Source organism: Erwinia sp. CGal63, assembly GCF_037026505.1.
GTDB lineage: Bacteria > Pseudomonadota > Gammaproteobacteria > Enterobacterales > Enterobacteriaceae > Erwinia.
In genome coordinates, this window is sequence record NZ_JAKUMN010000008.1 from 52,745 (window position 1) to 110,415 (window position 57,671).

The window sequence follows — 57,671 nt, forward strand, 5'->3', positions numbered from 1 at the left end:
AGCTCGGGCAGAGAGCCGTTCAGTAAAAAGCTCGCCAGGAAGTTGGCCGGCAGACGCTGCTGCCAGAGCGTGTTTTTTTGCTTGTCGGTGAGCTTTCTGGACATGAGATCTCCTTGAATGGGTGATTGCGGCACGTAGCGCTTAGCTTAGTATAAGCAGCAATCCCCCATTCGGAGCGTTAAGGCAGGACTTTCGCGGAGAGAATGACTACCGGTTTCACCGGGACGTTCTGATAAGGGCCGACGTTTTTGGTCGGTACCTGGGCGATTTTATCCGCGATTTCCTGGCCTTTAACCACCTTGCCGAAAACGGCGTAGCCGAAGTCGCGTTGGCCATGATCCAGGAAAGCGTTGTCCGCCACGTTGATAAAGAACTGGCTGGTGGCGCTGTCTTTATCGGCGGTACGAGCCATAGCTATGGTGCCGCGCTTGTTCAGCAGACCGTTATCCGCCTCGTTCTTGATCGGCGCGTTGGTTGGCTTTTGCTGCATATCGGCGGTGAAGCCGCCGCCCTGCACCATAAAGCCAGGGATGACGCGATGGAACACGGTATTGTTGTAGAAACCGTTGTTGACGTAATCAACGAAGTTCTTCGTAGAAATCGGGGCCTTTTGATTATTGAGTTCCAGCTCAATATTGCCAGCGGAGGTGGTCAGCAGCACGTGCGTGTCTCCCTGTGCCGCCAGAGCGGAAGCGGAGAGCGTGGAGAGTGCGAAAACGGTGGCGACCGCTGTCAAAGTACGTTTTAACATGAAAGATTCCTTACTTAAGGGCTACAGGCCGAAAATTGATTGTAAAGAGGCGCTTACCCGTGCGCCAGCGTTTTACCTTTTTTTACTCGTCTTCATGCCACGCAAACGCTTTCGCTGGCGAAAAAACGGTGATATTCATCACGAAATTCCTGAAATGAACGTGAAAAGTTTCATTATTTATTTAAGCAGATCACGAATCCCGCTAAACTGCCCGCGCTTAGCGTGAGCGTTCTGCCTCACGATCCTTGACTCCACGGGCCATCACTATGACAAATCGCGATCGAATCGGTCTAACCTGGATCAGCTTTTTCTCCTATGCGCTTACCGGCGCGGTAGTAATCGTTACCGGTATGGTGCTGGAGAATATCGCTGACTATTTTCATCTGCCGGTAGCGCAGATGAGCAACACCTTCACCTTCCTTAACGCCGGCATTCTGGCCGCCGTGTTTCTCAACGCCTGGCTGATGGAAATCGTGCCGCTGAAGCGCCAGCTGATTTTCGGCTTCGTGCTGATGGTGCTTTCCGTGCTCGGCCTGATGACCAGCCACTCGCTCAGCGTCTTCTCGCTTTGTATGTTTGTGCTGGGCGTAGTCAGCGGCATCACGATGTCGATCGGCACCTTTCTGATCACGCATCTCTATGAAGGTCGTCAGCGCGGCTCGCGCCTGCTGTTTACCGACTCGTTCTTTAGTATGGCGGGCACGATTTTCCCGATTATCGCCGCCGCGCTGCTGGCGAAATCGCTGCCGTGGTACTGGGTTTACGCCTGTATCGGCGTCATTTACGTAGTGATCTTCGTTCTGGCGCTCTGCTTTGAATTCCCGGTGCTGGGCAAAAAAGCCGCCGTGCAGCAGGTGCAGAAAGAGAAATGGGGCATTGGCGTGCTGTTGCTGGCGATCGCCGCGCTCTGCTACATCCTGGGCCAGCTTGGCTTTATCGGCTGGGTGCCGCTCTACGCGACCAAAACCATGGGCATGGATCTGACGCAGGCTGGCGCGCTGGTAGGCAATTTCTGGACTGCCTATATGATCGGCATGTGGGCGTTCAGCGCCATTCTGCGCTTTTTCGATCCGCAGCGCATCGTCACGCTGCTGGCGCTGCTGGCGACCGTGCTGATGTACTGGTTTATCAGCAGCAGCGACGCCAGTATGCTGAAGTGGATTATGATGAGCCTGGGCTTCTTCTCCAGCGCTATCTACACCACCATCATTACGCTGGGCTCGCTGCAGACGAAGGTCTCTTCGCCTAAGCTGGTGAACTTTATCCTGACCTGCGGCACCATCGGCACCATGCTGACTTTCGTTGTGACCGGCCCGATCGTGGATAAGCATGGCGCGCACGCCGCGCTGTTCACCGCCAATATGCTCTACGCGGTGGTGTTTGCGATGTGCCTGCTGCTGGGCTTTGTCAGCAAGCACAAGCTGCACGGCCATATGTCTTCGCATTAATACTAAAGGCCGGTTTTAACGGCCTTTTTTAGCGACAAAAATTCACTTCTTCCGTTTCCGTCAGGTGGATAGTGCTCATCGCGGGCTGCGTTTGCGCGATCACTCTGCCCTGCCGAATCGAATAGCGTGTCGGCACCTGACGGCGCAGCGCGTCAAAGCCGCTTTCCGCCGGCAAAATAATCAGGTTGGCGCTGTTGCCGCTCTGAATACCATAGTCCTTTAGCTGTAGCGTTCTGGCGCTGTTATGGGTAATCAGCTTGATCCCTTCGTCCAGCTGGCCATAGCCCATTAGCTGACAGACATGCATCCCCATATGCAGTACCTGCAGCATACTGGCGGTGCCCAGCGGATACCAGGGATCGAAGACATCGTCGTGGCCAAAGCAAACGTTGATCTCCGCCTCCAGCATCTCTTTTACCCGCGTAACGCCGCGGCGTTTGGGATAGCTGTCAAAGCGACCCTGCAGATGAATATTGACCAGCGGGTTGGCGACAAAATTAATTCCGGAGAGTTTCAGCAGCCGGAACAGGCGCGAGGTATAGGCGCCGTTGTAAGAGTGCATCGCCGTGGTATGGCTGGCGGTAACGCGAGCGCCCATCTTTTCGCGCAGCGCCAGCGCCGCGACGGTTTCTACAAAGCGCGACTGCTCGTCGTCGATTTCATCGCAGTGAACATCGACCATGCGCTGATACTTCTGCGCCAGCGCGAAGGTCTTATGCAGCGATTCCACGCCGTATTCGCGGGTAAACTCAAAATGGGGAATAGCGCCAACCACATCGGCGCCCAGCCTTAGCGCCTCTTCCAGCAGCGCCTCGCCATCCGGATAGGAGAGAATGCCTTCCTGCGGAAAAGCGACGATCTGAATATCCACCCAGGGCGCCATCTCGCTTTTTATCTCCAGCATGGCGCGCAGCGCGGTCAGCGAAGGATCGGAAACATCCACATGGGTGCGCACGTGCTGAATGCCGTTGGCTATCTGCCATTTCAGCGTCTGCCGGGCACGCGCTTTGACATCTTCATGATCCAGCAGCGCCTTTCGCTCCGCCCAGCGCTCAATACCTTCGAACAGCGTGCCGGATTCGTTCCAGGCAGGTTCGCCCGCGGTCTGCGTGGTATCAAGATGGATATGCGGTTCGATAAACGGTGGAAAAGCCAGCCCGCCTTCCGCATCCAGCGAGTCCGCCGGCGCGACGCCGTGCGTCTGGGGCGAAATCGACGCGATCTTGCCGTCGCGGATAGCGATCTGCCAGAGCCCTTCGCGCCACGGCAGACGTAGATGATGAATGCTTTGCAATGGAATAGTCGGCATAGCCAGGCTCCTGAACATCAGTGGTTTATTTAACCATACCACCCTTTCCGGCGCCGCGAGACGGGGCAAAGCCAGTAAAATCCGCAAGTTACCGAAAAAGTTTGAAAAATCAGCTTCCTACCTACAAAGAGGTATTTAAAAAGCCGCTTGATATACATCAATAAGCCTGGAGTTTGCCGCGCTATTGTAGCGGCATTATTTTGATATGTGAGGCAACAATGCGCACCCGACTCGTGATTATTGGCAACGGCATGGTAGGACATCGCCTGCTGGAAGAGCTGACCGAAAAAGCCGCGCCTGGCCAGTTTGAGATAACCGTATTTTGTGAAGAGCCTCGCGTGGCTTACGATCGCGTGCATCTCTCCGCCTGGTTTAGCCACCACAGCGCCGACGCGCTGTCGCTGGTGGCGGAAGGGTTTTATGAAAAACACCAGATAAACGTGCTGACCGGTGAGAAAGTCTTAACTATCGATCGTCGGGAAAAAGTCGTTTACTCGGATCAAGGACGCGCGGTTTCCTACGACAAGCTGGTGCTGGCGACCGGCTCTTATGCCTGGGTGCCGCCAGTGGCGGGCGCCGACGGCAGCAACTGCTTTGTCTACCGCACCATAGAAGATCTGGAAGCTATCGAGGCCTGCGCGCGCAACAGCCGCAGCGGCGCGGTGATCGGCGGCGGACTGCTGGGACTGGAAGCCGCCGGCGCGCTGAAAAACCTGGGAATGAAAACGCACGTTGTGGAGTTTGCGCCGGTGCTGATGGCGGAACAGCTTGATGCCCAAGGCGGCCAGCTGCTGCGGAAAAAAATCGAGGGCATGGGCGTCGCCGTCCATACCAGTAAAAATACGCAACAGATTATCGACGGCCCGACAGGCGGCAAGCTTATGCAGTTTGCCGACGGCAGCGAGCTGGCGATCGATTTTATCGTTTTCTCTACCGGCATCCGACCGCAGGATCGCCTTGCCAGAGAAGCCGGTCTGCCTGTAGGGCCGCGTGGCGGCGTGATTGTTGACGATCGCTGCCTTACAGCGGATGAAGATATTTACGCTATCGGCGAATGCGCCGCCTGGCAAAATCGCGTCTACGGCCTGGTCGCGCCGGGCTACAAGATGGCGCAGGTGACGGCGGACAGCCTGCTGGGCCGCGACAACGCCTTTACCGGCGCGGATATGAGCGCCAAACTCAAACTGCTGGGCGTGGACGTCGGCGGTATCGGCGACGCGCAGGGTCGTACGGAAGGCGCGCGCAGCTATCTCTATCTGGATGAGAAGAAAGAAGTCTACAAGCGTCTGGTGGTCGGCTCGGACAACAAGCTGCTTGGCGCAGTGCTGGTTGGCGACACCAGCGACTACGGCAACCTGCTGCAGCTGATGCTGAACGGCATCGACCTGCCGGAGAATCCCGACACGCTGATCCTACCCGCTCACGCCGGCAGCAAGCCAGCGATGGGCGTGGAATCACTGCCGGACACGGCGCAAATCTGCTCCTGCTTCGACGTCACCAAAGGCGATTTGGTGCAGGCGATCCACAACGGCTGCCATACCGTGGCGGCGCTGAAGGCGGAAACCAAAGCGGGCACGGGCTGCGGCGGCTGCGTGCCGCTGATGACCCAGGTGCTCAACGCCGAGCTGAGCCGCCAGGGCATCGAGGTGAATAATCATCTTTGCGAACACTTCGCCTGGTCCCGTCAGGAGCTCTACCACTTCATCCGCGTGGAAGAGATCAAAACCTTTGAACAGCTGCTGGCTAAATATGGCAAAGGCTACGGCTGCGAAGTCTGTAAACCCACGATAGCCTCGCTGCTGGCCTCCTGCTGGAACGACTACGCGCTGCAGCCGTCGCTGGTGCCTTTACAGGACAGCAACGACAGCTATCTCGGCAATATTCAGAAAGATGGCACCTACTCCATTATCCCGCGCTCCGCAGGCGGCGAAATCACGCCGGCCGGACTGATTGTTATTGGCGAGATCGCCAGCCGCTACGGTCTTTACACCAAGATCACCGGTTCGCAGCGCATCGGCCTGTTCGGCGCGCACAAAGAGGATCTGCCCGCTATCTGGCAGACGCTGATCGAAGCGGGATTCGAAACCGGCCACGCCTACGCCAAAGCGCTGCGCATGGCGAAAACCTGCGTGGGCAGCAGCTGGTGCCGCTACGGCGTAGGCGATTCCGTCGGGCTGGGCGTGGAGCTGGAGAATCGCTATAAGGGGATCCGCACGCCGCACAAAATGAAGTTCGGCGTCTCCGGCTGCACCCGCGAATGTTCGGAAGCGCAAAGCAAAGACGTGGGCGTTATCGCCACCGAAAATGGCTGGAACCTCTACGTCTGCGGCAACGGCGGCATGAAGCCGCGCCACGGCGATCTGCTGGCGGCCGATCTGGATCGGGAGACGCTAATCCGCTATCTGGATCGCTTTATGCTGTTCTACATCCGCACTGCGGACAAGCTCCAGCGCACTTCCGTCTGGCTGGAAAGCCTGGACGGCGGCATCGACTACCTGCGGGAAGTCATCATCAACAATAAGCTTGGCCTGAACGAGCAGCTTGAGGCGGAACTCGCCCGCCTGCGCGAGCGCTTTGTCTGCGAATGGCAGGCGACGCTTGCCCATCCGGAGCAGCTCGCCCGCTTCAGCCACTTTATCAACAGCGACAGCCGCGATCCGCTGGTGCAGAGCGTGGCGGAGCGTCAGCAGCATCGGCCTGCACGGCCCGAAGAGCGTATTCCCGTGGTCATGATGGAGGAGCAGCCATGAACTGGCATACCGTTTGCCCGCTGGAGAAAATCCAGCCCGATACCGGCGTTTGCGCGCTGATCGCCGGGACGCAGGTCGCCCTGTTTCGCCCGCGCGCCGACGAGAAGGTTTACGCCCTGAGCAATATCGACCCTTTTGCCCAGGCCAGCGTGCTTTCGCGCGGCCTTATCGCAGAGCACCAGCAGGCGCTGTGGGTCGCCAGCCCGCTGAAAAAGCAGCGTTTTCGCCTGAGCGACGGCTACTGTCTTGAGGACGAAAGCCGTTCGATTCCCGCCTGGCCCGCCAGAGTGCGCGACGGCATGGTCGAAGTGGCTATTTAGTTTTATCCGTTTCTGTGGCCGCCTTCTGCGGCCCTTTTTTATTGCGAGCGTCCCGTGAACTGGTTTCCTCTTTTTTGCGATCTTCGTCATAAGGCTGTTTTGCTGGTAGGCGGCGGCGACGTAGCCGAACGCAAGGCACGGCTGCTGCTGAAGGCCGGCGCGGATCTGCGCGTCTGCGCCACGCGCTTCTCCTCGCCCTTTTACGAATGGCAGCAGGCCGGCAAGCTGACGCTGCTGGAAACGCGCTTCGCGCCGGAGCAGATCGACGGCTGCTGGCTGGTGATAGCGGCGACGGACAGCAAGGAAGTCAATCAATACGTTAGCGACAGCGCCGAAGCAAGGCGCGTCTTCTGCAACGTGGTCGACGCGCCCGCTCAGGCCAGCGCTATTATGCCTTCCGTGGTCGATCGCTCGCCGCTGCTGATCGCCATTTCCAGCTCCGGCGACGCGCCGGTGATGGCTCGCCTGCTGCGGGAAAAAATCGAGGCGCTGCTGCCGCAGCATCTGGGGAAAGTCGCCGCCTGGGCAGGTTCGCTGAGGCCGCGGGTAAAAACGACCTTTAACGGAACCGGCCAGCGCAGGCGCTTCTGGGAAAAACTTTTCCAGCACGACCGGCTGGCGCAAACCCTCGCCAACGGCGACCAGCATCGGGCGGAAAAGCTGACGGAGGCGCTGTTTCAGCAGCCGCTGGCGGAGCACGGCGAAGTTGTGCTGGTCGGCGCCGGGCCTGGCGACGCGGGTCTGATGACGCTGAAAGGGCTACAGCAGATTCAGCAGGCGGACGTGGTGGTTTACGATCGGCTGGTGTCGGACGAAGTGATGGAGCTGGTACGGCGCGACGCGGAAAGAATTTTCGTTGGCAAGCGCGCCGGTTATCACTGCGTTCCTCAGGAGTCGATTAACCAGATCCTGCTGGAGCAGGCAAAGCTGGGCAAACGCGTGGTGCGGCTGAAAGGCGGCGATCCCTTTATTTTCGGACGCGGCGCGGAGGAGCTGGAAGCGCTGACGGATTCGGGTATCCCTTTCTCCGTGGTGCCTGGCATCACCGCCGCGTCGGGTTGTTCCGCCTACAGCGGCATTCCGCTCACCCATCGTGATTATGCGCAGAGCGTGCGGCTGGTTACCGGCCACGTGCAGAAAGAGGGCTCGCTGGACTGGCAAAACCTGGCGGCGGAAAAGCAAACGCTGGTGTTTTATATGGGGCTGACGCAGGCGCCGGAAATAGAGCGACAGCTGCTCGCGCACGGGATGAGCGGCGAGATGCCGGTAGCGCTGGTGGAGAACGGCACGTCGACCCGACAACGAGTATTCAGTGGCCGACTGGATGGCCTGGCCTCGCTGGCAGCGCAGGCGCAAAGCCCGTCGCTGATTATCGTAGGCCGCGTGGCGGCGCTGCGGGATCGTCTACGCTGGTTCTGAAGCGGCACATAAAAAAACGGCGCCCTGGCCGTTTTCAGGCTCAGGGCGCCGTAGCGCAGAGGTTAGCTTTTACGGCTGCGCCACAAAGCCGACGGCTTCGTAGACTTTCTTCAGCGTTTCCTGCGCGCGAGCGCGGGCTTTGGTCGCGCCGTCGCGCATCACCTGCTCCAGGAAAGCCTCGTCGTTGCGATAACGATGATAGCGCTCCTGCAGCTCGCTCAGCATACCGGAAACGGCCTCGGCGACCGCGCCTTTCAGGTGGCCATACATCTGCCCTTCAAACTGCTTTTCCAGCTCAGGGATGCTGGTGCCGGTCACGCCGGAAAGAATATCCAACAGGTTAGAGACGCCCGCTTTGTTTTTCACGTCGTAACGCACTACCGGCGGCTCTTCGCCATCGGTCATCGCCCGCTTGATCTTTTTCACCACCGACTTCGGATCTTCCAGCAGGCCGATCACGTTGTTGCGGTTATCGTCCGACTTGGACATCTTTTTGGTCGGCTCCAGCAGCGACATCACGCGCGCGCCAGATTTGGGAATAAACGGCTCTGGCACTTTAAATATGTCGCCGTAGAGCGCATTGAAACGCGCGGCCACGTCGCGGCTCAGCTCCAGATGCTGTTTCTGATCTTCGCCGACCGGCACCTGCGTGGTCTGATAAAGCAGAATATCCGCCGCCATCAGCACCGGATAGTCAAACAGGCCGGCGTTGATGTTCTCTTCATAGCGCGCGGATTTATCCTTGAACTGCGTCATGCGGCTCAGCTCGCCGAAATAGGTGTAGCAGTTCAGGATCCAGCCCAGCTGCGCGTGCTCCGGCACGTGTGACTGCACGAAGATAGTGCTTTTTTGCGGATCGATGCCGCAGGCCAGATAGAGCGCCAGCGTATCCAGCGTGGCCTTGCGCAGCGCCGCCGGATCCTGGCGTACCGTAATGGCGTGCAGGTCAACAATGCAGTAGATGCAGTCGTAATCATCCTGCATGCTGACCCACTGACGCAGCGCACCCATATAGTTACCGATGGTCAGTTCGCCGGAAGGCTGCGCGCCGCTAAATACGATGGGTTTCATCTTTTTCGTCCTGGTCGTTACAGCCCTAGAGCGGGCAACAAATCGTTAAAATGGTCAAGCACCAGCGTCGGCTGGCTGCTCGCAATCGGCTCGCCATAGTTGTAGCCGTAGGTCAGGCCAACGCAGGGCACGCCTGCCGCTTTAGCGGCCTGGATATCGTTGCGCGAGTCGCCGACAAACAGCAGCTCGTCCGGCAGCAGGCCGAACTTGCCCAGCACCAAAAAGAGCGGCGCCGGATGCGGCTTTTTCGCCGTGACGTCGTCGCCGCCGATAATCAGCGAGAAGCAGTCGTCAATGCCGAGCGAGGCGAGCAAAGGCGCGACGAATGGCGTTGGCTTGTTGGTCACTATGGCCATCGGCAACCCGGTCGCCGCCAGTTTCTGCAGCCCTTCTTTCACGCCGGGGAAGAGTTTACTGCCGCTTTCGACAACGGCAGCATAATGCTTGTCGAGCAATACGCGGGCGTCGCGCAGCAGATCGCCTTCCGGCGCGTGGCCCAGCGCCCAGGTCAGCGCGCGCTCAATCAGGATATCGGCGCCGTTGCCAATCCAGGTGGAAACGCGTTCCAGACCCGCCGCGGGTAAATTCAACGCCTGCAGCGCCGCGTCTACCGCGCTGGTCAGGCCTGGCGCGCTGTCGGTAAGCGTGCCGTCGAGATCGAACGCCAGCGCGCGAATATCAGTGAAATGAGCCATGACGTGATTTCTCCAGTTCAGTGCGCATGTCATCAATGACTTTTTTATAGTCCGGCTGGTTGAAGATGGCGGAACCCGCGACAAACATATCGGCGCCTGCCGCTGCGATTTCGCCGATGTTCTCCGCTTTTACGCCGCCGTCCACTTCCAGACGAATATCGTAACCGCTCTGGTCGATCAGCTTACGGGCCTGACGCAGCTTGTCCAGCGTGCCGGGAATAAACGACTGGCCGCCGAAACCCGGATTGACCGACATGATCAGCACCACGTCGATTTTATCCATCACGTAGTCCAGGTAGCTGAGCGAGGTGGCCGGATTGAACACCAGGCCCGCTTTGCAGCCGTGTTCTTTGATCAGCTGCAGCGTGCGGTCGACGTGCTCGGAGGCTTCCGGATGAAAGGTGATGTAACTTGCGCCGGCCTTTGCGAAGTCGGGGATCAGGCGATCGACCGGCTTGACCATCAGGTGCACATCAATCGGGGCGGTAATACCGTAATCACGCAGCGCTTTCAGCACCATCGGCCCCATCGTCAGATTTGGCACGTAGTGATTGTCCATGACGTCAAAATGTACCACGTCGCCGCCGGCAGCCAGCGCTTTCGCCGTGTCTTCACCCAGGCGGGCAAAGTCTGCAGACAAAATTGACGGAGCGATCAAAAACTTTTTCATCCATTTCTCCCAATTAGCGCGCCTGGCGACAGGCACGTACAGCGGTTGAGGTTCAGTCGCCGCTGAACAGCGCCAGCAGTTCGTCGACCTGCAGGCGGCCGCTGCCGCTGCGGCTGATCGAGCGTCGGGCCTTGATCTGGTGCAGCTGCGCAGCCTGATACCATTCGCGGGTCAGCGGCGTATCGTGGTTGGAGATCAGTACCGGAATACGACTTTCACGCGCCAGCTTCTCCGCCAGCTCCGCCAGATGCTGCTGTTCTGCCAGGCTAAAGCTGTTGGTGTGATAGGCGGTAAAATTGGCCGTGGCCGACAGCGGCGCGTAGGGCGGATCGCAATAGACCACGGAACCTTGCGTCGCCCGACTCAGCGTATCAGCGTATGACTCGCAGATAAAGGTGGCGTTTTGCGATCGCTCGGAGAACCAGTAAAGCTCATCCCGAGGAAAATAGGGTTTGCGATAGCGACCGAAAGGCACGTTAAACTCGCCGCTTAAGTTGTAGCGACAGAGTCCATTGTAGCAGTGGCGGTTGAGGTATAAGAACAGCACGCTGCGTCGCCAGGCGTCGGTAGAGCGGTTGAACTCCAGCCGACGAGCGTAGTAGAACTCGGCTTCGTTGCTTTCGCTGGTGAACAGCTTGCTGGCTTCCACCACAAACTCGTCCACGCGATCCTTTACCACGTTGTACAGGTTAATCAGGTCTTTGTTGATATCCGCCAGCACGTAGCGTGAAAATTGCGTGTTAAGAAAGACGGAGCCTGCGCCGACAAAGGGTTCAATCAGGCATTCCCCTTCCGGCAGGTGCCGCTGGATATCGTTAAGCAGCGGGAACTTGCCGCCCGCCCATTTTAAAAAAGCGCGATTTTTTTTCATGCCGTCGTTTTATTACACTTACTCTTCTGGCTGCGGTCACACCGACAGCATATCTGCGCTTTAAATTGCCGGCCCGCGTAAAGCGGGCCGGCAAAGAACGTCTTCAGGCCGTATAGCCGTTAGTCGGTCGACTCTTTTTTCACCTGGCTGACGGGTTTCACCCAGGGACTTTTCGCCCGGACTTCCGCCGGCAGCGACGCTACAGCGCGTTTAGCTTCCGCTGGCGTGGCGTAGGCGCCGCTGACCAACACGTACCAGGGCTGACCATTGCGCGTGGTTTTATATACGTGGTAGCCGCTCAGGTTCTGTTTTTTCGCCCAGGCGTTCAGCGTATCGGGACGCGAAGCGCTGCTGAGCTGCAGCGTATAGTTGCCGCCGGTTGCCGCAGGCGCGGCTTTCGCTGGCGCGCTGTGGCTCTCTTTGGCCGCTGGTTTCGTCGCGGCAGGTTTGTGCGCAATGGTAGGTTTGCTTTGCTGGACAGGCGCAGCGCTATGCTGACGCGCGGGCGCCGGTTGTGGCGCAGGCTTGCTGGCTGTCGCGCCGCCAGCGACCGTCGCCGGCGCCAGAGGCAGTGAACTGCTCTGCTGGCCGGAACCGGTCGCGTCCGGCAGATTCTGCTGCCCGGAAAGGGCGCTGTTGAGATCGCCCGGCAGCTCGACGCGCTGCTGGCCTGCAGGCGTCTGCACCGGCTGCGCTTCGGTCGGCGTTGAGGAAACCGGCGGCGCGCTCAGCTCCTGCGGCGCATTAGCGGTCGCGGGCGCTGCTGCGTCAGCCTGGGGCGCATTATTCTGCCCGCTCATGGAGGCGGAGCCGGAAAGATCGATATTTTTATTGCTGTCGGCGGAGGTCGGCGCCTGCGCCGCTTTTTTATCGCCGTCGCCCGATGAGGTCAACGTTGAGCCAATGCCGATAACGATCAGCAGCAGTACCAGTACGCCAACGCCCATCATCATCTGCTGACGGGAAACCGGAACTTTCGGCGCGGAAGACGTTTTGCGCGATCGCACAGGTCGGCGGTCGCTGGTGTCAGGCTTTAACTCGTCTTCCGGTTTAAAATCGTCCATTTAACCTCCTCCGGTAGCGCGGCGACGCCGCGCTACTTATGCAGCAATGTTTAAAAACGGCTCAGGCCTGGCAGTCGCCGATAGCAGCCAGTACCGTATCATGCGGCACGCCGCCGCGCACGCAGGCCCGGCCCAGCGCCAGCGGCAGCACCAGCCGCAGCTCGCCTGCCAGCACTTTTTTGTCGCGCAGCATATGCGGCAGATAATCTTCCGCCGCCATGCTCGCCGGGCCATGCACCGGCAAACCGGCGCGTTGCAGCAGGTTGATGATCCTGTCGGTATCAGCAGCGTCGAATTCACCAAGACGCTCGGCGGTACGCGCGGCCATCACCATACCGGCCGCCACGGCTTCGCCATGCAGCCAGTTGCCGTAGCCCATGTGCGCCTCAATGGCGTGTCCATAGGTATGGCCCAGGTTCAGCAGCGCGCGCTGCCCCATTTCGCGTTCGTCGGCGGCGACCACTTCGGCTTTCAGCTCGCAGCAGCGGCGGATGCAGTACGCCATCGCCTTGCCATCCAGCGCCAGCAGCGCATCCAGATTCGCCTCAAGCCAGCTAAAGAACTCTCCGTCCAGGATGATGCCATATTTGATCACTTCCGCAAGCCCTGAGGCCAGCTCGCGCGCGGGCAGGCTGCTGAGACAATCGATATCGATCACCACCGAAGCCGGCTGATAAAACGCGCCGATCATGTTCTTGCCGAGCGGATGATTAACGGCCGTCTTGCCGCCAACGGAAGAGTCTACCTGCGACAGCAGAGTGGTGGGAACCTGGATAAAACGCACGCCGCGCTGGTAGCTTGCCGCCGCAAAACCGGTAAGATCGCCAATGACGCCGCCGCCCAGGGCGATCAGCGTCGTATCGCGACCGTGCGGTTTTTCCAGCAGCGCGGTAAAGACCCGATCCATCACCGCCAGCGTTTTATACTGCTCGCCATCGGGCAGGATAATCTGATCCACCTCTACGCCAGCGCTTTCCAGCCGCTGGCGAACAGGTTCAAGCCAGAGCGAAGCGAGCGTGTCGTTAGTGACCAGCATCGCCCGCTCGCCCGCCTTAAGCGGCCAAAAAGAAGCCGGATCGTTAAACAGTCCGGCAGCAATGGTTATGGGGTAACTGCGTTCCCCCAGAGTGACGGTAATCTTCTCCATGAAGCACCCCTTTTGGCCCGCAGGCGGGACAGAGCCGTTAGCTCTTTTCTAACATATTGATAATTTGGTTTGCGACGACTTTAGCGCTCTGGTCGTCGGTACGAATGGTGACGTCAGCAATCTCTTCATACAGCGGATTACGCTCGTCCGCCAACGCTTCCAGCACTTCGCGCGGCGGAGAATCCACCTGCAGCAAAGGACGCTTTTTATCGCGCTGCGTGCGTGCCAGCTGTTTTTCGATCGTGGTCTCCAGATAGACCACAACGCCGCGAGCGGAAAGACGGTTGCGCGTTTCGCGAGACTTCACGGAACCGCCGCCGGTCGCCAGGACGATGCCCTGTTTTTCCGTGAGTTCATTGATAATTTTTTCTTCGCGATCGCGGAAGCCTTCTTCGCCTTCGACGTCGAACACCCAACCCACATCCGCTCCGGTACGTCGCTCAATTTCTTGATCGGAATCGAAAAATTCCATATTGAGTTGCTGAGCTAACTGACGCCCAATAGTGCTTTTGCCGGCACCCATAGGCCCAACCAGAAAGATATTGCGTTTCTCTGCCATTTTTTTCGGTATTACTAAGACAATTCGTTAATGATACCCCGTCCTACAATGGACAGGACATGAACTGAAACCTCATGAGCGATAGTGCGAGAGTCAGAGGAAAATTATCTCAACACTGAAGGTGTTTTGGCAACCGATTAAATTGACCTTGCCCACTGCGCCCTCAGCTGGCGCGTTCAGTCCGCTTCATTTATCACGCCGATGTCACACGGCTACGCCGGTTGCGCACGATAAAAAACGGGTAGATGCTTTTTCTTAAAGCCAAACCGAGGCCTGTAATTCAAAAAATCGCTAAACCTTGTAAGCTAATTCCGCTCTTGCGTCAAACGCATATGGCCGCAATCCGCTAAAAAAGCACTCGCTCGCCCGGTTTGTTACAAAAAAGTCTTACTCATCACGAATCAGTCTTGGGGTAATGAAGATCACCAGCTCGCGCTTTTTTTGGCCGGTCGCGCTGTGGCGGAACAGCGCGCCGACCAGCGGAATTTTGCCCAGCAGCGGCACCCGGTTCTCTTCCTGCGAACGCTGCTGCTGGAAAATGCCGCCCAGCGCCAGCGTCTGGCCATCTTTTAGCGTGACCTGCGTCTGTATCTCCTGTTTATCGATAGCGATATATTCGCCCTCGCCGCTGCGTATGGTGCTTCCGGGCAGGTTCTGGCTGATACGCAGCTTTAGCATAATGCGGCCATTGGGCTGCACATAAGGCGTGACGTCCATGCCCAGCACGGCTTCTTTAAACTCCACGCTGGTACTGCCGCTGCTGCCGCTGGAGACTTCATAGGGGATTTCCGTGCCCTGCTTGATGCTGGCGGGCTGCTGATGCGAAGTAAACAAACGCGGGCTGGCGATGATTTCCAGCTTGTTTTCCTGCTCCAGCGCGCTCAGCTCCAGATCCAATACCCTGCCGTCCAGGCGTCCCAGGGTAAAGCCGAACGCCAGCGCCGGACTGGCGACCGGCAGATCCACCCGCAGCTGGCTGACGCGCAGCGCCCGATTGATCTGCTCTTCGCTGCTCATGCCCCAGCGTACCCCCAGCTCGCGCAGGCTCTCTTCGCTGATGGTGACGATATGCGCGGCCAGCTCGACCTGCTCCAGCGGCGTATCCAGCGCGGCGACCCAGCGCTGAACCTCCTGCAGCGCGACTTCGCTATCGCGCAGGATCAGGCTGTTGGTGCGCTTATCCACCGTCACGCTGCCGCGCGGCGTCAGCAGCTGTGCCTGCGATGCCTGCAGGCTGGCGTAAACTTTTTCCGCGTCGGCGTAGCGTAACGTCAGCGCCAGCGTGCCGAGCGGTCGCTTTTTCTCCGCCTCTTCCTGATCAAGCTTTTGCTGACGCTGTTTCTCTTCCTGCCAGCTTTGAGGAAACACCAGCAGCACGTTGCCTTCTTTATTTACGCTGAGCTTAGCCAGACGAGAAACCAGCGACAGCGCCTGCTGCCAGCCGACCTCTTTTAAGCGTATGGAAAGCCGTCCCTCAACGCCGGGCGCCACCAGCAGATTCAGCTGCTGATAATCGGCCAGCGCCTGCAAAATTTGCCCGACGGGCGCGTCATCGAATACCAGAGAGAGCGGCGCCTGGCCGGCGCGCAGCGGCAGAGCCAGCCACAGCGTCAGCAGCAGGAGCCGCAGGCGGATAAGTTTCATAAAGACGTCCTTGCAGATTAATCCTTAACGGCGGCCTGCATGAAGTCGCAGGCGCCAGCGTAATGCCCAGCGCGGAGATCTCCCGCAGCTGCCAGTCGTGATGCGGCCAGCTCTGCTTCGCCCATAAGCGCCCTTTGCCGCCGTCGGCGACCAGCCAGGCGCGATAGTCCGTCGGCCGACCGATAATGCCGCGCAGCTGCAGCGGCAATGTAGCGGCGGCAGGTTCGCAAAGCAGTTTTTCCGGCGGCGTAAAAGGATCGCGGGCGGCGCTCGCTTCAAAGGAGAGCAGCAGCGCCGTCGCCAGCGCCTGGCCGTGCTTCAGCAGACCAGTCGACAGCAGGCTAGCGCTCATACTGCACCACCAGTTTCAGCAGCAGACGATCGCCCACGCGCTTTAGCGTAAATTGCGGCAACCTGACCGGCGGCCATCGCTCGCTGAGATAGCGAAACAGAGACTGCAGCTGCGTCCAGTCAAGCAGCAACGTCAGCTCGCCGCCCTGAGCCATCGGCTGCCAGTCCTGCAGCTGACCGCCCGCCGCATCGGTCAGCTGCAGCAGCGAGAAAGGCCGCGTCGTTCGGGGCCGCAGCGCCTGCTCCAGGCCAGCGATATCGGCTGCGATCTCGCGCAGCGAACTTTGCTGCCGCAGATGGCGCAGCAGCGTCCGGTTACGCTGCTTCTCCTGCTGCTGTTGCTGCGCCAGCTGGCGTGACTGCTGCTGCAGCGGGCGCTGCCAGAGCTGGCGTACGGTCAGCATAGCGACGCCCAGGCTGGCGATCAGCAGCAGCGCTCTGAGCCAGAAAGGAAAAGCGAGCCAGCGGCACAGCAGACTATTCATGACCCTGTCCCGAAGAGACGAGCGCGGCCCGCAGGCTGAAACGGATAATGTTTTGCCCATCGCGGCTGAGCCTGTTGGTTTTCACCTGCTGAAACAGCGCGTTTTGCTGCAGATGCTGACGAAAAGTCTCAACTTCAGCCAGCTGCTGGCAAAATCCCGCGACGTTCAGGCTCTCCGGCGTTTTGCTGAGATCGCTTAGCCAGAGCATTGCGGGCATCGTTTCGGCCAGGCCCTGGGCAAACGCATACCAGGCGTGCAGGCGCTCCTGCCGCTCCTCGCTTAGCGCCAGCGTCTGCCGCAGCGTATCGCGCTGTTGCTCAAGACGAGCCTGACGGGATTTAAGCCTGTCGAGCTGCCCGTTCGCCTCCTGCAGCCAGCCCACGCCAAGCCGCTGCCGTTCGCCGCTGGCCTGCTGCTCTAACAGCGGCGCCGTTGACGCGCTGAAAAGAGCCAACAGCAGCAGCATCAGTAGCGCATCGCGGCGCAGCTGCCGCCGTTGCCGCTGCTGACGCCAGGGTAAAAAGTTGACCCAAACCATCAGGCGTCTCCTGGCCGCAGCGCCAGCCCTGCTGCCAGCGCGAAGGCGCCGCCGAACGCGGGCAGCGGCGGCTGTTTAAAGGCGAAGGCCGCCAGCGGATCCAGCAAGTCAGCCTCCGCAGGCGGCGCTTCCGCCAATGCCGAGCTATAGTAACAACGCGTCGCGCCGGCGAGCTGCTTCTCGCGCAGCGCGGCTAAATCGGCCGCTTCGTGAGCGGGACACCAGCCCCATTCCGGTTCCAGCTGCGCGCCGTACCAGAGCCAGTGATCCGGCAGGCGATGCACCAGCGCCACATCAGGGTTGAGCCGCAGGCTTTGCGCCAGCGCGAAAAGCGCGGCGGGAGCCAGCTCCAGCACCTGGGGTTTCAGCCCGGCGTTGTCCAGCGTCGTCAGCCAGGCGCGCACCGCATCCCGGCGGGCGGCCGTCAGCCATAGCTGCCCGCTGTCGGCGGCGGCCTGGCGATAGTCAAGCGCAAGTTTTCCCGGCTCGACGGGAAAAAATCGCTTCGCCGCGGCCGTGATATAGCTGGTACGCTCTGGTTCGCGCAGCGTCGTGCCCGGCAGCGCCAGCGCGTGCTGCAGCGCGAGACGAGCGGGAAAGCCGACGCGCAGCGAAATTGGCCACGGGAGGTTTTTTCGCCACTGCCGCAGCAAAGGGATAAGCGGGTCGGGACGTTGCACCAGCCCGTTGGTTAACGTATCGTGCGGCAGCGCATGTTGCCACCAGTGACGCAGCTGCCAGCCGTTACGGCGGCGCTGAATAGCCAGGGCGCAAAGCTGTCCGTTCTGAATATCCAGGCCGACTTGCCATGTCTGAAATGCCATTTCGCGCGGTCTCCCTGCTCAGTAGAAAAATGATGTATTCAGGCCTCTGGCTTGCCTTTATACTACCGCGCGATTGTTTATAAACTGTCCAGGCGACTTAAGATGGAAAATATCAGGTGAAGTTCGTAAAGTATTTTTTGATCCTTGCAGTGTGTTGCATTTTGTTGGGAGCCGGCTCGATTTATGGTCTGTATCAATACATACAGCCGCAGCTGCCCGACGTCGCCACGCTGAAAGACGTTCGGCTGCAAACGCCGATGCAGGTTTACAGCGCGGATAACGAGCTGATTGCGCAATATGGCGAAAAGCGCCGTATTCCGTTAAAGCTCGACCAGATCCCGCCCGAGATGATTAAGGCTTTTATCGCCACCGAAGACAGCCGCTTTTATGAGCATCACGGCATCGATCCTATCGGTATCTTCCGTGCGGTCAGCATCGCGATGGTTTCCGGCCACGCTTCGCAGGGCGCCAGTACCATCACGCAGCAGCTGGCACGTAATTTCTTCCTCAGCCCTGAGCGCACGCTGATGCGTAAAATCAAGGAGGCCTTTCTCGCCATTCGCATTGAGCAGATGATGAGTAAGGACGAAATCCTTGAGCTTTACCTGAATAAAATCTATCTGGGCTATCGCGCCTATGGCGTGGGCGCCGCCGCCCAGGTCTATTTTGGCAAGAACGTCGACCAGCTCTCGCTTGGCGAAATAGCGATGATCGCCGGGCTGCCAAAAGCGCCGTCGACTTTTAACCCGCTTTACTCCCATACCCGCGCGCTGGCCCGCCGCAACGTCGTGCTCAGCCGTATGTTGGATCAGAACTACATTACGCAAGCGCAGTACGACGAAGCGCGCAACTCGTCATTAGAAGCGCACTACCACGCGCCGGAAATCGCCTTCTCCGCGCCTTACCTGACCGAGATGGTGCGTCAGGAGATGGTGAAACGCTACGGCGACAACGCCTATAACGACGGCTTTAAGGTCACCACGACCATCACCCGTAAGCTGCAGCTGGGCGCGCAAAAAGCGCTGCAGGACAACGTGCTGAACTACGATATGCGTCACGGCTATCGCGGCCCGGCGAACGTGCTGTGGAAAGTGGGCCAGACGCCGTGGGAACGTACAGAGATTCTGAAAACGCTGAAGGCACTGCCGGTTTACGGCCCGCTGTTTCCGGCGGTGGTGACCGAAGCGAACCGCGAAGAGGCTACCGTGCTGATGCGCGACGGCAGCTACGTCACGCTGAATCTGGCTGGCGTACGCTGGGCGCGTGCTTATAAGTCCGATACCCTGCAGGGCCGCACGCCGACCTCCGTTAGCGAGGTAGTGCAGCCCGGCCAGCAGATTTGGGTGCGCCAGATGGAGACGGCCTGGTGGTTAGCGCAGGTGCCGGATGTCAACTCGTCGCTGGTTTCGCTCGACCCGCACAACGGCGCTGTTCGCGCGCTGGTAGGCGGTTTCGATTTCAACCTGAGCAAGTTTAACCGCGCCACCCAGGCGCTGCGTCAGGTCGGCTCGAATATCAAGCCGTTCCTGTATACCGCAGCAATGGATCGCGGGCTGACGCTGGCTTCAATCCTGAACGACGTGCCGATCTCTCGCTGGGACGCGGGCGCGGGCGCCGACTGGCGGCCAAAAAACTCGCCGCCGACCTACGATGGTCCGATTCGCCTGCGTCAGGGGCTTGGTCAGTCGAAGAACGTGGTGATGGTGCGCGCCATGCGCGCGATGGGCGTCGATTACGCCGCGCAATATCTGCAGCGCTTTGGTTTCCCGGCGCAGAATATCGTGCATACCGAATCGTTGGCGCTGGGTTCCGCTTCGTTTACGCCGCTGCAGATGGTGCGTGGCTACTCGGTGATGGCTAACGGCGGCTTCCTGGTCGATCCTTTCTTTATCAGTAAGATAGAGGATGAACAGGGCAATACGCTGTTTGAAGCTAAGCCAAAAGTCGCCTGCCCGGAATGCAATTTACCGGTGATATACGGTGAAACGCAGAAAGCGGTAGCGCTGAATGAAGATAGCGTGGAAAACCCGGCAGTTTCACAACAGGGCGCTAACGCCGTGGTGCCGCAGCCGCAGCTGGAGCAGGTTTCCCGGCCACCGCTGCAGGATGAGCAGTACGCGCCGCACGTGATCAACACGCCGCTGTCGTTCCTGATTAAAAGCGCGCTGAACTCCAATATCTTCGGCGAGCCGGGCTGGATGGGCACCGGCTGGCGCGCGGGACGCGATCTCAAGCGCAACGATATCGGCGGCAAAACCGGTACCACCAACAGTTCAAAAGACGCCTGGTTCTCCGGCTATGGCCCCGGCGTTGTGACCTCTGTCTGGATAGGCTTTGACGATCACCGGCGCGACCTGGGCAGAACCACCGCTTCCGGCGCAATCAAGGATCAGATTTCAGGCTATGAAGGCGGCGCGAAAAGCGCCCAGCCAGCCTGGGACGATTATATGAAAGTCGCGCTGGACGGCGTGCCTGTGCAGCCGCTGACGCCGCCTGACGGCGTGGTCACGGTGACTATCGACCGCCGCACCGGCAAGCTCGCCAACGGCGGCGGCAACACGCGTCAGGAGTACTTTATCAACGGCACGCAGCCGACCGAGTACTCCGTGCATGACGTCGGCACTACGCTGATGGACAATGGCGAAAGCCACGAGCTGTTCTGACGCCCGCGCGTAGCGCTAACAAAAAAGCCCGGTTTTCACCGGGCTTTATTTTTTTCTCACGCCGCATACCAAACGCTAGTAGCTAATTCGTCCCTGACGGATCAACCATTCGCGCACTAAAAAGAGCGCGCTGACGTTGCGAGCTTCGCAGAAATCGGGCTCCTGCAGCAGCGCCATCAGGTTGTCCAGCGGCCAGCGAACCTGCGGCAGCGGTTCCGGCTCGTCGCCTTCCAGCCGCTCTTCATAAAGCTCTTCCGCCACAATGATATTCATCTTGCTGGAAAAGTAGGAAGGCGCCATCGTCAGTTTGCCCAGCCATTCCTGCTGGCGCGCGCCAAACCCGACCTCTTCTTTCAGCTCGCGGTTGGCGGCTTCGGCTGGCGTTTCACCGGGATCGATCAGCCCTTTGGGAAAGCCCAGCTCATAATTTTCCAGCCCGACGGCGTATTCCCTGATCAGGATAAGATGGTTATCCACAATCGGCACTATCATCACCGCCTCGCGTTCGGAGGGTTTCATTCTCTCATAAACGCGTTGCGCGCCGTTGCTGAACACTAAATCCACGGCTTCCACAGTGAACAGACGAGAACGCGCAACGGTTTCGACGTTAAGAATTTTGGGTTTTTGCAGTTGTCCGGTCATAGTGGCCCCAGGGAAAAGCCAAAAAAATGAGCATACGCGCTCGCCAGTTACGGTAAATTTACCGTGTTTTACGCCATTGTGCGGCAGCCCAACGGGGTTGCCAATCACGGCGTGAATAATTTTACACCTTTACAACAAATCAGTTGATAAGTAATTAAAAAGTTTTAAAAAAGTCAATGTGCGATTTACAAAATAGGAATATACCGATTCTGCTGGCCATGACGGCTTGTTACCATCACGACGGGCCCCATTTACAATTATTCTAATTTTATGATTTTGCGCGTTATTTTAATGAACATCGCGGATTGCCAGCGCTGCCTGAAGCCGTCACAATACCGATATACTTATGATTCAGGCCGGTAATTTCCAGCATAATGGCAGGAGCAGGATGGCAGGGAGAAAAGCATGAGCACAATAGTCATTATATTGGCTGTAATGCTGGCCTGTTCGATCGGGGCGGGTTGTTTTTTCTGGTACGCTATGCGGCATCGTCCGCCGTTGGCGAAACCACTGCCATTTATCAGTCCGCCTTTTCGCAAACTCAGCGACGACGAGCGTAAGGCCGTCGAGCGCTATATCGGCTCTCTGGAAAAGCATCGCGCGATCCCCCTTCCCGGCGGCACCACGCAAACAGCCGACAATCTGGCGCTGACTTCCCAGAGCAGCAACGTCTATCCGGTTACCCGCTCTATTACCCGCTACGGCCTTTCCACCGATGAACCGCACAAGTGGCGTTACTATCTGGACGCCGTGGAAGTGCATCTGCCGCCGCTTTGGGAGCAGTACATCGCCGAGGAAAACTACGTTGAGCTGATCAAGACGCAAACTATTCCGCTGGTGATCTCGCTGAACGGCCACTCGCTGGTGAACTATGTTTACGAGCCGCCTGCGCTGGGCGCGGTAGCGCGGCCCGTCGCGCAGAACGCTTCTATCAGGAAAGAAGAAGGCGAAAATATCGAGCTGCTCAGCGTCCGTAAAGAGACGCCGGAAGAGTATATGCTCAACCGTCCCGACGGCACGCGCGAGGCCGCCGCTATCAGCCTGGCGCTACTGCTGCTGTTTTTCAGCCTGGTCGGGCCGGCGGTGCTGATGCCGTGGCTGATCGCCGCAGCGCTGGCGATGATTGTGGTAAGCGCCTGGTCGCTGTGGCGCAGGCCGGGCGAGAGCGAACTCCGTGAAATCCACTGTCTGCGCGGCGCGCCTAAGCGCTGGGGCCTGTTCGGCGAATCCAACCAGGGCCAGGTAAGCAATATTTCGCTGGGCATTATCGATCTGATCTATCCGCCGCACTGGCAGCCCTATGTCGCGCATGACTTAGGCCAGCCTACCGAAGTGGATATCTATCTCAATCGTCAGGTGGTGCGTCAGGGACGCTTCCTGTCTCTGCAGGACGAGGTACGCAACTTTCCTATCCATCGCTGGCGCAAAAACCTGGTGCTGGCTGCCGGCTCGCTGCTGGTGCTGGTGCTGCTGATAAGCCTGGTGCCGCTAAGTATGCCGCTGAAACTGAGCATCGCCTGGCTGAAAGGCACGGAAAGCGTGCAGGTTCATAGCGTGGCCGATCTGGAAAAAGTAGCGCTGCGCGTCGGCGACAGCCTGAAAGTTAACGGCGAAGGCATGTGCTCGGTACCGGCGACTTATCAGGGCAACCGCAGCTACGCTTTTATGCCTTTTGACTGTTCGGCGGTCTACTGGAATAACGCCGCTCCCCTGCCCCAGCCGCAGTCGGACATTATCGATAAGGCGACGGCGCTGCTGAATACCACCAGCGTCCAGCTGCATCCGCAAAACAGCACCGATCCCAAGCTGAATCCTCAGCTGGCGACCGCTATCCAGAAATCGGGCATGATCCTGCTGGATGACTTTGCCGATATCGTGCTGAAAACGCAGGATCTCTGCAGCCAGGAGCAGGATTGCGTCAGGCTGAAGAACGCGCTGGTCAACCTGGGCAACGCCAAAGACTGGGAGACGCTGGTGCGCCGTGCCGATTCGGGCGCGCTGACCGACACCAACGTGCTGCTGCGTCCGGTCAGCGCCGAGGCGCTGGAGAATCTGGTCAACACCGCCACCTCTTCTTTTTTCTATCGGGAAACCAGACGCGCGGCGGAAGCGCTTAACAGCCCGCCGCCAGGCGGCTTTCTGATTATCAGTGACGAAGGGCGCCAGTTAGTGAATCAGCAGGCGCCTGGCGTCTCGCTGTTCGATTTCAACGCGCCCGAGCAGTGGCCGGAGCTGCAGCGCCTGGCGGGAATGTTACTGCATACGCCGTTTTCCGCCAGCGGCATTGTTACCAGCATCACCGTTGACGCCAACGGCACGCGCCATGTCGCGCTGCACAGCGAGCCGGACGCCACCAGGCTTGGCCGCTATCTTGGCACCAGCCTGCTGCTGCTGATCGTCACCTTAAGCTTTATTATCAATGCACTGCTGGCGCTGCGGCGCATCCACCTCAATCGCGTGCGCACCACGGCGATTCAGGACTACTACGATAAGTGCTTTAACCCTGCCCTGAGCTCGCCGCAGAGCATTCGCCCGCTGTTCTGAGCCCGTGGGTTTTATGCTATTTTTAAAGCTAAAGTCCTCTCTGCGCTATTCCGCATGACGCTCTCCGGCTTAAGCCGGAGAGGCACCTTGATTTCCGACAGGCAACCCATACATAGGGATATTCCCAAACAGGAGCAGCGATGAAAGAGAAATCCGCAGAAGCGGTTCGGCTCGATAAATGGCTGTGGGCCGCTCGCTTCTACAAAACTCGCGCCGTCGCGCGTGAGATGATTGAGGGCGGCAAAGTTCACTACAACGGCCAGCGCAGCAAGCCGAGCAAGATTGTGGAACTGAATGCCGAACTGACCCTGCGTCAGGGCAATGACGAACGCACGGTGACCGTGCTGACAATCGGCGATCAGCGTCGTCCGGCCGTAGAAGCTCAGCAGATGTATGCCGAAACCCCGGAAAGTATTGAGAAGCGGGAAAAGATAGCGCTGGCGCGAAAAATGAACGCGCTGACTATGCCGCATCCCGACCGTCGCCCTGATAAAAAAGAGCGCCGTGACCTGATGAAATTTAAAAATTCTGGCGACGAATAGCTCGCCACAACGAGAGAGAATTATGGCTCATCAAGACCAAATGCACCGTTATCTGTTTGAAAACTACGCCGTACGCGGCGAGCTGGTGACGGTGTCCGACACCTGGCAGCAGATTATTAACGGTCACGACTATCCGCTGCCGGTGCAGAAAGTGCTGGGCGAGCTGCTGGTGGCCACCAGCCTGCTGACCGCCACGCTGAAATTCGATGGCGATATTACCGTGCAGCTACAGGGCGATGGCCCGCTGAACCTGGCGGTGATCAACGGCAACAACCGCCAGGAGATGCGTGGCGTGGCGCGCGTTAACAGCGAGATTGCGCCAGACAGCACGCTGAAAGAGATGGTCGGCAACGGCTATCTGGTGATCACCATCACGCCAGCCAAAGGCGAACGCTATCAGGGCGTGGTCGGTCTGGAAGGCGAAACCCTGGCCGAGTGCCTGGAAGATTACTTTATGCGTTCAGAGCAGCTGCCGACCCGACTCTTTATCCGCACCGGTGAAGCGGAAGGCCAGCGCGGCGCGGGCGGCATTCTGCTGCAGGTGCTGCCTGCGCAGGACGCGAAAACCGACGATTTCGAGCATCTGGCGACGCTGACCGAAACCATTAAAACGGAAGAGCTGCTGGGTCTGCCGGCCAACGAAGTGCTGTGGCGTCTTTACCATCAGGAAGAAGTGACGCTTTACGAGCCACAGGACGTTATCTTCCGCTGCACCTGTTCGCACCAGCGCTGCGGCGAAGTCCTGCGCAGCCTGCCGGAAGCGGAAGTCGACGAGATCCTGGCCGAAGACGGCAAGATTGATATGCACTGCGACTACTGCGGCAGCCACTATATTTACGATGCCGTAGATATCGCCGCTATTCGTAACGACTCCGCCGCTGGCGACGAGCGCGTACACTGAGTTTTATGCGCCGTCTTCCGGCGGCGCAGCCTCTTTCCCCACTTTCCCGTCACTATGCCTTTTCATCACAGTAATTTTGCTGAACCCTTATCTCTGTGCATAGCCTGCAGCGATAGTAATCGTTTCAAGCGCTGCCTCTCATTTCTGCCGTAAGCCGCTTCTCCTCGGCCCTGAGCCGTGTACACTGCGCGCGATCGCAATTTACACTTTATTAAGAAATCGTTAACCATCTTAGTTAACGACGCGTGATTTACTTTCATCTGTCACAAAACCGAACCGACAAAGGAGCAGTAATATGCGTGACCTGACCCCGCAGGATCTCGTCGATTATGGCATCACGGACGTGGTTGAGATCCTCTACAACCCCGATTACGACACGCTGTATCAGGAAGAGACCCGTCCGGAACTCAGCGGCTTTGAGCGCGGCGTCGTAACCCAATCTGGCGCGATCGCGGTCGATACCGGCATCTTTACCGGCCGCTCGCCCAAAGATAAATATATCGTGCGCGACGAGACGACCCGCGACACGCTATGGTGGAACGATCAGGGCAAAGGCAAAAACGACAACCAGCCGCTCTCGGCGGAAATCTGGCAGGATCTGAAGGCGAAAGTCACCAGTCAGCTTTCCGGCAAGCGTCTGTTTGTCGTGGACGCCTGGTGCGGCGCAAACCCGGATACGCGACTTAGCGTGCGTTTTATTACCGAAGTGGCCTGGCAGGCGCACTTCGTTAAGAACATGTTTATCCGTCCGGACGAGGCCGCGTTAGCCAGCTTTACGCCAGACTTCGTGGTCATGAACGGCGCAAAATGCACTAATCCCGACTGGCAGCAGCAGGGTCTGCATTCAGAGAACTTTGTGGCCTTTAACCTGACCGAGCGCATTCAGCTGATTGGCGGCACCTGGTACGGCGGCGAGATGAAGAAAGGCTTGTTCGCCATTATGAACTATCTGCTGCCGCTGAAAGGCGTCGCCTCGATGCACTGCTCGGCGAACGTCGGTGAAAAAGGCGATGTGGCGCTGTTCTTCGGCCTTTCCGGCACCGGGAAAACCACGCTCTCCACCGATCCGAAGCGCCAGCTAATCGGCGATGACGAACACGGCTGGGATGACGACGGCGTCTTTAACTTCGAAGGCGGCTGCTACGCCAAAACCATTAAGCTGTCGGAGCAGGCGGAGCCGGAGATCTATCACGCTATCCGGCGCGACGCGCTGCTGGAGAACGTGGTAGTGCGCGCCGATGGCTCGGTGGATTACGACGACGGCAGCAAGACCGAGAATACCCGCGTTTCCTATCCGCTTTACCATATCGACAATATCGTTAAGCCGGTATCGAAAGCGGGCCACGCGCAAAAAGTGATCTTCCTGACGGCGGATGCTTTCGGCGTGCTGCCGCCGGTTTCTCGCCTGACGCCTGACCAGACGCAATATCACTTTTTGTCGGGCTTTACCGCCAAGCTGGCCGGCACCGAGCGAGGCGTCACCGAACCAACGCCAACTTTCTCCGCCTGCTTCGGCGCGGCGTTTCTGACGCTGCACCCGACGCAGTATGCGGAAGTGCTGGTGAAGCGCATGGTGGCGGCAGGTGCAGAGGCTTACCTGGTTAATACCGGCTGGAACGGCAGCGGCAAACGGATTTCGTTAAAGGATACCCGCGCCATTATCAACGCGATCCTCAGCGGCGATATCGACAAGGCGGAAACCGTCACGCTGCCGATCTTCAATCTGGCGATGCCGCTCTCCCTGCCGGGCGTCGACAGCGCCATCCTCGACCCGCGCGACAGCTGGGCCGATGCCGAAAAATGGCAAGAGAAAGCGCAGGATCTGGCGAAGCTGTTTATCGCGAACTTCGATAAATACACCGATACGCCAGCCGGCGCCGCGCTGGTTTCCGCCGGGCCGCAGCTGTAAAGCCCTGCGTAGCGACGAAAAAAAGGCCAGCTTTCGGGCTGGCCTTTTTACGTTGGGTAGTTAGCTGCTGACCGTCGCAGGCGGCGCGCTGGGCGGCAGCGGCAGCCAGGCGCGGATGCGCAGGCCGCCTCGTTCGCTCTCGCCAATCTCCAGCGAGCCCTGATGGGCGTCGATAATACGCTGCACTATCGCCAGGCCAAGTCCGGTGCCGCTGGTGCTGCGGGCGCTGTCGCCGCGTACAAAAGGCTGCAGCAGATGCTTGAGCTGATCGGGTTTGATGCCCGGGCCGTCATCCTCAACCTGAAACCAGGCGCGCTGTAGCTCGCTGCCGCTGCTCACTTTGATCCAGCCGTTGCCGTAGCGAGCCGCGTTGACCACCAGATTGGCGACCGCGCGCTTGATCGACAGCGGATTGATATCCACCAGCAGTTCACTCGCCATGACCGCGCTTTCGATTTCACGCTCGTAGCCGCTTTCCGCCGCCACTACCTCGCCCAGCACGCCGTTCAGATCCGCGCGCTCGGTCTGCATCTCCTGCCCGGTGCGCAGATAGTCGATAAACTGTTCGATAATGGCGTTGCACTCTTCGATATCTTTATTGATCGACTCCGCCAGATAGCCATCTTCCTGCGCCATCATCTCGGTGGCCAGGCGGATGCGCGTCAGCGGCGTGCGCAGATCGTGACTAACGCCCGCCATCAGCAGCGTGCGGTCGTCGGCAAGCTGCTTAACGCCCGCCGCCATCTGATTAAAGGCGCGCGTCACCGAACGCACCTCAGAGGCGCCGTACTCGCGCAGCGGCGGCGGAATAATGCCTTTGCCAACCTGCAGCGCGGCGTGCTCCAGCTCCACCAGCGGCCGGTTCTGGATACGAATAAACAGCCAGGCGCCGCCTATCGCCAGCAGCATGATCGCCAGCGTGTAGCGGAACAGCGGCGAGAAGTCGCCCTGGTGGATTTCAGTCAGCGGCACCCGCACCCAGATATCGGGCGAAAGCCAGGTTTTCAGCCAGACCACCGGCGAGTTTTTATTCACCTCGACGCGCACGTCGGTCGGGCCGCCGAGCTGCTGCGCCATCTGCTGGCTGAGAAATTCGTAATGCTGCGCCCAGCGTAATCCGCTCTCTTCCGCCGCCGCGTTGGTATACAGCGAAATGCCCAGCTCGCGATAGATTTCGCGGCGGAACGCTGGCGGCACCTCCAGCTGCGTGCCGTCTTCCAGCTGCAGTCTGTCGGTCATCAGCATCCGCACCTCATACGCCAGCACCTTATTAAACTGCTGCAGGCTGGGCAGAATAGCGAAGTTCAACACCACCAGATAGGTCGTTACCAGGCTGACGAACAGCAGCGTAACGATCAACAGCAGCGTGCGGGCAAAGGAACTGCGGGGAGAGAAGCGGATTCGCCTCATGCTTTACTGCCGTCCGGCACAAAGACGTAGCCCAGGCCCCAAACGGTCTGGATATAGCGCGGATGCGCCGGATCTTCTTCCACCATGCGGCGCAGGCGAGAAATCTGCACGTCGATAGAGCGCTCCATCGCGCTATATTCGCGGCCGCGCGCCAGGTTCATCAGCTTGTCGCGGGAGAGCGGCTCGCGCGGATGGCTGACCAGCGCTTTCAGCACGGCAAACTCGCCGCTGGTTAACGGCATCGGCTCGTCTTCGCGGAACATTTCGCGCGTGCCCAGATTCAGCTTGAATTTGCCGAAGGCGATCACCGCTTCTTCCTGCGAAGGCGCGCCCGGCAGCTCGTTGGCCTGGCGGCGCAGCACGGCGCGGATACGGGCCAGCAGCTCGCGCGGGTTAAACGGCTTGGGAATATAGTCGTCGGCGCCAATTTCCAGCCCAACGATACGGTCAACCTCTTCGCCTTTTGCCGTCACCATAATAATCGGCATCGGGTTGCTCTGGCTGCGCAGACGACGGCAGATCGAGAGGCCATCTTCGCCAGGCAGCATCAGGTCCAGCACCATCAGGTGAAAAGATTCGCGGGTCAGCAGACGATCCATCTGCTCGGCGTTCGCCACGCTACGCACCTGGAAACCCTGTTCGGTCAGGTAGCGTTCCAGCAGCGCACGCAGACGCATATCATCATCCACGACCAGGATTTTGTAGTTCTCTTGCATTTCGATACTCCCAAAGGCGCTATTGCCTGAGCCATTATTCTTAAAAAAGCTGCCTGAATGTAACAGTCAATAATGGTTTATATTCTAGCCGAAATTGTTACAAAGCATATTAAACAGCAGCTTATCTTTGTATTTCATCCTCTTTTGCAGAATAAATCAGGCTTTTTTAGGACATTACGGGCTTGAGCGTCCGCGTAATCCGCTAGCGCTCATATTCATCATTCGCTTCTCTGGTGACAGCAGGCGCATCCACGCTGACATTGTGGAGCTGCAGCTGATGAACGCCCGCGATTTTGCCGAACTCGGTCGCCTGCAGCACGATATGGGCGAACGTCATATCTTTAATCGGGCGCTCTTCGCAGCCTTCGATAAAAAAGGCGCGGGAAAAGATGTCTGCCGAAGAGAGCGTGGCGGAAATGTGGCTGATGGCGATATTCGTGACTTCCGTCAGTCCCGCTTCACCTTCCACGCCCTGCGTCAGCGCCTGCCAGTGCGGCGGAAAATCAGCGCTCCCGGCGTCCGTCGCGTAGCTGTACTGCGGAAACCAGTTGAGCTGCATAAGAAAGGCGAAGCGAACGTCGGTCATGGTCAGATGGCGAACGACGATATTTTTAATCCATCCGCCGCGATTGCGCGCCGATTTAATGCGAAAGCCTACGCCCGTGCCGAAGAAGTGATTATGCTCAACCGTCACCCGTTCGATGCCGCCGGAGGTTTCGCTGCCTAGCGTGATGCCAGAGCCTTTACGCAGCTCGCAGTGGCGGATAGTAATCTCTTTCGCCGTTTTCGCCTGCTGCTGCGCCTGTAAGCCGCGCCCGGACTTCACGCAGATATTGTCGTCGTTGCAGGAAACCGTACAGTGCTCGACCGTCACCTGCTGGCAGGAGTCGATATCGATGCCGTCGGTGCTGGGCCCGGCGGAATTGCTCACCACAACATGCGTCAGCAGAATGGCGCGGGAGTAGCAGAGGTGAATATTCCAGAAGCCGGACTCCCGGCTGGTAAAATCGCGCAGCTCGATATCTTCGCTCTGGTAGACCACCAGGTTACGCGGACGCTGGCAATCATAATCCACCACCCAGCGCAGATCGCGTGCGCTATAGTCCGCCAGCATACCGCCTTTTTCATCTTCGCCCCAGAAGCGTCGCCACCAGCCGCTTCCCTGTCCATCAAGGACGCCTGGCCCGGCAATCTTCACGCGTTGGCAGGCGTTAATGTTGATGATGCCAGCCGGCCATGTCATATCAATGCCGGCGACGCGGGTCTGAATTTGTTGATAATCCGCCAGCTGTTGGCTTCCCAGCAGCACCGCGCCTTCCGAGAGCCAGAGCGTGATATCGCTTTTGAGAAACAGCGAGCCGGTCAAAAAGCGTCCTGCGGGGATTGCCACGGTATCGCCAGGAGAGGCCTGGTCGATAGCCTGCTGCAGCGCGGCGGTAGAAAGCGTGGCGGCGGTGGGATCGGCGCCAAATTCAATTACGTTGAGATGTGCCATTGGTTAGTCTTCCCTGTGATTGCCGGATAAAGAGGGCTTTCACTCTACGCCACGCCCGCGCAATCCCCTTTGCGTCAATGACATACTGCGCAACAGCCTGGCAATGAGCTGAAGAAATTCCCGACGCGTCCGCCATTGTAAAAAATGAACGCGCGCCCGCTGTCTGAGGATGAATAGCGAAGCTGGAGTGATTACAATAGCGGCCACTGTTTCACTGAAAATGGCCATTGCCGGATGAAAACCAGACTGATTACTCGCGAAGGATTCGACAAACTAAAGGCTGAGTTAGACTTTCTCTGGCGCGAGGAGCGGCCAGAGGTGACCAAAAAAGTGACCTGGGCCGCCAGCCTGGGCGACCGCAGCGAAAACGCCGACTATCAGTACAATAAAAAGCGGCTGCGCGAGATCGACCGCCGCGTGCGCTATCTCACCAAATGCCTGGAGCAGCTGCGCATCGTGGACTATTCGCCGCAGCAGGAAGGCAAGGTCTTCTTCGGCGCCTGGGTCGAGGTGGAAAACGACGACGGCGAGCTCAAGCGCTTTCGCATCGTCGGCTACGACGAAATTTTCGGGCGCAAAGACTACATCTCTATCGATTCCCCGATGGCCCGCGCGCTGCTGAAAAAAGAGGTCGGCGATCTGGCCGTGGTGCAGACGCCTGTTGGCGAAGCGAGCTGGTACGTCAACGAAATCATCTACGTTAAACAATCCTAATCCTGCGGATTTGGCGCCCCTGCCGGGCCAGACGCTGGCAATTGCTGCCGCCAGTCCGTAGACTTCCCGCAATTTCCTAAGCCATAAAGTAACCGACAATGAAAGATTCGCTGAGCCGCATAATCGCAAGTGAGCTGCAGGCGCGAGCAGAGCAGGTTGATGCCGCTGTCCGTCTGCTGGATGAAGGAAACACCGTGCCGTTTATCGCACGCTACCGTAAGGAAGTCACCGGCGGCCTGGACGACACCCAGCTGCGCCAGCTGGAAACGCGCCTGAGCTACCTGCGCGAGCTGGAAGAGCGCCGCCAGTCGATCCTGAAATCCATTGGCGATCAGGGCAAGCTGACCGACGAGCTGGCCAACGCCATCAACGGCACGCTGAGCAAAACCGAGCTGGAAGACCTTTACCTGCCCTACAAGCCGAAGCGCCGCACGCGCGGGCAGATCGCTATCGAGGCGGGCCTGGAGCCGCTGGCCGAGACGCTGTGGCAGGATCCGTCGCACGAGCCAGAAGAGCTGGCTGCGGGATTTGTCGATGCCGACAAAGGCGTGGCCGACGTCAAGGCCGCGCTGGACGGCGCGCGCTATATCCTGATGGAGCGCTTCGCCGAAGACGCCGCGCTGCTGGCGAAAGTGCGCGACTATTTGTGGAAAAACGCCCATCTGGTTTCGCGCGTAGTGCCGGGCAAGGAAGAGGAAGGCGCTAAATTCCGCGACTACTTCGATCATCACGAAGCACTGTCGACGGTGCCTTCGCATCGCGCGCTGGCGATGTTCCGCGGCCGTAACGAAGGCGTGCTGCAGCTCTCGCTAAACGCCGATCCGCAGTTTGACGAGCCGCCGCGCGAAAGCCACGGCGAGCAGATTATCGCCGACCATCTCAATCTGCGCCTGAACAACGCGCCTGCCGACAGCTGGCGTAAAGCGGTGGTGAGCTGGACGTGGCGCATTAAGGTGATGCTGCATCTGGAAACCGAGCTGATGGGCACGGTGCGCGAACGCGCGGAAGACGAGGCGATCAACGTTTTCGCCCGCAATCTGCACGATCTGCTGATGGCCGCGCCTGCCGGGATGCGCGCCACTATGGGTCTGGATCCGGGCCTGCGTACCGGCGTCAAAGTGGCCGTGGTGGACGCAACCGGCAAACTGGTGGCTACCGACACCATCTACCCGCATACCGGCCAGGCCGCCAAAGCCGCCGCTGCGGTTGCCGCGCTCTGCACTAAGCATCAGGTAGAGCTGGTGGCGATCGGCAACGGCACCGCCTCGCGCGAGACGGAACGTTTCTATCTGGATGTGCAGAAGCAGTTTCCGCAGGTGAAAGCCCAGAAGGTGATCGTCAGCGAAGCGGGCGCTTCCGTCTACTCCGCTTCCGAGCTGGCCGCGCTGGAGTTCCCGGATCTGGACGTTTCGCTACGCGGCGCCGTCTCCATCGCGCGTCGCCTGCAGGACCCGCTTTCCGAGCTGGTGAAAATCGACCCGAAATCGATCGGCGTCGGCCAGTACCAGCATGACGTCAGCCAGAGCCAGCTGGCGAGAAAGCTGGACGCGGTAGTGGAAGACTGCGTAAACGGCGTGGGCGTGGATCTCAACACCGCTTCCGTGCCGCTGCTGACCCGCGTAGCGGGCCTGAGCAAAATGATCGCGCAGAATATCGTTAGCTGGCGCGACGAGAACGGCCGCTTCCGCAACCGTCAGCAGCTGCTGAAAGTGAGCCGTCTGGGGCCAAAAGCCTTTGAGCAGTGCGCGGGCTTTCTGCGTATCAGCCAGGGCGATAATCCGCTGGACGCCTCAACCGTTCACCCGGAAACCTATCCGGTTGTGGAGCGGATCCTGGCCGCGACCGAGCAGTCGCTGCGCGATCTGATGGGGAATTCTACGGCGCTACGCAACCTGCGCGCGGTGGATTTCACCGACGAAAAGTTCGGCGTACCGACCGTCAGCGACATCATTAAAGAGCTGGAGAAGCCGGGCCGCGATCCTCGTCCTGAATTCAAAACCGCGCAGTTCGCGGAAGGCGTGGAAACCATGAACGATCTGCTGCCGGGCATGGTGCTGGAAGGCGCGGTGACCAACGTCACCAACTTCGGCGCTTTTGTCGATATCGGCGTGCATCAGGATGGCCTGGTGCATATCTCTTCGCTGGCCGATAAGTTCGTCGACGATCCGCATAAAGTGGTGAAGGCTGGCGATATCGTCAAGGTGAAGGTGATGGAAGTCGACCTGCAGCGCAAGCGTATCGCGCTGACCATGCGTCTGGACGAGCAGCCTGGCGAAACCGGCGCGCGCCGCAGCGCAGGTCGCGATAGCGCTCGTCCCGCGCCGAATAAAGCGCGTGCTCGTCCGGCCGCGCAGCCGGCAGGCAACAGCGCGATGGGCGATGCGCTGGCCGCCGCCTTCGGTAAAAAATCCTGATTTAATCGGGCGCTTCACCGCGCCCAACCCGCTATCCGCGCGCGGCTCGTCCGATCCGCGCGCTAACCTTTTATGTCCGCGATTAACCTTTCTGGTTTCCTGTTTACTTTCCAGATAACTTTCCCCGGTGAAAAATTGTCCTACATCAACAGGACTAAGAATCATTCTCAATATAATTCCCCCTGTTAATTATCACGGCAGGTTGACCTGCCAGGGTGGTGTTATGAAACTTCTCTCCGGTAAACGCTATAAGATTGTCCGCTTCTCTTCCGCCATCAGTCCGGGATTCCGGCAAAAACTGCTGCTGCAAGGGTTGCGGCCCGGCTCCAGCTTTGCCGTTCAGGCCATCGCGCCGTTCGGCGGGCCCGTCAAAATCGAAAACGACTACGCCAGCCTGGCGCTGCGCCGTAACGATCTCTCCCTTCTTGAGCTGGACTGCCTGAACTGAAACGAGCGTGTTTATGAAAACTGCGACTATTGGCCTGATCGGCAACCCGAACGCCGGTAAAACCACCCTTTTCAACCAGCTGACCGGCGCCCGGCAGCGCGTCGGCAACTGGGCCGGCGTCACCGTCGAACGTAAAGAAGGCTCCTTTACCACCGCGCAGCATAAAGTGCAGCTGGTGGATCTGCCCGGCACCTATTCGCTGACCACCATGTCGGAACAGAGTTCGCTGGATGAGCAGATAGCCTGCAGCTATATCCTGAGCGGCGAAGCGGATCTGCTGATCAACGTAGTCGACGCCAGCAATCTGGCCCGCAACCTCTATCTGACGCTGCAGCTGCGCGAGCTGGGCGTGCCCTGCATCGTTGCGCTGAATATGCTGGATATCGCGGAAAGCCGTCAGCTTCATATCAATGTGGCCCGGCTGGCGGAAGCGTTAGGCTGTCCGGTGGTTCCGCTGGTGTCCACGCGCGGCAAGGGCATCGACCAGCTGAAAAAGGCTATCGATGAGTTTAACGGCAGAACGGAAACCTTCGCCGTCAGCTATCCGCCAGAGACGGAAGAACAGGTCGCCAGGCTGCAGGCTGCGATGCCGGTTCAGCTACCGGTTCCGCGCCGTCGCTGGCTGGCTTTGCAGATGCTGGAAGGGGATATCTGGTGCCGTATTCAGGCCGGCGACAGCGCCGCAGCGCTGGCTGCGCAAATTGGCGCGGAGGCGCCGCTGAATATCAGCCAGGCGCGCTATGCGGCTATTGAAAGAGTCTGCCAGAGCGCAACGTCGCAGCGGGCGCAGGCAGCACAACGCTTTACCGGCTGGCTGGACGCGCTGGTGTTGAATCGCTGGCTGGGCATTCCGGTCTTTCTGGCGGTGGTTTACCTGATGTTCTTTCTCGCCATCAACCTGGGCGGCGCGCTGCAGCCGCTGTTCGAGCTGGGCAGCGCCGCCGTTTTTATCGACGGTATGCAGTGGCTGGGCGCGACGCTGCACTTCCCTACTATTCTGACGCTCTTTCTGGCGCAGGGTATCGGCGGCGGCATCAATACCGTGATGCCGTTAATCCCGCAGATCGGCCTGATGTATCTGTTCCTCTCTTTTATGGAGGACTCCGGCTATATGGCCCGTGCGGCTTTCGTGGTCGACAGGCTGATGCAGTCGCTGGGGCTGCCGGGCAAATCCTTCGTGCCGCTTATCGTCGGTTTCGGCTGCAATGTGCCTGCGGTGATGGGAACCCGCACGCTTGAATCGCCGCGCGAGCGCCTGACCACGCTGCTGATGGCGCCTTTTATGTCCTGTGGCGCGCGGCTGGCTATCTTCGCTGTCTTCGCCGCGGCCTTTTTCGGCCAGAGCGGCGCGCTGGTGGTGTTCAGCCTCTATCTGCTGGGTATCCTGGCGGCAATTATTACCGGCCTGGTGCTGAAGCACACGCTGCTGCGCGGCGAGGCGGCGCCTTTTATGATGGAGATGCCCGCCTGGCACGTGCCGCACCTGAAAAGTCTCTGTCTGCAAACCTGGCAGCGGCTGAAAAGCTTTGTGCTGCGCGCCGGTAAAGTGATTGTGGTGGTCAGCGTGATTATCGGCGGTCTGAACAGCTTTTCGTTCAGCGGCCAGCCCGTCTCCAGCATCAACGATTCGGCGCTGGCGACCGTTAGCCGCCAGCTGACGCCGCTGCTCGCTCCCATTGGCGTCAGCCGCGACAACTGGCAGGCCACGGTTGGGCTGGTGACCGGCGCGATGGCGAAAGAGGTGGTTGTCGGCACGCTGAACACGCTCTATACCGCCGAAGCGCTGCATGAAGAAGCGTTCGATCCGCAGAGCTACAGCCTGGCGGCAGAGCTGAAAGAAGCGGTGGCGCAAACCTGGCAAAGCGTGAAGGAGACTTTCAGTCTGAATGTGCTGCTTCATCCTCTGGAGGCCAGCAAGGGCGATGGCGAGATGGCGAGCGGCGCCATGGGCGTGATGCACAGCAAATTCGCCAGCGATACTGCCGCCTACAGCTATCTGATCTTTGTGCTGCTGTATGTGCCTTGCGTATCGGTGATGGGCGCCGTGGCGCGGGAAAGCAGCACCCGCTGGATGCTGTTCTCGAACTTCTGGGGACTCAACCTGGCCTATACGTTCGCCACGCTGTTTTACCAGTTCGCGACCTTCAGCAGCCACCCGCAGTTCAGCGCCGTTACCCTTGTGGCTGTGGCCCTGTTTAATCTGCTGCTGCTGACGGTAATGAAAAATATCAGGCTGCCGCCGGCGCGGCTGACGGTCAGAACCCTTGCCGTCAGCGGCTGCAGCGGCTGCAGCAAAAAAGGCAGCTGTCACTAAGCAGTCAGCCGCCGCGGGAAGTTGCGCTTTCGCTTCCAGAGTCTACAGTGAAGATTAACGTGGCTGTAAACCAATGCGGTGGCTCACTGTATAAAAATGGAAATTATCACCCTAATCGATAAGATCTATGAGGGCGCTTTTCCCGCCGACTGCCTGAACCGGCTGACGAGCGCCATTGCGCAGGCACAGCGGCAATCCGGCTACCGGCGTAAGGCGCACTGGGACGAAAAAGATGTGGTGCTGATTACCTACGCCGATCAGTTCCGCGAAAGCGAAGCGCCCACGCTGCGTACTTTTTCCCGTTTTTATCAGCAGCATCTGCAGTGTTTTAATCTGGTTCATCTGCTGCCTTTTTTCCCCTATTCCTCCGACGATGGCTTTTCGGTTATCGATTATCATCGTGTTAACGCCATCTGCGGCGAGTGGTCTGACGTAGCGGAGCTGCACCAGCATACCCGCCTGATGTTCGATTTCGTCTGCAACCATATCTCTGCTCATAGCGCCTGGTTTAAGCACTATCTGGCGCAGGATCCCGGCTGGGACGACTTCTTTATCAGTATGCCGCCCGGCACCGACCTTAGCGCGGTAACGCGCCCCAGAACCTCACCGCTGCTGACGCCTTTTACGCTGGCGAATGGCGAAACGCGTTTTATCTGGACGACCTTCAGCGCCGATCAGATTGACCTTAACTTCGCCAATCCGGAGGTACTGCTGAGCATGATTAACGTGCTGCTGGACTATCTGGCGAAAGGCGCGGATTACGTGCGGCTGGATGCGGTGGGCTATATGTGGAAAACGCCCGGCACCTCGTGCATCCATCTGGAGAAAACGCATCAGCTGGTGAAGCTGTTTCGCGCCGTGGCTAACGAGGTCGCGCCCGGCACGGTGATCATCACTGAAACCAACGTGCCGCATAAAGACAATATCAGCTATTTCGGCAACGGCAGCGACGAGGCGCAGATGGTCTATCAGTTTTCGCTGCCGCCGCTGTTGCTACACGCTATTCACTACGGTTCTTCGCGCGCGCTGAAACAGTGGGCGGCCTCGCTGGATGCCGGCAACGGCGCGACGACCTGGTTTAACTTTTTGGCCTCGCATGACGGCATCGGCCTGAACCCGCTGCGCGGCATTCTGCCGGAAACGGAGATTGTGTCGCTGGTCAGGGATCTGGCGCTTGAAGGCGCGCTGATCTCCTACAAAAACAATCCCGACGGCACCAGCAGTCCCTATGAAATCAACGTAACCTATATGGATGCGTTGAATAAAAAAGAGGACAGCGACGAAGTACGGCTGCAGCGGTTTATGCTGGCGCATGCGGTGCTGCTGGCTTTTCCTGGCGTACCCGCAGTTTATATTCAGAGTATTTTGGGATCGCGCAACGATATCGAAGGGGTGAAAGTGGCGGGCCACAACCGGGCCATCAACCGCGAAAAGTACGCCATTAACGATATTGAAGCCGCGCTGAGCGACACCCGCTCGCTGCGCCACAAGGTCTATCACAGCCTCAGCCAGCTGATTTTGCTGCGAACGCGGCAGCCCGCTTTCCATCCCGATAATCCCGCAGAAGTGCTGGAGAGCGATAACTCGCTGTTTATTCTGCGCCGCCGTGCGGCAAAGGCGCATGAAGAAGTGCTCTGCATCTATAATCTGAGCGGCAAAGAGGTCAGCTGGACGCTGCCGGATAACCGGCTTTACCGTAATATCGCCGGCAACGCTATTTTCGACAGCAATCACCCGCTGACGCTGCCGCCGTGGCATTTTCTGTGGCTGAAAAACGCCGGAGAGAGACAGCAGGCGGAATAAATTCCGCCTGTCTGCGCTTACTTATAAACGTCAGCGGTTGCGCTAAATTTGCCGTGCTCGCGACCGGCGATAATCAGGTAATATTTACCGCCCTTCTCGTCAGCGCGCTGCGACAGCAATTTTTTAGCATCCATTGGCGAAGTGGTTTCGGCCGTGGTGTGTACCGTGCCGATTTTCTCCAGCTTCATGGTTTTAACTTCTTCTTTGGTCACCTCTTTCGCCGCCAGCGCGGAAAAAGGCAGCGCCAGCGCCAGAGCGGCGACGGCCAGGGTTTTCATTTTCATTAGCGACACTCCCGGTTGATGTTATTGTCTTCAGCTGGCCGATGAGAATGCAGGACGACTCGCCCACTCAGAGGTAAAACGATCCAGCCTCTGATAATTATTATCTGAAACCCGCAGTTCGCCAGTATTACGCGCAAATTTAAAGCGGTAATTTCAACCCAAAATCAATCAGTTGATCGCAGAACGCTTCCGGATGGGAAATAAAGGGCGCGTGCGCGGCCTTGCCGATTATCACCGACTTGCTGCCGGGCCAGCGCGCGTCCAGCAGCGGCGCTATTTTTCTCGGCACCAGGCCATCCAGCGCGCCGTAAATTCGCAGCAGAGGAACCTGCAGCGCCTGCATTTCCTCACGCAGATCGACGGTGCGCAGGATCTCCAGCCCGCCCTGCAGCACGCTGACTTCCGGCGCGGGCAGCGACAGCACCACGCTTTTCAGCTGGCGAGCATCTTGCCTGGCCGTGTCCGTACCTAAGGTCTGCAGCGCCAGAAAACGCTCTACGGTGCGCTGAAAATCTTCGCTCAGCTGCTGCTGAAAATTGCTTAGCGTCTCGGGCTTGATTCCGGGCCACGCTTCCTGCGCGGTAAAACAGGGCGACGAGGCGACGCTGACAAGTCCGCTAACCCTTTCAGGATGCTGCAACGCCAGCGAGCTGGCGACCAACCCGCCCAGCGACCAGCCCAGCCACAGCGCGCGCGTCGGCGCGAAAGGCAGCAGATTCGCTACCATCTCCTCAAGGCTCATCGCCGGAAAACCCTCGCTGCGGCCATAGCCAGGCAGATCGACCAGGTGCAGACGAAAATGCGGGCTGAGTCGCGCTATGGTCTGCTGCCAGACACCCGCGTTCAGTCCCCATCCGTGCAACATCACAAGATCGCGATCTCCCGTGCCGATTGTCTGCCAGTAAAGCTGAGCCATCTATTACTATCCTGTTTTTGTCATGGAGGACGCTATGCTAACAATGCCTGCCGCCTGTTGGCTATGCCAGATGCCGCTGGCGCTTGCCCATCACGGTATTTGCAGCTTTTGCCAGCGCGCGTTGCAGCCGCCCTGCTGCTGCCCGCGCTGCGGTTTAGCCACATTCTATCCTCATGCGGAGTGCGGCCGTTGCCTGCAGCGTCCGCCTTCCTGGCACAGGCTGGTTTTTGTCGCCGACTGGCGGCCGCCGTTGAAAGGCGCCATCAGGAAACTGAAGTTTTTGCAGCGGACAGCACTATCGGTGATGCTGGCGCGCCTGATTTTGCTAACCTGGTTAACGGCTCGTCGTGAAAACCGGGTTAACCGTCCCGATTTGCTGCTCTGCGTGCCGCTGCACCGCAGCCGCGCCTGGCGGCGAGGCTATAATCAGCTGGACGATATGGCGCGTTATCTGGCGCGCGGCATCGGTATTCCCTATGCGCCAGGCGGTTTAAGCCGGAGAAAAAAGACGAAAATTCAGCACCTTTTGAATGCTCGCGCCAGACGCCGTAATCTGCGCGGCGCGTTCAGGGTTGAAACCGATGTAAAAGGACGGCATATCGCTTTACTGGACGACGTCGTCACCACAGGCAGCACCGTGGAGGAGATTAGCCGGATCCTGCTGCGCGCAGGCGCGGCCAGCGTACAGATCCTGTGCCTTTGCCGCACCTTGTAGAGCGTCGGCGATGAGCGTAAAATAAACCCACTAATTTAGTCAACTATTGAGCAATCGCCATGATCCGAATTACTGATTCTGCGCAAGAGCACTTCGCAAAACTGCTGTCAAAACAGGAAGAGGGCACCCAGATTCGCGTATTCGTTATCAATCCGGGCACGCCCGGTGCGGAATGCGGCGTCTCTTACTGCCCGCCCGATGCGGTAGAAGCCACCGACACCGAGCTGAAGTTCGAGAAGCTCTCCGCCTATGTTGATGAACTGAGCGCGCCCTACCTGGAAGACGCGGAAATTGATTTCGTGACCGACAACCTCGGTTCCCAACTGACGCTGAAAGCGCCAAATGCCAAAATGCGTAAGGTTAGCGACGACGCGCCGCTGATTGAGCGCGTGGAGTATCAGCTGCAGGCCACCATTAACCCGCAGCTGGCCAGCCACGGCGGCAAAGTGTCGCTGATGGAGATTACCGACGATGGCTTCGCCATCCTGCAGTTCGGCGGCGGCTGCAACGGCTGTTCGATGGTGGACGTGACGCTGAAAGAAGGCATCGAGAAAGAGCTGCTGGCGACTTTCCCTGAGCTGAAAGGCGTGCGCGATTTGACCGAGCACCAGCGCGGCGAGCACTCTTTCTACTGACAGGCTGCACGCCTGACGCCGCTCCCGCTCGTATAAAGCTCTGCGATTAAGCTGCTTCCAAAGGCGGCCAACCGTTCAGGGAACAAAAAACCGGCTTATCAGGCCGGTTTTTTTATGCCTGCTTTTAGCTGCGATCTTTACCCGTTCACGCTGCGCCACAAGTTTTAGATGTTTGCCCTTAGCCTGCTTTATAATGAAAAAAGGCAGGGTGGTTAGCCCCGCCTTGATTCAGGTTCCGTCTTCCTTTACGGATGTTCGGTCAGTTGCCTTACGGCAACGATAATCTGCAATGTAGTGAGGAAGATTTTCAACACTACAAAGATAGTTGCCAGAATTATCACCTGCGCGATCTCCTTGACAGGAGCGCCACACATACTGGTTATGCCTTTGGGTTTCCCTCCCAGTGCGTATCTTGCTTACAGATACAGGCGGCGCTCTCCTGGGCGGAGGCAAACCGGACAGCACCACCTGTTTCCGGCCGGGAAGACTTGAGGCGACTATGTCTCGATCGCTTGCAAGAGCCCACCCTGAGTACCTGTAAGGCAGAAAAAGTATATGCCTCGCCATAAGTGACCCGCAACCAAAATCGGCTTGACTCGACAGGACAAAGTGGTAAAGTTTTGTACAGCTTACAGATACAGGCAGCGCAGTTTCCAAAGGCGGCCACCAACCGCTCAGGGAACAAAAAAACCGGCTTACCAGGCCGGTTTTTTTATGGGCTAAGGTTATTTTTCCCGATCCTTTTTCTCCGTCTTACGTCGCCGATCCACCTCTTTCAGCAGCAGATTAACCTGCTTATCGGCAAACATCTCCTCCACCGTTTTGCTCAGCTTGCGTCGCCAGTTAGGATATTGATCCGTGGTGCCCGGCACGTTAACCGGCTTATCCATATCCAGCAGATCTTCCGGCTGTAGCCCCAGCAAAGCGCAGCTGCTGTCGGCGAGAAAACGATGCATTCCGCGACTCAACTGCGGCGACATTTTCACCAGACTGGCTTTTTTACCGCTGTTTTTCGGCACGCAACCGTAGCGATGCAGAGCCTCCAGCAGCGCCTGCTTCTGCCGCGCCCGATCCTGGTAAAGCCCGCGCAGTACGACCTTATCGGGATAGAGGCCCAGCACTTCGCCCATCTCCAGATCGACCGCGTTCCAGAAGCCGCGTAGCGTCGGCAGATCGTGCGTGGTAGCGCTCGCCATCGCCTGGCGCGCCCATTTGTCCGGTGCGCGATAGCGATCGGGTTTATCCTGTTCAAAATAGAGCACTTTCCAGGAGTAGATGCCGCTTTCCCGCAGTTTCGAGACGATTTCCACAGGCACCGTCCCCAAATCTTCGCCGATCACCATGCATTGGTTGCGCTGGCTTTCCAGCGCCAGAATCGCCATCAGATCTTCAACCGGATAGTAGACGTAAGCGCCGAAGTTGGCGGTTTCACCGTACGGGATCCACCACAGGCGCAGCAGCGACATTACGTGGTCGATACGCAGCGCGCCGCAGCTCATCATGTTAGCCCGCAGCAGATCGATAAAGGGCTGATAGCCGCGCGCCGTCATGATATGCGGATCCATCGGCGGTAGTCCCCAGTTTTGCCCCAGCGGGCCGAGGATATCCGGCGGCGCGCCCACCGAAACGTCCATGCAGTAAAGCTCGCGATCGCTCCAGGTTTCCGCGCCGCCTTCCGCCACGCCGACCGCCAAATCGCGATACAGCCCTATCGGCATAGAGCGCTGCTGGCTTAGCTGCCAGCACTCGTCGAACTGGCGATTGGCGAGCCATTGCAGCCACAGCCAGAAGCGGACTTCCTCTTCGTTGTCCGCACAAAACTGCTGCACTGCGTCACTGTGCGCTTCCCGCAGCGCTTCCGGCCACACCGGCCAGCCCCAGTAATCGATGTTTTCTTTCAGCATCGCGCCGTGTAGCGCGTCAAAAGCGGCCTGCCAGTAAAGGCTTTCGCCGCCTTTTTCAACAAAGGCGGCAAAGTGCGCCCTGCTGGCGTCGCTCTCTTCCCGCCGGCAAAAAGTTTGCCATGCGTGACGCAGAGCCCTTATCTTCAGCTCGCCCACTACGCCGTAATCCACCCATTCCGCTTCCCTGGCCTGCTGCAGCCCGCGCTGGACGGTTTTGCCGCGCAGCCAGCGCTGACCCTCTTTGCTTTGCTGGAAATCGGGCACCGCGTTGACGTCGATATAGAGCACGTTCAGCCAGCGCCGTGAAGAAGGACTATAGGGGCTGGCGTTAGCCGGGCTGGCCGGATAGAGCGAGTGAATGGGATTCAGGCCGATAAAAGCGCCGCCGCGATCGGCAAGCTCCGCCAGCATACGTTTCAGATCGCCGAAATCGCCGATTCCCCAGTTCTGTTCAGAGCGTACGGTATAGAGCTGAACGCAGGCGCCCCAGAGTTTTTTACCCTGACGCAGCGGCTCCGGCTCATAGCACCGTTTCGGCGCGATGATGACGCGACAGCGCCAGCTTTTTTTACCCTGCTGTAGCGATAGCTCATGATAACCATAGGCCAGTGAGGAAGGCAGCGTAATGGGCTCGCCCGCGCTGACTTCGCCCTGATATTCCCGGCCTTTTTCGGTGACGAGCCGCCACTGATAGTCGCCTTTGCCGCCCACATCCAGCTGCATGGTGCGTTTACGCAGAAAAACTTTGCATGGCGGCAGCGGCCCGGGTTTGTCGCGTTTGGTCGACATCGCCGCCAGCAGCCGCTGACGAATGGCGGGATCTATCTCTTCATGCTCGCCTTTAGCGTTGGTGTATTTAGCGGCGATGCCTGCCGCCGCTGCCGCCTGCTCAAATTTCTTTTTATCCATTGCTGCTCCCTGAACGTCTGGCCTGCCAGATACGCTGCTGATAGTCACGAATAGAACGGTCGGCGCTGAACATGCCGCAACGCGCGGTATTAAGGATGGCCATGCTGGTCCATGCGTCCTGATCGAGATAAAGCTGTTCGGCGCGCTTTTGCGCTTCGCAGTAGCTGGCGAAGTCGGCCAGCGCCAGCCAGTGGTCGCCGCCCTTGCCCAGGCTATAGAGCAGCGGCTCAAATGCCTGTTTATCGCCGTTGCTGAAAAAGCCTTTTTCCAGCTCTTTGAGAATGGCGTCGAGATGTTTCTCTTTTTTACGCAGCTTCAGCGGCGCGTAGCCGCTTTTTCTCAGCGCTTTTACCTCGTCCACGGTATGGCCGAAAATAAAGATATTCTCCTCGCCGACCTGTTCCGCTATCTCCACATTAGCGCCATCAAGCGTGCCAACCGTCAGCGCGCCGTTCAGTGCCAGCTTCATATTGCCGGTGCCGGAAGCCTCGTAGCCCGCCGTGGAGATCTGTTCAGAGATATCGGCCGCCGGGATCAGCAGTTCCGCTGCGCTGACGCGATAGTCCGGAATAAAAACGACCTTCATTTTGTCGCCAATAAGCGGGTCGTTGTTGATCTTCTCAGCCACTTTATTGATGGCGTGGATGATATTTTTCGCCAGGTAGTAGCCAGGCGCGGCTTTGGCTCCGAACAAAAATACGCGCGGCACAAAAGCCATATCGGGGTTGTCGCGCAGCTGCCGGTAGCACGACAGGATATGCAGCAGCCCGAGATGCTGGCGTTTATACTCGTGAAGCCGTTTGATCTGCACGTCGAATATCGCTTCGGGATTGACCTGAATGCCGGTCAACCGCTGGATATAGTCCGCCAGCCGCACCTTGTTAGCGTGCTTGATTTGCCGAAAGCGCTGCCGGAAAGCCTCGTCGTCAGCAAAGGCTTCCAGCCCTTTCAGCGCGTCCAGGTTATTGACCCACTCCACTTTCAGCGTGTCATCAATCAGCTGCGCCAGCTGCGGATTACACTGTTTCAGCCAGCGTCGCGGCGTAATGCCATTGGTGACGTTGTGAAATTTGCCCGGCCAAAGCTGGTGATATTCGGGAAAGAGATCTTTCACCACCAGTTCGGAGTGCAGCGCCGCCACGCCGTTGACCGCAAAGCCGCTGACCACGCAGAGGTTGGCCATGCGCAGCTGGTTATCGTGGACAATCGCCAGCTTTTCCCACACTGCGATATCGCCCGGCCACTGTTTATCTACCTGCTTTTTAAAACGTCTGTCGATCTCTTTGATAATCATCACGTGGCGCGGCAACAGCGAGCGCACCAGCCGCAAATCCCATCGTTCCAGCGCTTCCGGCATCAGCGTGTGATTGGTGTAGGCGAAGGTTTGGCTGGTAATGGCCCAGGCTTCGTCCCAGCTTAGCTGGTGCTCATCCAGCAGCACGCGCAGCATCTCCGGAATGGCGATAGTGGGATGGGTATCGTTGAGCTGAATCACTTCGAAATCGGGCAGTTCGGCGATTTTTCGTCCGGCGCGGTGATGGCGGCGCAGGATATCCGCCACCGAGCAGGCGCACTGAAAATATTGCTGCATCAGGCGCAGCCGTTTGCCTTCCTGATGGTTGTCGTTGGGATAGAGCACCTTAGTCAGCTTTGCCGCATCAATGCCCTGCTGTTCCGCCTGAAGGAATTTGCCGTCGTTAAACAGGGTCAGGTCAAACGGCTGTCTGTGGCTGGCCTGCCAGAGCCGCAGCGGCTGCGTCACGCCGTTGCGATAGCCGACCACCGGCAGATCCCAGGCCTCGCCACGCAGCATAAAGCCCGGCTGCCACTCGACACGGCCTTCGCTGTTTTTAACTACTTTGCCGCCGAAGCCGACATCGACATCCAGCGCGGTATTGTGGCGAAACCACGGATAGCTTTCACGATGCCAGTCGTCCGGCGCCTCCATCTGGCGGCCATCGTCAAAAGACTGGCGAAACAGACCGTACTGATAGTTCAGGCCGTAGCCGGTGGCGGCCTGGCCGACCGTCGCCATCGAGTCGAGGAAACAGGCGGCCAGTCGGCCCAGGCCGCCATTGCCCAGCGCCGGATCGACCTCTTCTTCCAGCAAGTCGCTCAGATCGCGGCCGTGCGCGGCCAGCGCCGTTTTTACCTCGTCATACCATCCCAGGTTCAGCAGCGTGTTGCCGGTCAGTCTGCCGATCAGAAACTCCATAGAAATATAGTTTACGTGGCGCTGTTGCTTTGCCGGTTTGGCCGGCGCGCTGGCGGCCAGCATTTCGGCCAGCGCGCCGCTCAGCGCCTGCCACCATTGATGTGAAGTCATTTCATCTGTTGAAGCAAGCCCGGCGCGCTGCCACTGGCGGGTCAACGCCGCCTCGAAACGCGCCTGATTAAATTTCTGCTGCGACATACCGCTTCCTTTTAAAAGAGTAAGAGGAACAAAGGCGGGACCACATACAGTTAAGACCTGAACGGAAAAAAATGCTCATGCAGGTCGATGATAAAATTAAAAAAGCCGCCGATTTTTTAATCGACGGCTTCTGAGAGGGGCAAAGGCAGGGATTGGGCCGCGGCTGAACTCAGCACAGTTCCAGATGAACTTCGTGCTGCTCGATGGTTTTCAGTACGCCAGATGGCGGGACTTCGTCGGTAAAGAGATAGTCGATCAGGCTCATATTGCCCAGGTTAACCATCGCGTTGCGGCCAAACTTTGAGTGGTCAGCCACCAGCATCACGCAGCGTGAATTTTCAATAATCGCCCGCTTGGTGCGAACTTCATGATAGTCAAAATCCAGTAGCGAACCGTCCATATCAATGCCGCTGATGCCCAGGATGCCGTAGTCCAGGCGAAACTGGGAGATATAGTCCAGCGTCGCCTCGCCCATAATGCCGCCGTCGCGGGTGCGGACTTCGCCGCCCGCCACGATCAGGCTGAAATCCGGCTTGCTCATCAGCAGCATCGCCACGTTAAGGTTATTGGTAACAACACGCAGATTGCTATGGTTCAGCAAGGCGTGCGCGACGGCTTCCGGCGTGGTGCCGATATCGATAAACAGCGAGGCGCCGTCCGGGATCTGGCTGGCAACGCGCTGCGCGATGCGGGCCTTTTCCGCTGACCACATCATTTTACGATCCTGCCAGGCGGTGTTTTCCGAACTGGAAGGCAGCGCCGCGCCGCCGTGATGACGCTGGATCTTATTCTGTTCCGCCAGCTCGTTCAGGTCGCGGCGGATAGTTTGCGGGCTGACGGTAAAGTGTTCCACCAGCTCCTCGGTACTGACATAGCCCTGACGACGAACCAGATCGATAATGGCGTCGTGACGTTGCGTCTGCTTCACAAAGCTCTCCTGTTGCCCGTTATTTTTTTCGGGTATCCACAAAGGCCATCGCCAGCCCAAGCAGCAGCCCGGTAATATGGGAAGCATTGGCGACCGCCGAGCCAAACCAGCCTGTAAAGCCAAGCGCCAGCATCAGCAATAAAAAACCGATCAGCCCGCGCTCAAGGTAGACACCGCTGGCGGGATCCCGTTCGCCACGCAGCCAGACATAGCCCATCAGCGCATAGACCACGCCGGAAAGGCCGCCGAACATCACGCCGCTAAACTTAGCCTGCATCCAGCCGCTGAGCAGCGCGGAAATCAGCATAATGACGAAAAGCTTACCGCTGCCCAGCCGTTTTTCAACTGCGCCGCCTAAATACCACCACCAGAGCAGATTGAACACCAGTGAGACGAATGAAAAATTGGGCAGGATATGGCTGAACCAGCGCCATAACTGAAAATGCTGTCCGTCATTCGGCCATGAAAACCAGCCAAGCACGCTATATACACCGACGATATGCATCAGCACATAGGTAACGATGCTGGCGGCCATCAGGCCCAGCGTCAGCGGGCCGGCCCGCTCGCGAATAGCGGCCATTAACGAAAAATTGCCGTAGGCAATGCCGCTGTTTGTCTTGCCCGTCTGCCAACTTGCCGCCTGATAACGCGGATGGTTGGGATCGCGGATAAACTGATTAAGTTCGTTTTCGACCAGTTCCAGCTGCGACTCGTCGTCCAGCCACAGCGTATAGCGGCTATCCTGCTCGATTCGCAGCCTGACGCCGCGGGTCGCCATATAGTCTACAAAGGCCTGCGCCGCGCGCAGACTGGAAAAATCGGTAATGCGCATCATCGCCGGTAAAGTCCCTGTCGCTGTATTCAATGTTCCTTTCCGTCGCTACTTGGCGGCGGAATCCACCTGCTGCGGGAAAGCGGCGCGCCAGGCGTCGAAGCCGCCGTCAACGCTGTAAGCCTCTTTAAATCCCTGGCTCAGCAGATATTGCGCCGCGCCCTTGCTGCTGTTGCCGTGATAGCACATCACCAGCACCGGACGGGAAAGATCGCTCTGCGCGATAAAGGTATTCAGCGTGGTATTAGTCAGATGAAAAGCGCCGCTGGCGTGAGCCATCGCATAGCTTTGCGGATCGCGGATATCGACCAGCAGGGCCTTGTCGTCTGTGAGCTTAGCCTGCGCCTGCTGCACGTTGATACACTCAAATTGTTCCATGGTTTGTTTCCGAATAATAACAAGCGGCGGCTATTGTATCGCGAACAAAGCCCACAATAACCCAACGAACCGCAGGGCTATACGGCTTTTTCATGAACAATTCTGTTACCTGCATCACGCATGAATGTTTTTATTCGGTTAACGCTGGCATCAATGTCGCTTTACGATTATTATAATGCTCGAAAACGAACATTAAAGAACTATTACGAACATCGGAGGAGATGACGTGGAAACCAAAGACTTGATCGTAATCGGCGGCGGCATCAACGGTGCCGGCATTGCAGCTGACGCTGCAGGACGCGGCCTGTCTGTGCTGATGCTGGAAGCGCAAGATTTGGCCTGCGCGACCTCTTCCGCCAGCTCTAAACTGATCCACGGTGGCCTGCGCTACCTGGAACACTACGAATTCCGCCTGGTTAGCGAAGCGCTGGCCGAGCGTGAAGTGCTGCTGAAAATGGCGCCGCATATTGCTTTCCCGATGCGCTTCCGCCTGCCGCACCGTCCGCATCTGCGTCCGGCGTGGATGATCCGCGTTGGGCTGTTTATGTATGACCACCTCGGCAAACGTACCAGCCTGCCGGGCAGTAAAGGGTTGCGTTTTGACTCAGACTCGGTGCTGAAGCCGGAAATCACGCGCGGTTTCGAATATTCCGACTGCTGGGTAGACGACGCGCGCCTGGTGGTGCTGAACGCGCAGGAAGTAGAGAAGCGCGGCGGCGAAGTGCGTACCCGTACCAAAGTGACCCGCGCCTGGCGTGAAAACGATCTCTGGACGGTAGAAGCGGAAGATATCGACAGCGGCAAAACCTACACCTGGCAGGCAAAAGGCCTGGTGAATGCGGCTGGCCCGTGGGTCAAGCAGCTGTTTGACGATGGTTTGCAGCTGAAATCGCCTTACGGCATTCGCCTGATCAAAGGCAGCCATATCGTAGTGCCGCGCGTGCATACGCAGAAGCAGGCTTATATCCTGCAAAACGAAGATAACCGCATTGTTTTCGTGATCCCGTGGATGGATGAGTTCTCGATCATCGGCACTACCGACGTCGAGTACAAAGGCGATCCGAAAAATGTGCATATTGACGAGAAAGAGACTGAGTATCTGCTGAAAGTATTTAACAGCCACTTTAAAAAGGATATCAGTAAAGAAGATATCGTCTGGTCATATTCCGGCGTGCGTCCGCTGTGCGACGACGAGTCTGATTCACCGCAGGCGATTACCCGCGACTATACGCTGGACGTGCGCGACGACAACGGCAAGGCGCCGCTGCTGTCGGTATTCGGCGGCAAGCTGACCACCTACCGCAAGCTGGCTGAGCACGCGATGGAGAAGCTGTCGAAATACTATCCGAAGATTGGCCCGGCGTGGACGCGCAACTGCGTGCTGCCCGGCGGCGATATCGCCGGTACGCGCGAGGATTATGCCGCCAGCCTGCGTCGCCGCTATCCATTTATTACGGAAGCGATGGCCCGTCATTACGCTCGTACCTACGGCAGCAACACCGAGCTGTTTTTAAAACCGGCGAAAAGCCTGGAAGATCTCGGCGAGCTGTTTGGCCACCACTTCTACGAAGCGGAGCTGCGTTACCTGGTGGAAAACGAATGGGTACGCGAGCAGGATGACGCGCTGTGGCGCCGTACCAAAATGGGTATGTTCCTGAACGAGCAGCAGCGCGCTCGCGTCGGCGAATGGCTGGCGCAGCATGCGAAGAAACCGGCGCTGTCGCTGGCTTCCTGATAGCTGAGTCACTGATATGAAAAAGGGCGGATTTCCGCCCTTTTTCATTAACTACTCGCCGGTTTCCGGGCAATAGCTTTCTAAAAATAGAGTTTTGCACTGCTAACGCCGCAGGCTCTGGCATAGCGGGCAAGCGTTTCTACGCTGGCTGAAGTAATATTTTTTTCCATTCTGGATACGGTAGGCGGCTTGATTCCCATGCGTTCCGCCACCTGAGCACTGGTCAGGCCCGCCTCGGCACGCCACTGTTGCAGCAGAGCCTGCAAGCGCTGCCTTCTCTCTTCTGCTTCCCATGCAGCCCGATATTCTGGATCGCACATCATCTCTTCATGAATTTGTGAATGGCTTTTATATTTCACGCTTCATTTCCTCCAGACGTCGTAATGCCAGTTTGAGCTCCGACGATGGCGTTTTTTGTGTTTTCTTGATGAAAATTCTTAGCATATAGATGCGCCTGCCGGTCTGATACACTCATATTCCCCGAACAGCGTCATTACCTGGCGTTCTGACTTCGTATAATCCTTTAACGAGCGGCTTTGTATGAGGCTCGCGCAGGATACGAGGGTCATCCTGCAGCAGACCAATAAGCTTATCCAGTTTTACTCTGAGCGTAAGCGGTAAAGCTTTTAGCTCGGCTTCTGCCTCATTATGGTAAATAACGGTGAACATGTTTTTCTTCCCTGAGAGAGATAATAGCTTCCAGGCTAATCAGGCTCAATACGTATTGTTTTGCCGCAAATGAAAAAAGAAACGTCCAGGCGTAAGCGGACAGCGCTGCCGCGCCGTACAAATCTACAGCGCGGCGGCGGGTCAGGTAAACAAACTAACGGCAGGTTTTAACAGACTTTGCGAGACGTGCCTCAAAGCCGAATCGGCTTAATTCCCCAGATCTCGTCGGCGTACTCCTGAATCGTTCTGTCCGACGAGAAGTAGCCCATATTGGCAATGTTGAGCAGCGTTTTGCGCGTCCACTCTTCCGGATGGCGATAGAGTTCATCCACCTTGTCCTGCGTATCCACATAGCTGCGGTAATCCGCCAGCAGCTGATAGTGATCGCCCAGGTTCACCAGCGAATCGAAAATATTACGATAGCGGCCAGGCTCCTGCGGACTGAACGTGCCGGTGGCGATCTGCGTCAGCGCCTGATGCAGCTCGGCGTCCTGCTCGTAATATTTATGCGAGTTATAGCCTTTGGCGCGCAGCTCCTCGACCTGCGGCGTGGTGTTGCCGAAGATAAAGATATTCTCCTCGCCCATATGTTCCAGCATCTCGACGTTTGCGCCGTCCAGCGTGCCGATGGTCAGCGCGCCGTTCAGGGCAAATTTCATATTACTGGTGCCGGAAGCTTCCGTGCCCGCCAGCGAGATCTGCTCAGAGAGATCGGCCGCCGGAATAATGATCTGCGCCAGGCTAACGCTGTAGTTAGGGATAAACACGACCTTGAGCTTGTTCTTCACCTGCGGATCGTTGTTGATCACCTGCGCGACATCGTTAATCAGATGGATAATATGCTTCGCCATGTAGTAAGCCGAAGCGGCTTTACCGGCGAAGATATTGACGCGCGGCACCCAGTCGGCGTCGGGATCGGCCTTAATACGGTTGTAGCGCGTAATCACGTGCAGCACGTTCAGCAGCTGACGTTTGTACTCGTGAATACGTTTAATCTGCACGTCGAACAGCGCGTGCGGATCGATAACGATATCCATTTTCTGCGCGATATAGTCCGCCAGCCTCTTTTTGTTGACCAGCTTGGAATCGCTGATCTTTTTCAAAAAGCCGGGATAGTCAATATGCTGCTTCAGCTCGTCCAGCTGGCTTAAGTCGGTACGCCAGGTGCGGCCGATGGTGTCGTCCAGCACTCTGGAGAGCGAAGGATTCGCCAGCGCCACCCAGCGGCGCGGCGTCACGCCGTTGGTTTTATTGCAGAAGCGGCCAGGGAACAGCGCGGCGAAATCGGCGAACAGCGACTGTACCATCAGGTTGGAGTGCAGTTCGGAAACGCCGTTGACCTTGTGACTTACCACCACCGCCAGCCATGCCATACGCACGCGGCGGCCATCGGCTTCATCAATGATCGAGATGCGCGACTGCAGATCCCAGTCGTCAGGATAGTAGTCCTGAATGGTTTTCAGGAAGTAGTCGTTGATATCGAAAATAATCTGCAGATGACGCGGCAGGATCTTGCCGATCATATCCACCGGCCAGGTTTCCAGCGCTTCCTGCATCAGCGTGTGGTTCGTGTAGGAGAAGACCTGGCAGGTCACTTCGAAAGCGTCGTCCCAGCTAAACTTATGCTCGTCGATCAGCAGCCGCATCAGCTCCGGGATCGCCAGCACCGGATGGGTATCGTTGAGGTGAATGGCGATTTTATCCGCCAGGTTGTCGAAAGTCTGGTGCATCGCCCAGTGACGATTGAGGATATCCTGCACGGTCGCCGACACCAGGAAATACTCCTGACGCAGGCGTAGCTCGCGGCCAGAATAGGTGGAGTCATCCGGGTAGAGCACGCGCGACACGTTTTCCGAATGGTTTTTATCTTCTACCGCAGCGAAGTAGTCGCCCTGGTTGAATTTACCCAGGTTGATTTCATTACTCGCCTGCGCCCCCCACAGCCGCAGCGTGTTGGTGGCATCGGTATCAAAGCCCGGAATGATCTGGTCATAGGCCGTCGCCAGCACCTCTTCCGTTTCCAGCCAGCGCGAACGGCTGCCTTCAACCTGAATACGTCCGCCGAAACGCACTTTGTAGCGGGTACTGAAGCGCTGGAATTCCCAGGGATTGCCATATTCCAGCCAGTAGTCCGGCGATTCCGCCTGGCGGCCGTCAACGATGTTTTGTTTAAACATGCCGTAGTCGTAGCGGATGCCATAGCCGCGTCCGGGCAGGCCCAGCGTGGCGAGCGAGTCCAGGAAACAGGCGGCCAGGCGACCCAGACCGCCATTGCCTAAACCGGGATCGCTCTCTTCGCCAATCAGATCTTCCAGATCGAACCCCATCTCTTCCAGCGCGGCGCGCGCGTCCTCGTAAATCCCCATTGCCAGCAGCGCATTAGAGAGCGTGCGGCCGACCAGGAACTCCATAGAGAGATAGTAGACCTGACGCACATCCTGCGAGAGCTGCGCCCGGTTAAAGCGCAGCCAGCGTTCCACCATGCGATCCCGCACCGCCAGCAGCGTGGCGTTCAGCCACTCATGCTTATTGGCGACAGAAGGATCCTTGCCGATGGTGAACATCAGCTTATAGGCGATAGAGTGCTTCAGGGCCTCGACGCTGAGCGTCGGCGCGGTATAGATGAAAGGTGCGTTCATAGCTAGTTTCCTGGGTTCTTTACAACAGACGTTGATAGAGATCGCGGTAAGCCACGGCGGCCACCTGCCAGCTAAAATCCATCGCCATCGCCTGGCGCTGGACGTAGCGCCACAGCGAAGGCCGTGACCAGAGCACAAAGGCGCGACGGATCGCCCGCAGCAGCGACCAGGCGTTGCTGTCTTCAAACACAAAGCCGCTGGCGATGCCGTCAGCCAGGTTCTCCAGCGAACTGTCGTTGACCGTATCGGCCAGGCCGCCGGTACGCCGCACCAGCGGCAGCGTGCCATATTTCAGGCCGTAGAGCTGCGTCAGGCCGCAGGGTTCGAAACGGCTTGGCACCACAATCACGTCGGCGCCGCCCATAATGCGGTGCGAAAAAGCTTCGTGATAGCCAATCTGCACGCCGACCTGGCCCGGATACTCCGCCGCCGCCGCCAGGAATCCCTGCTGCAGCACCGCGTCGCCCGCGCCCAGCAGCACCAGCTGGCCGCCCTGCTCCAGCAGGCCCGGCAGCGCCTCCAGCACCAGATCCAGCCCTTTCTGCTTCGTCAGGCGACTGACCACGGCGAACACCGGCGCTTTCTCGTCGATCTTCAGCCCCATCGCGATCTGCAGCTGACGCTTGTTCTCCTGCTTGGCGTCCAGCACGTCACGGTTGTAGCGCGTGGTCAGCAGCAGATCCTGCTCCGGGTCCCAAATCAGCGGGTCCACACCGTTGAGGATGCCGGTCAGCCGCCCTTCCATCTGCCGCTGCTTCAGCAGATCTTCCATGCCGTAGCCAAACTCCGGCTGGGTGATCTCGCGCGCGTAGGTCGGGCTGACCGCCGTAATATGATCGGCATAAAACAAACCGGCTTTGAGATAGGAGATCTGACCGTAGAATTCCAGGCCATGCATATTAAAGAACGACCACGGCAGCTGGATCTGCTCCAGATGGTGAGCGTAGAACAGTCCCTGATAGGCCAGGTTATGCACGGTAAACACTGACTTCGCCGGCCGGCCTCTGGCGGCCAGATAGGCGCAGGTCAGGCCCGCGTGCCAGTCATGAGCGTGCACCACTTCCGGTCGCCAGAACGTATCCAGCCCGCAGGCGATTTCGCAGCCCATCCAGCCCAGCAGCGCGAAACGCAGGTAGTTATCCGTGTAGGCGAACTGCGATTCATCGTGATAGGGACTGCCAGGACGATCGTACAGGCCCGGCGCGTCGATCATATAGATGCCCACGCCGTCGTACTGGCCGTAATGCAGCTCAACATAACCAGCGAAAGTGTGCAGGCGAGCCACCACTTCCGCATCGGGAATCCCTTTTTTTATATCCGGAAACGCCGGGATCAATACGCGCGTATCAATCCCTTCTGCAATCTGCGCCGCCGGTAATGCCCCCACAACATCAGCAAGCCCGCCCGTTTTCAGCAGCGGGAAAATTTCTGAACAGACATGTAAAACCTGCATTATCGGCTCCTTTACCTTGTTCTGACGCGTTCCTCCGCATCAAATACCTGTGCTTTATTTTTCTGATTTATGCGGTTAACTACGCCAGCCAAGCTTCGCCAGCATGGAACGCGTTACCAGCACAATGCCTTCTTCCGAGCGATAAAAACGGCGCGCGTCGTCATCGGGGTTCTCACCGATTACCGTTCCTTCAGGCAGCTCGCACGCACGATCTATAACGCAGCGGCGCAGGCGACAGGAGCGCCCTACCACCACATCCGGCGACAGCACAGAAGATTCGATATTGCAGAAAGAATTGATTCTTACGCGTGAAAACAGTACGGAATTCACCACTACCGAGCCGGAAATAATGCAGCCGCCCGATACCAGCGAATTCATCGTCATGCCATGACTGCCTGACCTGTCCTGCACGAATTTCGCCGGCGGCAGCGGCTCCATATGGGTGCGGATCGGCCATTCACGGTCATACATATCCAGTTCCGGCGTCACCGACGCCAGATCGAGATTCGCTTTCCAGTAAGCTTCCAGCGTGCCGACGTCGCGCCAGTAAGGCGGCGCGCTGTCGTCACTTTGCACGCAGGAAACGCTGAAGGAGTGCGCCAGCGCTTCGCCGGTCGCCACGATTTTCGGCAGGATATCCTTGCCGAAGTCATGGTTCGATTCGGGAATTTTCAGGTCGTCTTCCAGCAGCTGATAAAGATAGTCAGCGTTAAAGGTATAGATGCCCATGCTCGCCAGCGCCAGGGTATCGTCGCCAGGCATCGACGGCGGATCGGCCGGTTTCTCCAGGAAATCGACCACTTTATTCTCGTCGTTGACCGCCATCACGCCGAAAGCGCTCGCCTCCGCAATCGGCACCGGCAGACAGGCGATGGTGCATTTGGCGCCGTTCTCCACGTGATCCAGCAGCATGCGCGAGTAGTCCATTTTGTAGATATGGTCGCCCGCCAGGATCACGATATATTTCGCCTGATAGCGGCGGATAATATCGAGGTTCTGCGTCACCGCATCCGCCGTGCCCCGATACCAGTGTTCGGTCGCCTGGCGCTGCTGCGCGGGCAGCAGATCTACAAACTCGTTCATCTCCTCGTTAAGGAAAGACCAGCCGCGCTGGATATGCTGCACCAGCGTGTGCGACTGATACTGCGTGATCACCGCGATCCGCCGGATCCCGGAGTTCAGGCAGTTTGACAGGGCAAAGTCGATAATGCGGAACTTGCCGCCGAAATGGACGGCAGGTTTGGCGCGCTTCGCGGTAAGGTCTTTCAGGCGCGTACCGCGTCCGCCCGCCAGGATCAGGGCTACAGTTTGCGACGGCAATTGTCTTGCCAGCATCAGGGGATCGTTCTTATCTAAAGTGGCCATGCCTGACTCCTGTTATGGTTGTTCCTGGAAGACGCACACGCCGTGCGCCGCTCCATGCCAGACAGTTAACAGAATGGGGTTGTCATCCCCGGCGAAGGGCGGAATGGCGTGCCAGCGCCCTGGAGGCAGCGTGATATCGCTCACTTCTTCGGTGGCGTTTATCGCGATCAGCCAATGCTGCGACAGCCTGATTTGCATCCTGCGCTCGCCGTGGCGCCAGGCTTTGGCGGTCATCGGCTTGCCGTCCGCCCCAAGCCACTCCACGTTGCCGTCGTCAATCTGCCACCAGCGATCGGCCTGAAGCGCGGGAATGCGTTTGCGCAGGTGGATCAGGGCGGCAGTAAAATTGAACAATCCGCTGTTGTTGTTTTCCCAGTCGAGCCAGGTCAGCTCGTTATCCTGACAGTAGGCGTTGTTGTTGCCGTGCTGCGTGTGACCATGCTCATCGCCGGCCAGCAGCATCGGCGTGCCCTGCGAAAGCAGCAGCGTGGTCAACAGCGCATGCACGCTGCGCCGCCGGTGTTCCGCCACCAGCAGCGGCGCGTCCAGCCCTTCCACGCCGTGGTTATGGCTGAAGTTGCTGTTGTGGCCGTCGCGGTTCTCTTCGCCGTTGGCCTCGTTATGCTTGTTGTTAAAGCAAACCACGTCGGTCAGGGTAAAGCCGTCGTGCGCGGTGATCAGATTGATGGTGGACGAAGGCAGCCGCTCTTCCTTGCCGAAAATATCGCTGGAGCCGGCAAAGCGTTTGGCGAACTGGCCGTTGGTGACATCGCCATGCAACCAGTAGCGCCGCATAGTGTCGCGGAACTGGTCGTTCCATTCGGCGAACGGCGGCGGAAAATTGCCGACCTGATAGCCATCGGGGCCGATATCCCAGGGTTCCGCGATCAGCTTGCATTTCGACAGCACGGGATCTTCCTGCAACACCTCAAAAAACGAAGCGTGCGGATAGTACTCCGGCGTGCGGCCTAACACCGTCGCCAGGTCAAAACGGAAACCGTCGATGTGGCAAACCTCTACCCAGTAGCGCAAACACTCAATGGTCCAGGTCGTGACGTTGGGATGGCTGATATTCAGCGTGTTGCCGCAGCCCGTCCAGTTTTCGTAATGGCCCTCGTCGTCCGACCAGTAAAAGCTTTTGTTATCCACGCCGCGCTTGCAGAGCGTCGGCCCGGTTTCATCCAGCTCGGCGGTATGGTTAAACACCACGTCCAGAATCACCTCAATGCCCGCCGCGTGCAGCGCTTTTACCGCCTGCTGAAACTCTTCGCGCGGATGCAGATTGTTGACGCCGGAAGCGTAGCGAGAGTCCAGCGCGTAGGTCGCTACCGGGTTATAACCCCAGTAATTGGTCAACCCCAGCCGCAGCAGCCGTGGCTCATGCGCGAAATAAGCTACCGGCAGCAGCTCCAGCGCGGTGATGCCCAACCGCTTGAAATAGCTGATCATCACCGGATGGCCCAGC

48 protein-coding genes and 1 pseudogene (2 of these 49 running past the window's edge) are annotated in these 57,671 nt (G+C 58.3%); 17 read left to right on the forward strand and 32 right to left on the reverse strand.

What is annotated here, in order from left to right:
* Nucleotides 1-104, reverse strand: the 5' portion of a protein-coding gene (locus MKZ79_RS19395) for a putative adenosine monophosphate-protein transferase Fic (protein ID WP_336144256.1). 457 nt of this gene lie to the left of the window's left edge; 104 of the gene's 561 nt are visible here — the first part of the coding sequence; it begins with the start codon at nucleotides 102-104; its stop codon lies beyond the left edge, outside the window.
* A 74-nt stretch (nucleotides 105-178) separates the two neighbouring features.
* A complete protein-coding gene (gene ppiA, locus MKZ79_RS19400; RefSeq protein ID WP_336144257.1) occupies nucleotides 179-751 on the reverse strand; it encodes a peptidylprolyl isomerase A in 573 nt (190 codons plus the stop codon).
* A 266-nt stretch (nucleotides 752-1,017) separates the two neighbouring features.
* Between ppiA and tsgA the strand changes: the two genes are divergently transcribed.
* Nucleotides 1,018-2,199 (forward strand): MFS transporter TsgA, encoded by a 1,182-nt coding sequence (tsgA, locus tag MKZ79_RS19405; protein ID WP_336144258.1) that lies wholly within the window; start codon nucleotides 1,018-1,020, stop codon nucleotides 2,197-2,199.
* Between the two features lie 28 nt (nucleotides 2,200-2,227).
* Here the strand turns inward: tsgA and MKZ79_RS19410 are convergent, their stop codons facing one another.
* Nucleotides 2,228-3,508, reverse strand: coding sequence for a cytosine deaminase (locus tag MKZ79_RS19410; RefSeq protein ID WP_336144259.1), 1,281 nt, complete (start codon nucleotides 3,506-3,508; stop codon nucleotides 2,228-2,230).
* Between the two features lie 218 nt (nucleotides 3,509-3,726).
* Between MKZ79_RS19410 and nirB the strand changes: the two genes are divergently transcribed.
* The 3 genes from nirB to cysG are packed head-to-tail and all read left to right on the forward strand — an operon-like array spanning nucleotide 3,727 to nucleotide 7,997.
* On the forward strand, nucleotides 3,727-6,258 hold the full coding sequence (gene nirB, locus MKZ79_RS19415) for a nitrite reductase large subunit NirB (protein WP_336144260.1): 2,532 nt from the start codon (nucleotides 3,727-3,729) through the stop codon (nucleotides 6,256-6,258).
* Entirely contained in the window at nucleotides 6,255-6,578 is a 324-nt protein-coding gene (gene nirD, locus MKZ79_RS19420; RefSeq protein WP_336144261.1) for a nitrite reductase small subunit NirD, read from the forward strand. Before nirB ends, nirD begins: the two co-directional genes overlap by 4 nt.
* Nucleotides 6,579-6,632: 54 nt before the next feature.
* A complete protein-coding gene (gene cysG / locus MKZ79_RS19425) occupies nucleotides 6,633-7,997 on the forward strand; it encodes a siroheme synthase CysG (RefSeq protein WP_336144262.1) in 1,365 nt (454 codons plus the stop codon).
* A gap of 69 nt (nucleotides 7,998-8,066) precedes the next feature.
* Here the strand turns inward: cysG and trpS are convergent, their stop codons facing one another.
* The 12 genes from trpS to pilM form a co-directional block, all read right to left on the reverse strand.
* Nucleotides 8,067-9,068, reverse strand: coding sequence for a tryptophan--tRNA ligase (gene trpS / locus MKZ79_RS19430; protein WP_336144263.1), 1,002 nt, complete (start codon nucleotides 9,066-9,068; stop codon nucleotides 8,067-8,069).
* A gap of 17 nt (nucleotides 9,069-9,085) precedes the next feature.
* Complete coding sequence (locus tag MKZ79_RS19435) at nucleotides 9,086-9,763, reverse strand: phosphoglycolate phosphatase (RefSeq protein WP_336144264.1); 678 nt, start codon at nucleotides 9,761-9,763, stop codon at nucleotides 9,086-9,088.
* Entirely contained in the window at nucleotides 9,747-10,433 is a 687-nt protein-coding gene (gene rpe, locus MKZ79_RS19440) for a ribulose-phosphate 3-epimerase (RefSeq protein WP_336144265.1), read from the reverse strand. The genes MKZ79_RS19435 and rpe overlap by 17 nt, the downstream gene beginning before the upstream one ends.
* A gap of 52 nt (nucleotides 10,434-10,485) precedes the next feature.
* Nucleotides 10,486-11,304: an adenine-specific DNA-methyltransferase gene (dam, locus tag MKZ79_RS19445; protein WP_336144266.1), complete on the reverse strand. Its 819-nt coding sequence runs from the start codon at nucleotides 11,302-11,304 to the stop codon at nucleotides 10,486-10,488.
* A 119-nt stretch (nucleotides 11,305-11,423) separates the two neighbouring features.
* The gene (locus MKZ79_RS19450; protein WP_336144267.1) at nucleotides 11,424-12,368 is read right to left on the reverse strand and encodes an SPOR domain-containing protein; all 945 of its coding nucleotides are present in this window, start codon (nucleotides 12,366-12,368) and stop codon (nucleotides 11,424-11,426) included.
* 61 nt (nucleotides 12,369-12,429) lie between these two features.
* Complete coding sequence (gene aroB, locus MKZ79_RS19455) at nucleotides 12,430-13,515, reverse strand: 3-dehydroquinate synthase (RefSeq protein WP_336144268.1); 1,086 nt, start codon at nucleotides 13,513-13,515, stop codon at nucleotides 12,430-12,432.
* Nucleotides 13,516-13,552: 37 nt separating this feature from the next.
* Nucleotides 13,553-14,074 (reverse strand): shikimate kinase AroK, encoded by a 522-nt coding sequence (gene aroK / locus MKZ79_RS19460; RefSeq protein WP_034934892.1) that lies wholly within the window; start codon nucleotides 14,072-14,074, stop codon nucleotides 13,553-13,555.
* A gap of 387 nt (nucleotides 14,075-14,461) precedes the next feature.
* A complete protein-coding gene (hofQ, locus tag MKZ79_RS19465) occupies nucleotides 14,462-15,718 on the reverse strand; it encodes a DNA uptake porin HofQ (RefSeq protein WP_336144269.1) in 1,257 nt (418 codons plus the stop codon).
* On the reverse strand, nucleotides 15,624-16,070 hold the full coding sequence (locus MKZ79_RS19470; protein ID WP_336144270.1) for a DUF2531 domain-containing protein: 447 nt from the start codon (nucleotides 16,068-16,070) through the stop codon (nucleotides 15,624-15,626). Before MKZ79_RS19470 ends, hofQ begins: the two co-directional genes overlap by 95 nt.
* Nucleotides 16,060-16,554: a HofO family protein gene (locus MKZ79_RS19475; RefSeq protein WP_336144271.1), complete on the reverse strand. Its 495-nt coding sequence runs from the start codon at nucleotides 16,552-16,554 to the stop codon at nucleotides 16,060-16,062. The genes MKZ79_RS19470 and MKZ79_RS19475 overlap by 11 nt, the downstream gene beginning before the upstream one ends.
* The gene (locus MKZ79_RS19480; RefSeq protein ID WP_336144272.1) at nucleotides 16,547-17,092 is read right to left on the reverse strand and encodes a PilN domain-containing protein; all 546 of its coding nucleotides are present in this window, start codon (nucleotides 17,090-17,092) and stop codon (nucleotides 16,547-16,549) included. The genes MKZ79_RS19475 and MKZ79_RS19480 overlap by 8 nt, the downstream gene beginning before the upstream one ends.
* Nucleotides 17,092-17,916 (reverse strand): pilus assembly protein PilM, encoded by an 825-nt coding sequence (gene pilM, locus MKZ79_RS19485; RefSeq protein WP_336144273.1) that lies wholly within the window; start codon nucleotides 17,914-17,916, stop codon nucleotides 17,092-17,094. The genes MKZ79_RS19480 and pilM overlap by 1 nt, the downstream gene beginning before the upstream one ends.
* A gap of 116 nt (nucleotides 17,917-18,032) precedes the next feature.
* On the opposite strand from pilM, the gene mrcA reads away from it, so the two are divergent.
* Nucleotides 18,033-20,579 (forward strand): peptidoglycan glycosyltransferase/peptidoglycan DD-transpeptidase MrcA, encoded by a 2,547-nt coding sequence (mrcA, locus tag MKZ79_RS19490; RefSeq protein WP_336144274.1) that lies wholly within the window; start codon nucleotides 18,033-18,035, stop codon nucleotides 20,577-20,579.
* Nucleotides 20,580-20,654: 75 nt separating this feature from the next.
* On the opposite strand, the gene nudE is transcribed toward mrcA, so the two are convergent.
* Entirely contained in the window at nucleotides 20,655-21,221 is a 567-nt protein-coding gene (gene nudE / locus MKZ79_RS19495; RefSeq protein ID WP_336144275.1) for an ADP compounds hydrolase NudE, read from the reverse strand.
* Between the two features lie 405 nt (nucleotides 21,222-21,626).
* On the opposite strand from nudE, the gene MKZ79_RS19500 reads away from it, so the two are divergent.
* From MKZ79_RS19500 to pckA, 4 genes are all read left to right on the forward strand, one after another.
* Nucleotides 21,627-23,765, forward strand: coding sequence for an intracellular growth attenuator family protein (locus MKZ79_RS19500; protein ID WP_336144276.1), 2,139 nt, complete (start codon nucleotides 21,627-21,629; stop codon nucleotides 23,763-23,765).
* A 140-nt stretch (nucleotides 23,766-23,905) separates the two neighbouring features.
* A complete protein-coding gene (gene hslR / locus MKZ79_RS19505; protein ID WP_336144277.1) occupies nucleotides 23,906-24,307 on the forward strand; it encodes a ribosome-associated heat shock protein Hsp15 in 402 nt (133 codons plus the stop codon).
* A gap of 22 nt (nucleotides 24,308-24,329) precedes the next feature.
* Complete coding sequence (hslO, locus tag MKZ79_RS19510) at nucleotides 24,330-25,208, forward strand: Hsp33 family molecular chaperone HslO (RefSeq protein WP_336144278.1); 879 nt, start codon at nucleotides 24,330-24,332, stop codon at nucleotides 25,206-25,208.
* Between the two features lie 295 nt (nucleotides 25,209-25,503).
* Complete coding sequence (pckA, locus tag MKZ79_RS19515) at nucleotides 25,504-27,117, forward strand: phosphoenolpyruvate carboxykinase (ATP) (protein ID WP_336144279.1); 1,614 nt, start codon at nucleotides 25,504-25,506, stop codon at nucleotides 27,115-27,117.
* Nucleotides 27,118-27,177: 60 nt separating this feature from the next.
* Here the strand turns inward: pckA and envZ are convergent, their stop codons facing one another.
* The 3 genes from envZ to MKZ79_RS19530 all read right to left on the reverse strand — a co-directional run bounded on the left by envZ (nucleotide 27,178) and on the right by MKZ79_RS19530 (nucleotide 30,738).
* Entirely contained in the window at nucleotides 27,178-28,527 is a 1,350-nt protein-coding gene (envZ, locus tag MKZ79_RS19520; RefSeq protein ID WP_336144280.1) for a two-component system sensor histidine kinase EnvZ, read from the reverse strand.
* Entirely contained in the window at nucleotides 28,524-29,243 is a 720-nt protein-coding gene (gene ompR, locus MKZ79_RS19525) for an osmolarity response regulator transcription factor OmpR (RefSeq protein WP_001157751.1), read from the reverse strand. The genes envZ and ompR overlap by 4 nt, the downstream gene beginning before the upstream one ends.
* Nucleotides 29,244-29,445: 202 nt before the next feature.
* Entirely contained in the window at nucleotides 29,446-30,738 is a 1,293-nt protein-coding gene (locus MKZ79_RS19530) for a glycoside hydrolase family 28 protein (RefSeq protein WP_336144281.1), read from the reverse strand.
* A 234-nt stretch (nucleotides 30,739-30,972) separates the two neighbouring features.
* Between MKZ79_RS19530 and greB the strand changes: the two genes are divergently transcribed.
* From greB to MKZ79_RS19555, 5 genes are all read left to right on the forward strand, one after another.
* The gene (gene greB / locus MKZ79_RS19535; RefSeq protein ID WP_336144282.1) at nucleotides 30,973-31,452 is read left to right on the forward strand and encodes a transcription elongation factor GreB; all 480 of its coding nucleotides are present in this window, start codon (nucleotides 30,973-30,975) and stop codon (nucleotides 31,450-31,452) included.
* Nucleotides 31,453-31,550: 98 nt separating this feature from the next.
* Nucleotides 31,551-33,866, forward strand: coding sequence for a Tex family protein (locus MKZ79_RS19540; RefSeq protein WP_336144283.1), 2,316 nt, complete (start codon nucleotides 31,551-31,553; stop codon nucleotides 33,864-33,866).
* 223 nt (nucleotides 33,867-34,089) lie between these two features.
* Nucleotides 34,090-34,314 (forward strand): FeoA domain-containing protein, encoded by a 225-nt coding sequence (locus tag MKZ79_RS19545; RefSeq protein WP_336144284.1) that lies wholly within the window; start codon nucleotides 34,090-34,092, stop codon nucleotides 34,312-34,314.
* A 13-nt stretch (nucleotides 34,315-34,327) separates the two neighbouring features.
* Nucleotides 34,328-36,628 (forward strand): Fe(2+) transporter permease subunit FeoB, encoded by a 2,301-nt coding sequence (feoB, locus tag MKZ79_RS19550; RefSeq protein WP_336144285.1) that lies wholly within the window; start codon nucleotides 34,328-34,330, stop codon nucleotides 36,626-36,628.
* Between the two features lie 96 nt (nucleotides 36,629-36,724).
* Nucleotides 36,725-38,431, forward strand: coding sequence for an alpha-amylase family glycosyl hydrolase (locus MKZ79_RS19555; protein WP_336144286.1), 1,707 nt, complete (start codon nucleotides 36,725-36,727; stop codon nucleotides 38,429-38,431).
* Nucleotides 38,432-38,448: 17 nt separating this feature from the next.
* Here MKZ79_RS19555 and MKZ79_RS19560 read toward each other — a convergent pair whose 3' ends face one another.
* Entirely contained in the window at nucleotides 38,449-38,715 is a 267-nt protein-coding gene (locus MKZ79_RS19560; RefSeq protein WP_336144287.1) for a DUF1471 domain-containing protein, read from the reverse strand.
* Nucleotides 38,716-38,854: 139 nt separating this feature from the next.
* Nucleotides 38,855-39,631 carry a pimeloyl-ACP methyl ester esterase BioH gene (gene bioH, locus MKZ79_RS19565; protein WP_336144288.1) on the reverse strand — a complete coding sequence of 259 codons (777 nt, stop codon included), beginning with the start codon at nucleotides 39,629-39,631 and terminating at the stop codon, nucleotides 38,855-38,857.
* Nucleotides 39,632-39,665: 34 nt separating this feature from the next.
* Here bioH and gntX point away from each other — a divergent pair, with 34 nt between their 5' ends.
* Nucleotides 39,666-40,346, forward strand: coding sequence for a DNA utilization protein GntX (gntX, locus tag MKZ79_RS19570; protein WP_336144289.1), 681 nt, complete (start codon nucleotides 39,666-39,668; stop codon nucleotides 40,344-40,346).
* 59 nt (nucleotides 40,347-40,405) lie between these two features.
* Nucleotides 40,406-40,981 carry a Fe-S biogenesis protein NfuA gene (gene nfuA / locus MKZ79_RS19575; RefSeq protein WP_125289892.1) on the forward strand — a complete coding sequence of 192 codons (576 nt, stop codon included), beginning with the start codon at nucleotides 40,406-40,408 and terminating at the stop codon, nucleotides 40,979-40,981.
* 725 nt (nucleotides 40,982-41,706) lie between these two features.
* Here the strand turns inward: nfuA and malQ are convergent.
* The 5 genes from malQ to glpE all read right to left on the reverse strand — a co-directional run bounded on the left by malQ (nucleotide 41,707) and on the right by glpE (nucleotide 48,345).
* Nucleotides 41,707-43,794: a 4-alpha-glucanotransferase gene (malQ, locus tag MKZ79_RS19580; RefSeq protein ID WP_336144290.1), complete on the reverse strand. Its 2,088-nt coding sequence runs from the start codon at nucleotides 43,792-43,794 to the stop codon at nucleotides 41,707-41,709.
* Entirely contained in the window at nucleotides 43,787-46,207 is a 2,421-nt protein-coding gene (gene malP / locus MKZ79_RS19585) for a maltodextrin phosphorylase (RefSeq protein WP_336144291.1), read from the reverse strand. Before malP ends, malQ begins: the two co-directional genes overlap by 8 nt.
* Nucleotides 46,208-46,376: 169 nt before the next feature.
* Entirely contained in the window at nucleotides 46,377-47,135 is a 759-nt protein-coding gene (locus MKZ79_RS19590; RefSeq protein WP_336144292.1) for a DeoR/GlpR family transcriptional regulator, read from the reverse strand.
* Between the two features lie 19 nt (nucleotides 47,136-47,154).
* Nucleotides 47,155-47,967 carry a rhomboid family intramembrane serine protease GlpG gene (gene glpG / locus MKZ79_RS19595; protein ID WP_336144388.1) on the reverse strand — a complete coding sequence of 271 codons (813 nt, stop codon included), beginning with the start codon at nucleotides 47,965-47,967 and terminating at the stop codon, nucleotides 47,155-47,157.
* 48 nt (nucleotides 47,968-48,015) lie between these two features.
* Nucleotides 48,016-48,345 carry a thiosulfate sulfurtransferase GlpE gene (glpE, locus tag MKZ79_RS19600; RefSeq protein ID WP_336144293.1) on the reverse strand — a complete coding sequence of 110 codons (330 nt, stop codon included), beginning with the start codon at nucleotides 48,343-48,345 and terminating at the stop codon, nucleotides 48,016-48,018.
* A gap of 226 nt (nucleotides 48,346-48,571) precedes the next feature.
* Here glpE and glpD point away from each other — a divergent pair, with 226 nt between their 5' ends.
* Entirely contained in the window at nucleotides 48,572-50,080 is a 1,509-nt protein-coding gene (glpD, locus tag MKZ79_RS19605) for a glycerol-3-phosphate dehydrogenase (protein ID WP_336144294.1), read from the forward strand.
* Between the two features lie 80 nt (nucleotides 50,081-50,160).
* On the opposite strand, the gene MKZ79_RS19610 is transcribed toward glpD, so the two are convergent.
* The 6 genes and pseudogenes from MKZ79_RS19610 to glgX form a co-directional block, all read right to left on the reverse strand.
* Nucleotides 50,161-50,439: a helix-turn-helix domain-containing protein gene (locus MKZ79_RS19610; protein ID WP_336144295.1), complete on the reverse strand. Its 279-nt coding sequence runs from the start codon at nucleotides 50,437-50,439 to the stop codon at nucleotides 50,161-50,163.
* Nucleotides 50,429-50,749, reverse strand: a pseudogene (locus tag MKZ79_RS19615) (type II toxin-antitoxin system RelE/ParE family toxin). The gene MKZ79_RS19610 and the pseudogene MKZ79_RS19615 overlap by 11 nt, the downstream one beginning before the upstream one ends.
* Nucleotides 50,750-50,940: 191 nt before the next feature.
* Nucleotides 50,941-53,388 (reverse strand): glycogen phosphorylase, encoded by a 2,448-nt coding sequence (glgP, locus tag MKZ79_RS19620; protein WP_336144296.1) that lies wholly within the window; start codon nucleotides 53,386-53,388, stop codon nucleotides 50,941-50,943.
* A gap of 19 nt (nucleotides 53,389-53,407) precedes the next feature.
* On the reverse strand, nucleotides 53,408-54,841 hold the full coding sequence (glgA, locus tag MKZ79_RS19625; RefSeq protein WP_336144297.1) for a glycogen synthase GlgA: 1,434 nt from the start codon (nucleotides 54,839-54,841) through the stop codon (nucleotides 53,408-53,410).
* A 75-nt stretch (nucleotides 54,842-54,916) separates the two neighbouring features.
* Nucleotides 54,917-56,206 (reverse strand): glucose-1-phosphate adenylyltransferase, encoded by a 1,290-nt coding sequence (gene glgC, locus MKZ79_RS19630; RefSeq protein ID WP_336144298.1) that lies wholly within the window; start codon nucleotides 56,204-56,206, stop codon nucleotides 54,917-54,919.
* Between the two features lie 12 nt (nucleotides 56,207-56,218).
* Nucleotides 56,219-57,671 carry the 3' portion of a glycogen debranching protein GlgX gene (gene glgX / locus MKZ79_RS19635; protein ID WP_336144299.1) on the reverse strand. 533 nt of this gene lie beyond the right edge of the window, so 1,453 of the gene's 1,986 nt are visible here — the last part of the coding sequence; its start codon lies beyond the right edge, outside the window; its stop codon occupies nucleotides 56,219-56,221.

Coding starts and splice junctions, on each gene's coding strand:
- pckA (WP_336144279.1), top strand. CDS start 25,504: ATGCGTGACCTGACCCCGCAGGATCTCGTCGATTATGGCATCACGGAC.
- ompR (WP_001157751.1), bottom strand. CDS start 29,243: ATGCAAGAGAACTACAAAATCCTGGTCGTGGATGATGATATGCGTCTG.
- MKZ79_RS19480 (WP_336144272.1), bottom strand. CDS start 17,092: ATGGTTTGGGTCAACTTTTTACCCTGGCGTCAGCAGCGGCAACGGCGG.
- nudE (WP_336144275.1), bottom strand. CDS start 21,221: ATGACCGGACAACTGCAAAAACCCAAAATTCTTAACGTCGAAACCGTT.
- MKZ79_RS19530 (WP_336144281.1), bottom strand. CDS start 30,738: ATGGCACATCTCAACGTAATTGAATTTGGCGCCGATCCCACCGCCGCC.
- bioH (WP_336144288.1), bottom strand. CDS start 39,631: ATGGCTCAGCTTTACTGGCAGACAATCGGCACGGGAGATCGCGATCTT.
- MKZ79_RS19545 (WP_336144284.1), top strand. CDS start 34,090: ATGAAACTTCTCTCCGGTAAACGCTATAAGATTGTCCGCTTCTCTTCC.
- MKZ79_RS19475 (WP_336144271.1), bottom strand. CDS start 16,554: ATGAATAGTCTGCTGTGCCGCTGGCTCGCTTTTCCTTTCTGGCTCAGA.
- MKZ79_RS19555 (WP_336144286.1), top strand. CDS start 36,725: ATGGAAATTATCACCCTAATCGATAAGATCTATGAGGGCGCTTTTCCC.
- feoB (WP_336144285.1), top strand. CDS start 34,328: ATGAAAACTGCGACTATTGGCCTGATCGGCAACCCGAACGCCGGTAAA.
- malQ (WP_336144290.1), bottom strand. CDS start 43,794: ATGGATAAAAAGAAATTTGAGCAGGCGGCAGCGGCGGCAGGCATCGCC.
- MKZ79_RS19450 (WP_336144267.1), bottom strand. CDS start 12,368: ATGGACGATTTTAAACCGGAAGACGAGTTAAAGCCTGACACCAGCGAC.
- MKZ79_RS19540 (WP_336144283.1), top strand. CDS start 31,551: ATGAAAGATTCGCTGAGCCGCATAATCGCAAGTGAGCTGCAGGCGCGA.
- tsgA (WP_336144258.1), top strand. CDS start 1,018: ATGACAAATCGCGATCGAATCGGTCTAACCTGGATCAGCTTTTTCTCC.
- gntX (WP_336144289.1), top strand. CDS start 39,666: ATGCTAACAATGCCTGCCGCCTGTTGGCTATGCCAGATGCCGCTGGCG.
- nirD (WP_336144261.1), top strand. CDS start 6,255: ATGAACTGGCATACCGTTTGCCCGCTGGAGAAAATCCAGCCCGATACC.
- glgA (WP_336144297.1), bottom strand. CDS start 54,841: ATGCAGGTTTTACATGTCTGTTCAGAAATTTTCCCGCTGCTGAAAACG.
- hslO (WP_336144278.1), top strand. CDS start 24,330: ATGGCTCATCAAGACCAAATGCACCGTTATCTGTTTGAAAACTACGCC.
- trpS (WP_336144263.1), bottom strand. CDS start 9,068: ATGAAACCCATCGTATTTAGCGGCGCGCAGCCTTCCGGCGAACTGACC.
- hslR (WP_336144277.1), top strand. CDS start 23,906: ATGAAAGAGAAATCCGCAGAAGCGGTTCGGCTCGATAAATGGCTGTGG.
- aroK (WP_034934892.1), bottom strand. CDS start 14,074: ATGGCAGAGAAACGCAATATCTTTCTGGTTGGGCCTATGGGTGCCGGC.
- glgP (WP_336144296.1), bottom strand. CDS start 53,388: ATGAACGCACCTTTCATCTATACCGCGCCGACGCTCAGCGTCGAGGCC.
- MKZ79_RS19435 (WP_336144264.1), bottom strand. CDS start 9,763: ATGGCTCATTTCACTGATATTCGCGCGCTGGCGTTCGATCTCGACGGC.
- nfuA (WP_125289892.1), top strand. CDS start 40,406: ATGATCCGAATTACTGATTCTGCGCAAGAGCACTTCGCAAAACTGCTG.
- aroB (WP_336144268.1), bottom strand. CDS start 13,515: ATGGAGAAGATTACCGTCACTCTGGGGGAACGCAGTTACCCCATAACC.
- glpE (WP_336144293.1), bottom strand. CDS start 48,345: ATGGAACAATTTGAGTGTATCAACGTGCAGCAGGCGCAGGCTAAGCTC.
- dam (WP_336144266.1), bottom strand. CDS start 11,304: ATGAAAAAAAATCGCGCTTTTTTAAAATGGGCGGGCGGCAAGTTCCCG.
- nirB (WP_336144260.1), top strand. CDS start 3,727: ATGCGCACCCGACTCGTGATTATTGGCAACGGCATGGTAGGACATCGC.
- greB (WP_336144282.1), top strand. CDS start 30,973: ATGAAAACCAGACTGATTACTCGCGAAGGATTCGACAAACTAAAGGCT.
- MKZ79_RS19500 (WP_336144276.1), top strand. CDS start 21,627: ATGAGCACAATAGTCATTATATTGGCTGTAATGCTGGCCTGTTCGATC.
- MKZ79_RS19410 (WP_336144259.1), bottom strand. CDS start 3,508: ATGCCGACTATTCCATTGCAAAGCATTCATCATCTACGTCTGCCGTGG.
- ppiA (WP_336144257.1), bottom strand. CDS start 751: ATGTTAAAACGTACTTTGACAGCGGTCGCCACCGTTTTCGCACTCTCC.
- pilM (WP_336144273.1), bottom strand. CDS start 17,916: ATGGCATTTCAGACATGGCAAGTCGGCCTGGATATTCAGAACGGACAG.
- malP (WP_336144291.1), bottom strand. CDS start 46,207: ATGTCGCAGCAGAAATTTAATCAGGCGCGTTTCGAGGCGGCGTTGACC.
- rpe (WP_336144265.1), bottom strand. CDS start 10,433: ATGAAAAAGTTTTTGATCGCTCCGTCAATTTTGTCTGCAGACTTTGCC.
- glpG (WP_336144388.1), bottom strand. CDS start 47,967: ATGCGCATTACCGATTTTTCCAGTCTGCGCGCGGCGCAGGCCTTTGTA.
- glgC (WP_336144298.1), bottom strand. CDS start 56,206: ATGGCCACTTTAGATAAGAACGATCCCCTGATGCTGGCAAGACAATTG.
- MKZ79_RS19470 (WP_336144270.1), bottom strand. CDS start 16,070: ATGAGCGCTAGCCTGCTGTCGACTGGTCTGCTGAAGCACGGCCAGGCG.
- MKZ79_RS19560 (WP_336144287.1), bottom strand. CDS start 38,715: ATGAAAATGAAAACCCTGGCCGTCGCCGCTCTGGCGCTGGCGCTGCCT.
- hofQ (WP_336144269.1), bottom strand. CDS start 15,718: ATGAAACTTATCCGCCTGCGGCTCCTGCTGCTGACGCTGTGGCTGGCT.
- envZ (WP_336144280.1), bottom strand. CDS start 28,527: ATGAGGCGAATCCGCTTCTCTCCCCGCAGTTCCTTTGCCCGCACGCTG.